Annotated in this window: 48 protein-coding genes (2 of these 48 cut by a window edge); 36 read left to right on the forward strand and 12 right to left on the reverse strand. The window is 48.4% G+C overall.

Translation table 11 applies throughout. The features are described from left to right. Positions 1 to 875 carry the 5' portion of a diacylglycerol kinase family protein gene (locus AC2T0J_RS17605; RefSeq protein WP_489807063.1) on the reverse strand. The gene continues 769 nt to the left of window position 1, outside the view, so only the first 875 of its 1,644 coding nucleotides appear in the window; it begins with the start codon at positions 873 to 875; its stop codon lies off the left edge, out of view. A gap of 126 nt (positions 876 to 1,001) precedes the next feature. On the opposite strand from AC2T0J_RS17605, the gene AC2T0J_RS17610 reads away from it, so the two are divergent. The 7 genes from AC2T0J_RS17610 (at position 1,002) to AC2T0J_RS17640 (ending at position 8,245) form a co-directional block, all read left to right on the forward strand. Continuing rightward, positions 1,002 to 1,547 carry a DUF2878 domain-containing protein gene (locus AC2T0J_RS17610; protein WP_489807064.1) on the forward strand — a complete coding sequence of 182 codons (546 nt, stop codon included), beginning with the start codon at positions 1,002 to 1,004 and terminating at the stop codon, positions 1,545 to 1,547. After that, the gene (locus AC2T0J_RS17615; protein WP_489807065.1) at positions 1,544 to 2,230 is read left to right on the forward strand and encodes an SDR family NAD(P)-dependent oxidoreductase; all 687 of its coding nucleotides are present in this window, start codon (positions 1,544 to 1,546) and stop codon (positions 2,228 to 2,230) included. Before AC2T0J_RS17610 ends, AC2T0J_RS17615 begins: the two co-directional genes overlap by 4 nt. 227 nt (positions 2,231 to 2,457) lie before the next feature. Next, positions 2,458 to 3,006: a hypothetical protein gene (locus AC2T0J_RS17620; RefSeq protein WP_489807066.1), complete on the forward strand. Its 549-nt coding sequence runs from the start codon at positions 2,458 to 2,460 to the stop codon at positions 3,004 to 3,006. A 353-nt stretch (positions 3,007 to 3,359) separates the two neighbouring features. Beyond that, positions 3,360 to 4,856 carry a sodium/proline symporter PutP gene (gene putP / locus AC2T0J_RS17625; RefSeq protein WP_489807067.1) on the forward strand — a complete coding sequence of 499 codons (1,497 nt, stop codon included), beginning with the start codon at positions 3,360 to 3,362 and terminating at the stop codon, positions 4,854 to 4,856. Between the two features lie 13 nt (positions 4,857 to 4,869). Next, the gene (gene proB / locus AC2T0J_RS17630) at positions 4,870 to 5,979 is read left to right on the forward strand and encodes a glutamate 5-kinase (protein ID WP_489807068.1); all 1,110 of its coding nucleotides are present in this window, start codon (positions 4,870 to 4,872) and stop codon (positions 5,977 to 5,979) included. Further along, positions 5,976 to 7,223 carry a glutamate-5-semialdehyde dehydrogenase gene (locus AC2T0J_RS17635; RefSeq protein WP_489807069.1) on the forward strand — a complete coding sequence of 416 codons (1,248 nt, stop codon included), beginning with the start codon at positions 5,976 to 5,978 and terminating at the stop codon, positions 7,221 to 7,223. The genes proB and AC2T0J_RS17635 overlap by 4 nt, the downstream gene beginning before the upstream one ends. Positions 7,224 to 7,327: 104 nt before the next feature. Then, positions 7,328 to 8,245 carry a mechanosensitive ion channel family protein gene (locus AC2T0J_RS17640; protein ID WP_489807070.1) on the forward strand — a complete coding sequence of 306 codons (918 nt, stop codon included), beginning with the start codon at positions 7,328 to 7,330 and terminating at the stop codon, positions 8,243 to 8,245. Between the two features lies 1 nt (position 8,246). Here AC2T0J_RS17640 and AC2T0J_RS17645 read toward each other — a convergent pair whose 3' ends face one another. Further along, positions 8,247 to 8,789, reverse strand: coding sequence for an HNH endonuclease (locus tag AC2T0J_RS17645; RefSeq protein ID WP_489807071.1), 543 nt, complete (start codon positions 8,787 to 8,789; stop codon positions 8,247 to 8,249). A 235-nt stretch (positions 8,790 to 9,024) separates the two neighbouring features. Between AC2T0J_RS17645 and pnp the strand changes: the two genes are divergently transcribed. Both pnp and AC2T0J_RS17655 read left to right on the forward strand, forming a co-directional pair. Beyond that, complete coding sequence (gene pnp, locus AC2T0J_RS17650) at positions 9,025 to 11,139, forward strand: polyribonucleotide nucleotidyltransferase (RefSeq protein WP_489807072.1); 2,115 nt, start codon at positions 9,025 to 9,027, stop codon at positions 11,137 to 11,139. An 81-nt stretch (positions 11,140 to 11,220) separates the two neighbouring features. After that, positions 11,221 to 11,523 (forward strand): DUF1244 domain-containing protein, encoded by a 303-nt coding sequence (locus tag AC2T0J_RS17655; RefSeq protein ID WP_489807073.1) that lies wholly within the window; start codon positions 11,221 to 11,223, stop codon positions 11,521 to 11,523. Here AC2T0J_RS17655 and cdd read toward each other — a convergent pair. After that, positions 11,520 to 11,921, reverse strand: a complete 402-nt coding sequence (gene cdd / locus AC2T0J_RS17660; RefSeq protein ID WP_489807074.1) for a cytidine deaminase — start codon at positions 11,919 to 11,921, stop codon at positions 11,520 to 11,522. The genes AC2T0J_RS17655 and cdd overlap by 4 nt on opposite strands. A gap of 140 nt (positions 11,922 to 12,061) precedes the next feature. Between cdd and nlpI the strand changes: the two genes are divergently transcribed. Next, positions 12,062 to 12,940, forward strand: a complete 879-nt coding sequence (nlpI, locus tag AC2T0J_RS17665; RefSeq protein WP_489807075.1) for a lipoprotein NlpI — start codon at positions 12,062 to 12,064, stop codon at positions 12,938 to 12,940. A 3-nt stretch (positions 12,941 to 12,943) separates the two neighbouring features. Beyond that, the gene (locus tag AC2T0J_RS17670) at positions 12,944 to 14,434 is read left to right on the forward strand and encodes a tetratricopeptide repeat protein (protein WP_489807076.1); all 1,491 of its coding nucleotides are present in this window, start codon (positions 12,944 to 12,946) and stop codon (positions 14,432 to 14,434) included. Here the strand turns inward: AC2T0J_RS17670 and cysZ are convergent. Further along, positions 14,421 to 15,167 carry a sulfate transporter CysZ gene (cysZ, locus tag AC2T0J_RS17675; protein WP_489807077.1) on the reverse strand — a complete coding sequence of 249 codons (747 nt, stop codon included), beginning with the start codon at positions 15,165 to 15,167 and terminating at the stop codon, positions 14,421 to 14,423. The genes AC2T0J_RS17670 and cysZ overlap by 14 nt on opposite strands. Positions 15,168 to 15,434: 267 nt before the next feature. Here cysZ and smc point away from each other — a divergent pair, with 267 nt between their 5' ends. The 4 genes from smc to AC2T0J_RS17695 all read left to right on the forward strand — a co-directional run bounded on the left by smc (position 15,435) and on the right by AC2T0J_RS17695 (position 22,954). Further along, positions 15,435 to 18,902 (forward strand): chromosome segregation protein SMC, encoded by a 3,468-nt coding sequence (smc, locus tag AC2T0J_RS17680; RefSeq protein ID WP_489807078.1) that lies wholly within the window; start codon positions 15,435 to 15,437, stop codon positions 18,900 to 18,902. Positions 18,903 to 18,923: 21 nt separating this feature from the next. Beyond that, the gene (zipA, locus tag AC2T0J_RS17685) at positions 18,924 to 20,132 is read left to right on the forward strand and encodes a cell division protein ZipA (RefSeq protein WP_489807079.1); all 1,209 of its coding nucleotides are present in this window, start codon (positions 18,924 to 18,926) and stop codon (positions 20,130 to 20,132) included. Positions 20,133 to 20,200: 68 nt separating this feature from the next. Next, a complete protein-coding gene (ligA, locus tag AC2T0J_RS17690) occupies positions 20,201 to 22,234 on the forward strand; it encodes an NAD-dependent DNA ligase LigA (protein WP_489807080.1) in 2,034 nt (677 codons plus the stop codon). Between the two features lie 390 nt (positions 22,235 to 22,624). Next, entirely contained in the window at positions 22,625 to 22,954 is a 330-nt protein-coding gene (locus tag AC2T0J_RS17695; protein WP_489807081.1) for a DUF1801 domain-containing protein, read from the forward strand. 433 nt (positions 22,955 to 23,387) lie between these two features. On the opposite strand, the gene AC2T0J_RS17700 is transcribed toward AC2T0J_RS17695, so the two are convergent. The 3 genes from AC2T0J_RS17700 to AC2T0J_RS17710 form a co-directional block, all read right to left on the reverse strand. Continuing rightward, positions 23,388 to 23,564 (reverse strand): hypothetical protein, encoded by a 177-nt coding sequence (locus tag AC2T0J_RS17700; protein ID WP_489807082.1) that lies wholly within the window; start codon positions 23,562 to 23,564, stop codon positions 23,388 to 23,390. 185 nt (positions 23,565 to 23,749) lie between these two features. After that, positions 23,750 to 24,799, reverse strand: coding sequence for a hypothetical protein (locus tag AC2T0J_RS17705; RefSeq protein ID WP_489807083.1), 1,050 nt, complete (start codon positions 24,797 to 24,799; stop codon positions 23,750 to 23,752). A gap of 982 nt (positions 24,800 to 25,781) precedes the next feature. Continuing rightward, entirely contained in the window at positions 25,782 to 26,315 is a 534-nt protein-coding gene (locus AC2T0J_RS17710; protein ID WP_489807084.1) for a DUF2062 domain-containing protein, read from the reverse strand. 47 nt (positions 26,316 to 26,362) lie between these two features. Between AC2T0J_RS17710 and AC2T0J_RS17715 the strand changes: the two genes are divergently transcribed. From AC2T0J_RS17715 to AC2T0J_RS17740, 6 genes are all read left to right on the forward strand, one after another. Further along, positions 26,363 to 28,690, forward strand: coding sequence for a DNA internalization-related competence protein ComEC/Rec2 (locus AC2T0J_RS17715; protein WP_489807085.1), 2,328 nt, complete (start codon positions 26,363 to 26,365; stop codon positions 28,688 to 28,690). A 118-nt stretch (positions 28,691 to 28,808) separates the two neighbouring features. Next, positions 28,809 to 30,551, forward strand: coding sequence for a lipid A export permease/ATP-binding protein MsbA (gene msbA, locus AC2T0J_RS17720; protein ID WP_489807086.1), 1,743 nt, complete (start codon positions 28,809 to 28,811; stop codon positions 30,549 to 30,551). Positions 30,552 to 30,553: 2 nt separating this feature from the next. Beyond that, positions 30,554 to 31,546, forward strand: a complete 993-nt coding sequence (gene lpxK / locus AC2T0J_RS17725) for a tetraacyldisaccharide 4'-kinase (protein WP_489807087.1) — start codon at positions 30,554 to 30,556, stop codon at positions 31,544 to 31,546. 23 nt (positions 31,547 to 31,569) lie between these two features. After that, complete coding sequence (locus AC2T0J_RS17730; RefSeq protein WP_489807088.1) at positions 31,570 to 31,776, forward strand: Trm112 family protein; 207 nt, start codon at positions 31,570 to 31,572, stop codon at positions 31,774 to 31,776. Between the two features lie 8 nt (positions 31,777 to 31,784). Continuing rightward, complete coding sequence (gene kdsB, locus AC2T0J_RS17735) at positions 31,785 to 32,543, forward strand: 3-deoxy-manno-octulosonate cytidylyltransferase (protein WP_489807089.1); 759 nt, start codon at positions 31,785 to 31,787, stop codon at positions 32,541 to 32,543. Positions 32,544 to 32,587: 44 nt separating this feature from the next. Continuing rightward, positions 32,588 to 33,247 (forward strand): SDR family oxidoreductase, encoded by a 660-nt coding sequence (locus AC2T0J_RS17740; RefSeq protein ID WP_489807090.1) that lies wholly within the window; start codon positions 32,588 to 32,590, stop codon positions 33,245 to 33,247. A gap of 18 nt (positions 33,248 to 33,265) precedes the next feature. Here the strand turns inward: AC2T0J_RS17740 and rimO are convergent, their stop codons facing one another. Then, positions 33,266 to 34,708, reverse strand: a complete 1,443-nt coding sequence (gene rimO / locus AC2T0J_RS17745) for a 30S ribosomal protein S12 methylthiotransferase RimO (protein ID WP_489807091.1) — start codon at positions 34,706 to 34,708, stop codon at positions 33,266 to 33,268. Between the two features lie 332 nt (positions 34,709 to 35,040). On the opposite strand from rimO, the gene AC2T0J_RS17750 reads away from it, so the two are divergent. Next, the gene (locus AC2T0J_RS17750; protein ID WP_489807092.1) at positions 35,041 to 35,529 is read left to right on the forward strand and encodes a DUF2919 family protein; all 489 of its coding nucleotides are present in this window, start codon (positions 35,041 to 35,043) and stop codon (positions 35,527 to 35,529) included. Position 35,530: 1 nt separating this feature from the next. On the opposite strand, the gene AC2T0J_RS17755 is transcribed toward AC2T0J_RS17750, so the two are convergent. Then, a complete protein-coding gene (locus AC2T0J_RS17755; RefSeq protein ID WP_489807093.1) occupies positions 35,531 to 35,938 on the reverse strand; it encodes a hypothetical protein in 408 nt (135 codons plus the stop codon). A gap of 62 nt (positions 35,939 to 36,000) precedes the next feature. Then, positions 36,001 to 36,774 carry a tRNA cyclic N6-threonylcarbamoyladenosine(37) synthase TcdA gene (gene tcdA, locus AC2T0J_RS17760; protein WP_489807094.1) on the reverse strand — a complete coding sequence of 258 codons (774 nt, stop codon included), beginning with the start codon at positions 36,772 to 36,774 and terminating at the stop codon, positions 36,001 to 36,003. 78 nt (positions 36,775 to 36,852) lie between these two features. Between tcdA and lhgO the strand changes: the two genes are divergently transcribed. The 5 genes from lhgO (at position 36,853) to AC2T0J_RS17785 (ending at position 43,015) form a co-directional block, all read left to right on the forward strand. Further along, a complete protein-coding gene (gene lhgO / locus AC2T0J_RS17765) occupies positions 36,853 to 38,055 on the forward strand; it encodes an L-2-hydroxyglutarate oxidase (protein ID WP_489807095.1) in 1,203 nt (400 codons plus the stop codon). Between the two features lie 96 nt (positions 38,056 to 38,151). Further along, positions 38,152 to 39,084, forward strand: a complete 933-nt coding sequence (locus AC2T0J_RS17770) for a glutathione S-transferase family protein (protein ID WP_489807096.1) — start codon at positions 38,152 to 38,154, stop codon at positions 39,082 to 39,084. A gap of 7 nt (positions 39,085 to 39,091) precedes the next feature. Continuing rightward, a complete protein-coding gene (locus AC2T0J_RS17775; RefSeq protein WP_489807097.1) occupies positions 39,092 to 39,925 on the forward strand; it encodes a pirin family protein in 834 nt (277 codons plus the stop codon). A gap of 202 nt (positions 39,926 to 40,127) precedes the next feature. After that, positions 40,128 to 41,540 (forward strand): mannose-1-phosphate guanylyltransferase/mannose-6-phosphate isomerase, encoded by a 1,413-nt coding sequence (locus AC2T0J_RS17780; RefSeq protein ID WP_489807098.1) that lies wholly within the window; start codon positions 40,128 to 40,130, stop codon positions 41,538 to 41,540. 17 nt (positions 41,541 to 41,557) lie between these two features. Continuing rightward, a complete protein-coding gene (locus tag AC2T0J_RS17785; protein WP_489807099.1) occupies positions 41,558 to 43,015 on the forward strand; it encodes a phosphohexomutase domain-containing protein in 1,458 nt (485 codons plus the stop codon). An 83-nt stretch (positions 43,016 to 43,098) separates the two neighbouring features. On the opposite strand, the gene AC2T0J_RS17790 is transcribed toward AC2T0J_RS17785, so the two are convergent. Both AC2T0J_RS17790 and gltA read right to left on the reverse strand, forming a co-directional pair. After that, the gene (locus AC2T0J_RS17790) at positions 43,099 to 43,518 is read right to left on the reverse strand and encodes a DUF3429 domain-containing protein (protein ID WP_489807100.1); all 420 of its coding nucleotides are present in this window, start codon (positions 43,516 to 43,518) and stop codon (positions 43,099 to 43,101) included. A gap of 230 nt (positions 43,519 to 43,748) precedes the next feature. Further along, positions 43,749 to 45,026 carry a citrate synthase gene (gene gltA, locus AC2T0J_RS17795; protein WP_489807101.1) on the reverse strand — a complete coding sequence of 426 codons (1,278 nt, stop codon included), beginning with the start codon at positions 45,024 to 45,026 and terminating at the stop codon, positions 43,749 to 43,751. Positions 45,027 to 45,457: 431 nt separating this feature from the next. On the opposite strand from gltA, the gene sdhC reads away from it, so the two are divergent. The 9 genes from sdhC to AC2T0J_RS17840 all read left to right on the forward strand — a co-directional run. Continuing rightward, entirely contained in the window at positions 45,458 to 45,832 is a 375-nt protein-coding gene (gene sdhC, locus AC2T0J_RS17800) for a succinate dehydrogenase, cytochrome b556 subunit (RefSeq protein WP_489807102.1), read from the forward strand. Then, the gene (gene sdhD, locus AC2T0J_RS17805) at positions 45,826 to 46,173 is read left to right on the forward strand and encodes a succinate dehydrogenase, hydrophobic membrane anchor protein (RefSeq protein WP_489807103.1); all 348 of its coding nucleotides are present in this window, start codon (positions 45,826 to 45,828) and stop codon (positions 46,171 to 46,173) included. The genes sdhC and sdhD overlap by 7 nt, the downstream gene beginning before the upstream one ends. 1 nt (position 46,174) lies before the next feature. Next, complete coding sequence (gene sdhA, locus AC2T0J_RS17810) at positions 46,175 to 47,947, forward strand: succinate dehydrogenase flavoprotein subunit (RefSeq protein ID WP_489807104.1); 1,773 nt, start codon at positions 46,175 to 46,177, stop codon at positions 47,945 to 47,947. Positions 47,948 to 47,960: 13 nt separating this feature from the next. Beyond that, on the forward strand, positions 47,961 to 48,671 hold the full coding sequence (locus AC2T0J_RS17815; RefSeq protein ID WP_489807105.1) for a succinate dehydrogenase iron-sulfur subunit: 711 nt from the start codon (positions 47,961 to 47,963) through the stop codon (positions 48,669 to 48,671). A gap of 141 nt (positions 48,672 to 48,812) precedes the next feature. Beyond that, entirely contained in the window at positions 48,813 to 51,638 is a 2,826-nt protein-coding gene (sucA, locus tag AC2T0J_RS17820; RefSeq protein ID WP_489807106.1) for a 2-oxoglutarate dehydrogenase E1 component, read from the forward strand. 9 nt (positions 51,639 to 51,647) lie between these two features. Then, positions 51,648 to 53,162 carry a 2-oxoglutarate dehydrogenase complex dihydrolipoyllysine-residue succinyltransferase gene (gene odhB / locus AC2T0J_RS17825; RefSeq protein ID WP_489807107.1) on the forward strand — a complete coding sequence of 505 codons (1,515 nt, stop codon included), beginning with the start codon at positions 51,648 to 51,650 and terminating at the stop codon, positions 53,160 to 53,162. 139 nt (positions 53,163 to 53,301) lie between these two features. Further along, the gene (gene sucC / locus AC2T0J_RS17830; RefSeq protein WP_489807108.1) at positions 53,302 to 54,468 is read left to right on the forward strand and encodes an ADP-forming succinate--CoA ligase subunit beta; all 1,167 of its coding nucleotides are present in this window, start codon (positions 53,302 to 53,304) and stop codon (positions 54,466 to 54,468) included. Further along, positions 54,468 to 55,340, forward strand: coding sequence for a succinate--CoA ligase subunit alpha (gene sucD, locus AC2T0J_RS17835; RefSeq protein WP_279321181.1), 873 nt, complete (start codon positions 54,468 to 54,470; stop codon positions 55,338 to 55,340). Before sucC ends, sucD begins: the two co-directional genes overlap by 1 nt. Positions 55,341 to 55,623: 283 nt before the next feature. After that, on the forward strand, positions 55,624 to 57,671 hold the 5' portion of the coding sequence (locus tag AC2T0J_RS17840; protein ID WP_489807109.1) for a TonB-dependent receptor. It continues 1,012 nt past the right edge of the window; the window shows 2,048 of its 3,060 coding nt (coding positions 1-2,048); the start codon lies at positions 55,624 to 55,626; its stop codon lies beyond the right edge, outside the window.

The raw sequence follows: 57,671 nt of genomic DNA on the forward strand, positions 1-57,671 counted from the left end.
GCGGTTATTGCCTGGTGTGCCTGCCAGGTGGCATTAAGCTCTGGTGTTGTCTCGAAAATAGTGACCCTGAACTGACTGTTTAAATGGGAAAGAATTTCTTCCTTGTAAGTCGTCCATTTGCCGCCGCCCGCTACCGGATTGGCGATGAGTGCCAATTGGGTATTCAATCTTAAACGGCCGCGTTTTTTAACCGCCGAGAGGCTTTTCAACTGCCGTTTATTGAGTCTCGCCGTGGCCCGCACCGACTGAATTTTATTCATTACATCAACCACTGACAGCGCATCATTACGGGCCAGCAGGTATGCAGCCATTACCAGCACCGAGCGCCCTCGGCCCAAAGCACAGTGAACCAGAATTTTGCGGCCATCGCGGATGTGCTGATCAATCCAGTTAAGTGCCAGATGAAGCTGTTCATTGGTAGGACTGGTGTGGTCAAGTACAGGGATATTCAGATAGTCCACATCGTAGCGATAACTGGTCCAGTCGAGGCTGTCGAATTCTGCGGTGACATCAAGTATACAGTCGATGCCCTGGTTGCTGAGTTTTTCAATGTCGTTGCTAACCAGTCTTGTTCCCAGATATAACTGCTCTTCAATTTTCTGAATATTCGGCACTTTATCCGTTTTTCGCGCATAAAAGTTGTACAAACGCGCACCCAGCAGAAAAGGAATGAACAGCCAACGAACGTAAATTGGGATCCGTCCGTCCGCCCGTTTTCTGAATAATTCAGGGTAATGGGTAAGGTAAGCCACAGACACGGCAAATAGCGATGCCGCGGTCCACAGGATCACTGCATTTATCCACCAGTAGGGCACATAGGCCGCAATGACACAGAGTAAAATGCCAGCCAGCAGATAATACTTAACCATCTTCATTGGTTATTCTCTCCCTCAGTGAACCCACAATCGTAAGCGCCGTATCAATAACAGCATTTTAATTAAAACGTTAGTACCGTAGATACAAGTATTGTGCCGTACGGCTAATTTCAGTGGGGTGAAGGATTGCTTAAGTTTATCAATTTCATCGGTTTTCAGGCCAGTTGGTGGCTGCTTATCCTGTACCAGAATCAATATTGGTGGGTGGTTACAGCATTGTTGATTGCTCACCTTGCAATGGCCAGGGAGTCACTGACCGAATTCGCCGTAGTGCTGGTTACAGCAACTGCAGGCGTAATTACCGACAGCCTGCTGACAATGTTTGGTGTGTACATTTTTACCGGTTCCGGGCAATTCTTACCGATCCCTTACTGGCTGGTTTTGCTCTGGTTCGCCTTTGCCTCTACGCTCAGACACAGTCTGGCCTACCTCAGCGAACACAACTGGTTAGCTGCCTGGCTCGGCGCAGTCGGCGGTACGCTTAGCTATGTGGCCGGTATGAAGTTACAGGCAGTCACCTTTGGCCTGGAGTTTTATCCTACGGTGATTTTACTTGCCTGCATCTGGGCATGTCTTATGCCTATGATCTTTTTACTAAGCCAACGCGTTGAAGCCATAATTCAACGTAATAATGGCAGTGACACATTCCAAACCACAAAGGAGAAGTTATGACACCCTTGTCGATGGTAACGGGAGGTAACCGTGGGATCGGTTTTGCAATAGCTGAGGGCTTGCTTAAGCTGGGTCACAAGGTACTACTGGTAGCTCGGAACGAAGAAGAAGCCGAACAGGCTTGTACAGACCTCAATGGCGATGTTCACCCGATCGTGATGGACATCACGGCACAGGCGGCTATGGAAGACGCCCTAACGCGTGCTGTGGCGGTATTTGGAGATATTGATATCCTGATTAACAACGCCGGGGTTATGCACAGTGATGATCTTGAAGAGCTTACTGCAGAAGACTTACAGTCGGCTTTCGATGTGCATGTTAAAGGTCCTGCCATGCTTACTAAAGCTGTTTTGCCCGCCATGCTGGAGAACAATTTTGGTCGCATCGTTAATGTTTCAAGCGGATACGGCAGTTTTGCCGAGAAACTCGGGGGACCACCAGCTTATGCCGTGACTAAAGCCGCTCTGAATGCGCTGACAGTGAAAACGGCGGCGTCAGTGCCAGCAGGTAAAAACGTCAAAGTAAATGCTATGTGCCCGGGGTGGGTACATACCCGAATGGGCGGCTCCAGTGCGCCGCTAACGGCTGAAGAGGGCGCAGATACCGCTATCTGGCTGGCCAGTCTCGATGAAGACAGCCCGAGTGGGATGTTTTTCCGAAAGCGTAAACCAATCAGCTGGTAGCTTGGCGAACTGCCGGTGTGAATATTTTTCACACCGGCAGGCAGTTCTGGGGGATAACCGGCGGTAAGTTTGCAACGCTTGTTATGGCTGTAAATTTTATCTGATTGAAAGTTAAAGACTAATTATTATTTTTCTGAATTGGCGTTGGGCTTGCAGTTGATATCGCAATGACTTATGCAGAACGACAGGTGATAAATCATCGGCCGGTTTCGGAAGGAGAGTATTTAGTGAGTGAGTCTTTAGCGATGTCTGCGAATGCTGGCAAGCAGGAAAGTAGGGGAGTAACTCAGGATCATTACCTGCCTGCGGTGGTATCTGTCGGAGTGGTATTGTATGAGTGGAATGAGGCGGTTCGTCAGCGTGTTCAGCGCCTCGGCACCCAATTTGGCAACAGCGGCATTAAAATGCAGTTACTCACCCATTCTGATCTTGTCAGGCAGGACGACAAAACCAAACACCTTCAGGGCGTGATATTCCAGCTGCCGGCCAACGGCGATAGTCCGCTGGCAAGACGCTTTGAGTTGATTTTCCGGCAGAGTCAGCCAGCTTTACTCGCCACTTGTGACGTTGTCGCAGCGTTCACCGTTGCGCAGGATGATGATATCTCGAATATTGAACTGGCGATGCAGGTGAGCTTTGCGTCCCACGGCGCAGAGTGCCAGTGGCTGGGGCTTGATTACTCTGCGGCTGAATCCGCGGCATTCCAGCGCTGGTGTGAAGGTATCGTGATGTCGGTACGCCAGTCGGTGAATAAACCAGCGACGCTAGCCGCTTAAATGAAAATGAACTCTAATATTTAGACCCGTAATAAAAATTTCACGAATTGTACAAAGATGGTTATTCAATTCATTTTAGTATGCTTTTAATCTTAAGCACGTATAATTATCGGGAATTAAATAAAAAACTATAATAATCAATGTTAATTAGCTTTGTTTTGGTAAGTTGTTATTGCTTGCATTAATACAGGTGAAAGACGTTTATACGGTTTGTATATCGCTGTTTTAATGGATTTTACGTCTCCCTCTCCCAGTCTTCGCCCTTGTAATAAATGTTCATATGCGTATAATTAGACCACTAATTAATATCGATAATCAGTTAACGACAAAAAATACTAAGGCAATATTTTTCTATGGCGTTTGAAAGTTACATCTCACTAGCGATTTACTTTGCAGTTATGCTGGGCATTGGTTTGTTCGCATACAAGCAATCAACCAGTGACATTTCCGGCTACATTTTGGGAGGCCGTCAGGTTAGCCCTCACGTAACTGCGTTATCTGCTGGTGCATCTGATATGAGCGGATGGATGCTGATGGGATTGCCTGGTGCGATGTTTCTAACCGGTTTTGATGCTATGTACATCGCGATTGGTTTGGTTGCCGGTGCGTTGGCAAATTACTTCCTGGTTGCGCCGAAGTTGCGCGTTTACACCGAAGTGGCTGATGACTCGCTGACCATTCCTGAGTTTTTCGCGAAACGTTTTGGTCAGTCTAATGCCAGTGTGAGAATGGTGTCAGCTGGCATTATTGTAATGTTTTTTACTCTGTATACGTCGGCTGGTTTAGTGGCGGGCGGTAAGCTCTTCGAGAGCGCTTTTGGTATGGGATATCAGACTGGTCTGGTAATAACGCTGGCGGTAGTGGTGTCTTATACTCTGTTGGGCGGTTTCCTGGCAGTTAGCATGACCGACTTCGTGCAGGGCTGCATTATGTTTGTAGCCCTGGTTTTAGTGCCCATTGTGGCCTTTACTGAATTTGACAGCCTGGCGCAAATGAACAGCGCGGCACTGGAATCAGTACCGTCACTGAGTGAATCGTGGCAGCAACTTACGTTACTCGGTCTGGTGTCCAGTCTGGCCTGGGGGTTAGGGTATTTCGGACAGCCGCATATTATTGTGCGCTTTATGGCGATTCGTTCAGTGAAAGCCATTGCAACAGCACGCAATATTGGCATGTCATGGATGTTAGTCACCATTATCGGTGCACTGGGTACAGGCTTTGTTGGTATTGCTTATGCTAATCAATTTGGCTTACAGGTAGCCGATGCAGAGACAATTTTTATTATTTTCTCTGACATCCTGTTTCACCCACTGATCAGCGGATTTTTGATGGCGGCGATTCTGGCGGCAATTATGAGTACCATCTCTTCGCAGCTGTTAGTTTCCGCCAGCTCGCTGACGGAAGACATTTATCGCGTGGTGAGTAAAAAGGAAGCCACGCAAGAACAAACTGTAGCCATAGGCCGTTATGGTGTGGCAGGTGTCGCGCTGGTAGCGCTGTTGCTGGCGTGGGATTCGTCGAACAGCATTTTATCGCTGGTGAGTAATGCCTGGGCCGGTTTCGGTGCAGCGTTTGGTCCATTGGTGCTGTTTTGTTTATACAAGAAAAATTTAACGCATAAAGCCGCGCTGGCAGGCATATTGAGCGGTGCTATTACGGTATTGTTCTGGATCTATGCGCCGGTACTTGAAGGCGGTGCCACACTAAGTAGCGTGGTTTATGAGATTGTCCCTGGTTTTATCATTAGTTCACTGACTATCTGGGGTGTGATTATCTTCAGTGAAGAGCCGCACGAGGACGTGCAGGCGAAATTTACCGAAACAAATAAAGTTTTAGCAGAATTATCTTAAGGTGATAGGAAATATGAATCGTTCAAATTGGAAACGCATTGTCATTAAGGTTGGGAGTGCACTGATTGCACCTAACCGTCAGGGATGTAGTAGTCATTATCTTTTGAGTATTGCGCAATTTGTCGTCCGTTGCCGGATGCAGGGTATCCAGGTTGTGCTGGTTTCCTCAGGCTCGGTGGCTGCAGGAGCGCACTTATTCCCGGAAGAAACTAAAAAGAATATTGCCATTAAAAAAGCCATGGCCGCCGCTGGTCAGACCGAAATGATGGCAACCTGGGATAAACTGTTCGACTTTCCGTCGGCGCAGGTGTTACTGACTCATGCCGACTTACGTGACCGTGAGCGTTATGTAAGTATTCGTGAAACGCTGGACAGTTTGCTTGATCACGGTGTGTTACCTATCGTTAACGAAAACGACACGGTGACCACCGATAAACTTAAAGTGGGTGATAACGATAACCTTTCAGCGATGGTCGCCGCAGCAGCCGATGCTGATGCGCTGATTATCTGTTCTGATGTGGATGGATTGTACGATAAAAACCCGCATAAACACGACGATGCGAAACTGTTATCCTGGGTAGATAAAATTGATGAAAGTATCTATGCCATGGCGGGCGGTGCCGCTGAAGATGGTGTTGGTACCGGTGGCATGCGCACCAAAGTGGAAGCCGCTGAAAAAGCGGTTTCTCATGGTATTGATACCTTTATCATTAACGGCTTTACCGAGTTGTCGTTTAATTTGATGCTCGAAGGGCAAAACCCTGGTACGCACTTCCAGGCGCATGAGAAGCCAATGAAAGAAAACGTGCACTGGATGACCCACACCTCGAATGCGCAGGGTGAGGTCGTGATTAAAGAAGCCTTTAGCGACGATTTAGATGAAGGTGTTGAGTCTCTCACCAGTAGTGAAATTCTTGACGTGAAAGGCGAGTTTTCGGTAGGCGATACCATTTTAGTCCGTCGTGAAGATGGCGTAAAACTGGCCAAGGCTAAATCAAATTATAGTAGCTGTCTGTTAAACTTCATTGCCAATGAAGGTAACCAGAAGTTCGCATCGGAATTCGAAGAAAAAACCGGTCCGATTATCTCAGGACAGCACATTGCAGTATTGGAGAACAAATGAGTTTAATTACACAAATTGCCAACGACACAGCTAACGCTGCAAAGACGTTAGCAATTTTAGATGAAGCAACCAAAAATAAAGTACTCGCTGCTATGGCCGCAGCCATTCGTGACAACCAGGACGAGATTGTTAAGGTCAACACGAAAGAAGTTGCCGAGGGTAAGCAAGCCGGTCTGGATGATGCCATGTTAGACCGCCTGACCCTGACGCCAGCGCGTATCGAAGATATGGCGGCAGGCATCGAAACCATTATTGAACTGGCTGATCCGGTTGGACAGGAGCGTTCGATTATGGAGCGTCCTAACGGTCTGCAAATTAACAAAATGCGTGTGCCGCTCGGCGTGGTTTGTATGATTTACGAAGCTCGTCCGAATGTTACCGCAGATGCCGGTGCATTATGTTTTAAATCAGGTAACGGCGTAATCCTGCGCGGTGGTAAAGAAGCCCTGCAAACCAGTATGGCTATTGCCGGTTTATTGCAGCAGGTACTGCGTGAGCACGATTTACCTGAAGCGTTAATCAGTGTGATCCCGGATCCGGATCGCGCCTTAATGCAGGAACTGATGGAGCAGGTCGATACCATCGACGTGATAATTCCGCGTGGTGGTGAAGGGTTGATCCGCTATGTGACTGACAACAGTAAGGTGCCGGTAATACAGCACTTTAAAGGCGTATGCCACCTGTATGTGGACAAAGAAGCCGATCTGGACATGGCGTTGTCGCTACTTATCAATGGTAAAACCCAGCGTACTGGTGTGTGTAACGCATTGGAAGGTCTGGTAGTGCATCAGGCGATTGCCGGTGATTTTCTGCCACGGGTAAATAAAATGTGTCAGGAGAAAGGGGTTACGGTTCACGCCAACGATGCTGCGGCTAAATATTTCGATAGTGTCGATATAATTGGTGATGATCAGTTTGGCGAAGAGTACCTTGGCCTGGAGATTGCTGTCCGGGTAGTTAAAGACTACGACGAAGCAATGTCGCATATTCACAAATTTGGTAGTCACCATACCGAAGTGATTTGTACTCAGAATATGGATACGGCGAAGCACTTCCAGCGTGCCGTGGATGCCTCAGCGGTAATGATTAATGCGTCGTCACGCTTTAATGATGGCAGCCAGCTTGGCCTTGGCGCAGAGATCGGCATCGCCACCACAAAACTGCATGCCTATGGACCTATGGGGCTGGAGTCGCTGACTACTGAGAAATACGTGGTTACCGGCACCGGACAAATCCGCGAATAATATCGACGGGTAACCGATGGTCGGCGTGGTAAGGTTGAGTTTTTTACTATAACCTGCCACGCTTTGCTACGAATATGTAAAGTCCACCTATAAGGTGGGCTTTTTTGTTGGAGGATATTGAGTTCATGGCGATGCCTGATGTAATCGACCAAGCCTGGCGCGTTTTTCTGGACTATACCCAGTCATATAAATTACTAACCTCACTGTTACTGATAATGGTGTTTCTTGGTTGCAAGCGCATTACCATCCGGCTGCTCAGACGACAAAGTAAAAAGAGCGGCGATGACCGCCGCCATTCCATTAATATCATCGACCAGTTAGGCAACGCTATTCTGCTGGTGTTGCTGTTAATGCTCTGGTCAACAGAAGTCCAGAGTCTGGCCTTGTCCATTGCGGCATTTATGGTGGCTATCGTATTTGCTACCCGCGAGATGATCCAGTGCTTTATGGGCTTTATCTATTACATGACAACGCGTCCGTTCAGGGTTGGCGACTGGGTACAATTAGGCGATAACGTGGGCGAAGTGGTTGAAATGGACTGGGCCAAAACCACGCTGTTGGAAGTGGATTCAGAACACTATGGCTATACGGGTAAACACGTATATGTACCTAATAATCAACTGATGATACAGGTAGTGAAGAACCTTAACTTCCTGCGCCGTTATCGACTGCACGAATTTTCCTTAACCCTGGAGCCGCTGGTTAATCCTTATAAGCTATTGGACGACTTCAGAGCGAAGGCGATTGAACACTGTAGTCATTTTCGGGATGTAGCGGACCGCTATAAAAGCTGGATTGAACGTAACCTGGATGCTGAGTTCATTAGTATTGATCCTGTGATCGACATTGAAACCAATAATTTTGCAAAATTTGTGGTGAAAGTGGGGCTGTTCTGTCCTTCTGACGAGTCGCTATTGCTGGAAGAGAAAATCCGGGCAGACTGGCTGTCTTTGTGGTTTGATACCATTAAAGCAGAACAGAAAAGGGGCGGCCTGCCACCCGTTGGCACAGATCGGGCCTAGCTTACAACCAGGCGCGGCGCTGGCTGAAGTGATGACTCAGAAAGTCCATCTGGTCTGCCAGTATACGCCGGTTCATCAGGTAAAAACGTTCATACAAATTGGGAGCGAAAGGTACTGCCAGTAATGGCATATTGGCCTCTTCCGGTGTTCTGGCCCCTTTTTGATGATTACAGCGAGCACAGGCAGTTGCGACGTTTTGCCAGCTGTTTTTACCGCCTCTTGAGCGCGGGATAATATGGTCACGGGTGAGTTGTCCGGAACGAAACTGATTGCCGCAATATAAACACAGGTAGTTGTCGCGACGGAATAAATAGCGGTTACTCAGGGCAATTTTGCCGTTTTGTACCACTTTACCATCGCAGGCGATAATCGAACTGATGCGCAGCTGACTTTGCTGGCCTTCTCGGTTCCAGCCGCCGAGTAGGGTACGGTGATGATTACCCAGTTCAAACAGTACTTTATTCTGGGCGTAGTAACGAGCAGCCTGATAAATGTCGAGCCAGTCTTGTGGCGCACCTGCTTTATTGAGTCGTAATATTAACATGACCGGCCCTCAATCCTTCAAGGTCTGTCGACCTGGCAAACAGTACTGTTACGGATGAGTATGACAGATTGATGAAAAGACGCCACAGGATGGGCTAAAAATACGTCAATTGCTCGTCAGACTGAATTTTTTGACTTATCAGTGATTAGTTATTGGTAAACGCACCTTGACGCCGCTATACTAACGGCCGCGTTTAATAGCGAAGAATTTTAAAGAAAGATTTAAAGGACAAATAGTGACTCCTATTACAAAAACATTCCAGTATGGACAGCATACTGTAACTTTAGAAACGGGTGTGATTGCCCGTCAGGCAACCGCTGCAGTATTAGCCAGCATGGATGATACGTCTGTACTGGTTACCGTAGTTGGTAAAAAAGAAGCCAAAGCCGATCAGGATTTTTTCCCTCTGACCGTTAACTATCAGGAAAAAACCTATGCTGCGGGTAAAATCCCCGGTGGTTTTTTCAAGCGTGAAGGTCGTCCTTCTGAGAGTGAGACCCTGACTGCACGTCTGATTGACCGTCCAATCCGTCCATTATTCCCTGAAGGCTTCAAAAATGAAGTGCAGGTAGTAGTGACTGTAGTGTCTGCTAATCCTGAAATCCCAACCGACATTGTTTCAATGATCGGTACGTCAGCGGCGCTGGCCATTTCTGGTATCCCATTCAACGGCCCAATCGGTGCGGCGCGTGTGGGTTATACAGATGGCGAATACATTCTGAATACCCGTAGCAGCGAACAGGAAGCCAGCCAGCTGGATTTAGTGGTAGCCGGTACCGAAGGTGCGGTACTGATGGTTGAATCAGAAGCCAGCGTGCTGTCTGAAGAAGTGATGCTTGGTGCGGTAATGTTCGGTCACGAACAATTACAAACTGTCGTTTCTGCGGTCAATGAGTTTGCTGCTGAAGTGAACACGCCGAAATGGGACTGGGTTGCTCCGCAGGAAAACACCAGCCTGAAAGACAAAATTAAAGCCCTTGCCCTTGAAGGTATGACTGCTGCTTATCAGATTTCTGACAAGCTGGAGCGTAAAGACGCCGTGACTGCGGTAAGCGAAAAAGCCGCTGCTGAAATCCTGGCAGCTGATGAAGAGCAGGACGAAAAAGAAGTCTACGATCTGCTTCATGAGCTTGAAAGTGACGTCGTACGTTCACGTATCTTGGCAGGTGAGCCACGTATCGATGGCCGCGATCCAACGATGGTTCGTGCCCTTAACGTGTCTACCGGTGTACTACCGCGTACTCATGGTTCTGCGATATTTACCCGTGGTGAAACGCAGGCACTGGTTGTTGCTACCCTTGGTACTGAGCGTGATGCTCAGATGATCGACGAGTTAGCCGGTAGGCGTGACAGCAAGTTTATGTTGCACTATAACTTTCCTCCGTACTGCGTAGGTGAAACCGGTATGATTGGCTCGCCTAAGCGTCGTGAAATTGGTCACGGTCGTCTGGCCAAGCGTGGTATTCAGGCAGTTATGCCTTCTGATGAAGAATTTCCGTACGTAGTGCGCGTAGTATCAGAAATCACTGAGTCAAACGGTTCATCTTCGATGGCATCTGTATGTGGTACGTCACTGGCGTTAATGGATGCCGGTGTACCAATCAAAGCATCTGTTGCCGGTATTGCCATGGGTCTGGTTAAGAGCGACGATAACTTTGTGGTTCTGTCTGACATCTTAGGTGATGAAGACCATTTAGGTGATATGGACTTTAAAGTAGCCGGTACTACGGAAGGTGTTACGGCGCTGCAGATGGATATCAAGATTGAAGGTATCACTAAAGAAATCATGCAGATTGCGCTTAAACAGGCAAAAGAAGCCCGTTTACATATCCTGAGCGTGATGGACCAGGCACTCGGTGGCCACCGTGAAGAAATGAGCGAATTTGCGCCACGTATCTACACCCTGAAAATCGATCAGGATAAGATCCGTGACGTTATTGGTAAAGGTGGCGCGATGATCCGTGCCATTACTGAAGAGTCTGACACTAACATCGAAATTGAAGATGATGGTACAGTTAAGATCTTTGCTACCGAGCGTGCAAAAGCAGAAATCGCCATTGCTAAAATCGAACAGGTTACCGCTGAAATTGAAGTAGGTAAGACCTACAACGGTAAAGTAACCCGTATCGTTGACTTCGGTGCATTTGTTGAAGTACTGCCAGGTAAAGAAGGTCTGGTACATATTTCTCAAATCGCTCACGAGCGCGTAAACAAGGTTACAGATTATCTGTCTGAAGGTCAGATGGTTGACGTAAAAGTGATGGAAATTGACCGCCAGAACCGTGTGCGTTTAAGCATTAAAGAATTGTTAGAAAAGCCAGCTAAACCTGAGTCTTCTGACGACGCTTAATCGGAAACCGATATTAGTAAGTATAAAGGGGCTGTAGGCCCCTTTTTTAATGCATGAATATTACTACTTAGGAAAAATATCATGGATAAATCCGTACAAACTGAAATCGAAGCGGCCGTGTTTCGCCGCTTAATTACCCACCTGGATGAACATAAAGATGTTCAGAATATCGAACTGATGATTCTGGCTGACTTTTGCCGTAACTGTCTGGCTAAATGGTACAGCAAGGCCGCGGAAGAACGTGGCGAAGAAATCGACTATGACGAAGCCAGACGAGTGGTTTATAAAATGCCCTACAGCGAGTGGAAGGAAAAGTACCAACTGCCCGCCACCGACGAGCAACTGGCGGCATTTAATGCAAAACAAGAAGCTAAAAAAGCTTAACCCCGGTTTTGCTCCTCCGGCAAACTATAGGTATGGGGGAGCAGTTCACTCACCGTGGTTTCAATGCATTTGCCGTTGGCGGTAAGCATAAACACCGGCGTATCTGCATTGGCAAACTCAGCGATTTTCTGGCGGCAGCCACCGCAGGGATAGCAGTAATCATCATTGGGGCTGGCTACCAAAATTTGCTTTATCTGCTTGGCGCCAGCGGTGATCATGGTACCGATAGCCGACGCTTCGGCGCACTGTCCCTGTGGAAAGGCGGCGTTTTCAACGTTGCAGCCGTAATACACATTACCGTCTTCGGCAACGATTGCCGCGCCAACTCTGAACTTAGAGTAGGGGGCATAGGCGTTTTTCTGGGCCTTTAGTGCGGCATCTTTTAACTGTTGTAACAATTTACTGCTTCCTTAACTGTCGTTATTTTTGTCTACTATCCGGTGAGAACTGATATAGTCTCACTCATCAATACATGTTAGCGTCTGACTTCTGTTATAGTTGTATCAAACGCGGCGAATAGGAAAGAATTATATTTACCATGCTTAGTCGATTGAGTCTTATCTTTTTTGTTTTAGTACTTACCGGTTGCGCACAAACTGCACCAAAACAACAGCAAACTACAATGGGGAACTTGCTAGTACCGGAACCTGCTCCCCTGAGTATTCGTTCGCAGGTGGCTATCGCTCGATTCGGGCAAATCCTCTCCAATGCCGAATTAACCGACGAAGACAAGGCTCAGTTGCACTTTCAACGTGGAATGTTATACGACAGTGTGGGCCTGGGTGGACTGGCGCAGTTTGATTATAACCGGGCGATTAACTTTAAACCGGATATGGCCGAAGCTTATAATTCCCTCGGTGTGCATATGGTGCAGCAGGAAGAGTTTAGTCGCGCTTATGAAGCGTTTGATTCAACCCTGGATATTGACCCGGGCTATGATTTCGCCTTTTTAAACCGCGGTATTGCGTTATATTACGGCGGTCGCGCCGACTTAGCGGTGTCAGACCTGGCGACATTTGCCAACAAGGCGCCTGATGATCCATTCCGAGTGTTATGGGCGTATTTCGCAGAGCTAGAGCTCGCCCCGCAAACAGCTCAACAGCAGTTGAGTCAGCGCCGGGACAACCTGCCTGACAGTCATTGGGCCACGGGCTTGGTAGACTTGTTTTTGGGTCAGCAGACCGAGAAGCAACTGCTCGACTCGCTGCTAAACGGCATTTCGAGCGAGAAAGAACTGACCGACAGGTTGTGTGAAGCATACTTTTATCTGGGTAAGTATCACGAGGAAAACAATCAGCCTGGCGTGGCCTCCAATTACTTTAAGTTTGCCCTCAGTACCAACGTGTATGAATACGTTGAGCACCGTTATGCACGCTTGGAGCTGCAACGCCTGAGGCAAAACACGGTTACTGACTAAGTCATGATGTTCTTCAGAGCTACCTGTCTGGCGGTGTTTACCTCACTGACCATCGCCGCAGACAGTGGCCATTTGCCTTCACAATTGCTCACTAACGCCGAGCAGGCCGACAAGCCCGCGCCGCTGTTATGGGTTGCTGTACAGCAAAATAGTCTGACTGCCAAGCAGCGCCTGCTGGAATTTGCTGAGGCGAAGCGCAATCAGTACTGGCTGGAAATGCTTATCAAATCCGGCTATTCACCGGCCGCACTGACACTATCCAGATTGGAAGATAACCCAAGAATTACCCAGCGACTGGTGCGTCTGGCGGCGCGTGGCGGGGTGGCTGAAGCTCAGTATGAATATGCACTAACCCGGGATGATTTTGCTCATCGCGAAACCTGGTTAAAAGCCGCGGCTGAACAGGATTACTTTGTCGCTCAAACAGCCCTTGCTGACTGGTATTTGCTCCACGAACAACAAAATGAAGCTGAGCCCTGGTTGCAAAAAACCGCCAGCCGAGACAGTCAGAGCGCATTCCAGTTGGCCTATATTCGCTGGCAGCAGGGCCGGGAAGAAGAAGGTTACAAACTGTTTAAACAGGCAGCTGATCAGCAACACGAGCAGGCAGAAAGTGTGTTAGCCGTGTTGCAGCAATATCAGCCAGAGTCAATCGCTACGTTGTCGGCTGCACCGGGTAGCGGTAATTCACCGCAATGCAGGCAGCTGATCCAGCCTTTCGCTACCGGCCTGGCTGAGATGGTGCAGGCGAATCGAATTTACCAGCAATTTTTAGCAGATAAACGGCTTAAGTCTTTACCCTTGTGCGTTAATAAGCCAATCTGGCTGGCCCGCGAGTCACTGAATTGTGATGCTAACTGGCAGGGCCAGGGGCGCCTGGGCTGTAACATTGAAGCGCTGGAGCCGGTGGTCAGACAGCGAGGCTTTACCCACGCAGTAGTGCTGGCCAAATCAGGCAAGGCGAACGTTAATAATGGCGTCATGTATCTCGATGTAGGTGATACCTACAGTGTATTTGTCCATGAACTGGCTCATTTCGTAGGGTTTGTCGATGAGTATCCGTTAACCCAAAGCTTTGCTAAAGAGTATTGTGCTCGCCAATCGGCCCCTAATCTGGTGTTTTTGGGCGCACTGACTTATGCACCACTGAGTAATATTGAATACTGGCAATCTATCGAATTCCCAATCACCCTTTACCCGTCGCGTACCTGCAATAACATTGGCGTTGCGAGCTTTAAACCCAGCGATCGGATCACCTTTATGGAAAATCACGACATTAAATATATTCCGCCAATCTACCTGTCGATTTGGAGTTCGTTACTGAACAATCCCAGGGCACAACGTCCTATCGCCATGAATCTGTTTCAGCATTTTGAACAATCAGGCAATACCCACAAAGCCTCATATTGGCTGGATGTTTTCCGCCAGCAGCGAGCCGGGTTGGCAGCCGACCCGGCGGCAGAAGCTCTGGCAGAGAATATCAGCGCTGACTGAGTACAGCTGATCGGTATTCGTTTACCCACATGGCGGTGGCACCACAAATGGCAACCGGCATCACCAGAAAATTGACAATCGGGATCATCGCCATCACATTGACGGCAATGCCAAACGAGTAGCTTAGCCCTTTACGGTCACCCAGCCGGTGGCGCATTTCGCCAAATGGCACTTTGTGGTTATCAAAAGGGTAATCACAATACTGGATGGCCATCATCCAGGCGCCAAATAAAAACCACAGTATCTGGCCGATCACCGGTAAAAAGAAAAATAGCAGTAAAAAGCCGATAGCGCGGGGCAGATAATAAACCAGCTTGGTGATTTCCCGGCCCAGCGTACGGGGAATATCTTTGATGATGGCCATTATGCCGTCATCGCCGAGTGATTGACCGGTAAGATGGCGTTCAACTTTTTCAGCCAGTAATCCGTTAAATGGCGCCGCTATCCAGTTGGCCAGTGTACCGAACATCAGTGCAAAGCTGAGTAAAATACTGATCACCGCCAGCGGCCAGAGTAAAAAGGTGATAGACGTCTTCAGCCAACCCAGCCAGTCTGGAATAAATCCAATGAGATAATCCACGCCAGACTGAATTTCACCCAGCAGAAAATAAAAGGCCACTGAAAATAACACCAAGTTGATCATCAAAGGAATAAAAACAAAGCGCTTTAAGCCTTTTGTGGTAATTAAATCAAATCCTTGCCCGAAATAACCTATACCGCTACGTTGTGCCATTAAAACTCCTGCTGACGGGTGAAAAGAACATGTCATTATCTGAGAAGGGGGTGATAAAAAATGACATACTTTCAAACACCCACAGTATAAAACCCTGGGATCGCGCTGTGAATTCATAATTGTTACAGTTCATGAACTTTGTTACATTCAACTTATAATAACAACCACAACATCGTGTGCGCATATTGAGAATTCCCGGTTCAACGCTATCGACAGGATCAGCGGGTATCGCTATCAATAACGCTCTTCTAACCGAGTGGTGCTGCAGTGCGTCTTAAGAAAATCCGCCTGGCCGGTTTTAAATCCTTCGTTGATCCCACAACGATCCCATTTCCCGGCGATATGACAGCTATTGTCGGCCCGAATGGTTGTGGTAAATCCAACGTGATTGATGCGGTGCGCTGGGTGCTCGGGGAAAGTTCTGCGAAAAATCTCCGTGGCGATGCCATGACCGACGTGATATTTAATGGGTCGTCGGCCCGAAAGCCCGTAGGGCAGTGCAGTGTTGAACTGGTATTTGATAACGCCAGTGGCCGGATCGCCGGTGAGTATGCCAAATACAATGAATTGTCGATTAAACGCGTTGTTACCCGGGATGCAGTATCCACCTACTTTTTGAATGGCAGTAAATGCCGTCGCCGGGATGTCACGGATTTGTTTTTGGGGACGGGCTTAGGGCCGCGCAGCTACGCTATCATTGAGCAGGGCATGATTTCCCGGCTCATTGAGTCCAAACCCCAGGAGTTGCGGGTATTCATCGAAGAAGCCGCCGGTATCTCCAAATACAAGGAACGTCGGCGAGAAACGGAAAACCGTATCCGTCATACCCAGGACAACCTCGAACGCCTCGAAGATGTGCGTGGAGAGCTCGCCAGACAGCTCGAAAAGTTGCAGCGTCAGGCGGCAGCTGCCAAACGATACACCACGCTTAAAGCACAGGAGCGTTCTTTGAAAAGTGAGCTGGCAGCCATTCGCTGGCTGAAGCACGATGACCATCTGCAAAAACTTCAACAAACGCAGCAGCAACTGGATACTGATATTGAAGCGCTCAGAGCGCGTCAGCGAGGCGATGAGGCCGGTATCGAAAAATACCGGGATACGCAGCAAAACTGTAAGCAAAAGCTCGATCACCTACAGCAAAATTTATTCACGGTGAGTGCCACGATTTCCCGACTGGAACAGTCTGCCCTGCATAACCAGCAACGCCTGAAGCAAATTGATAGCGAGCTGAGCGATATCCAGACCCAACAAGCCGCCCTGAGTGAAGAGGAAAAATTGCTGACTGTTCAGGCAGAAGAACAGGCGGCGCTGATTGTAGAATTAGAGCCTGCCTATGAGATTCAGCAGGCTGCCTGTGAGCAATTGGAGGTTACGCGTGACCAGGTGGAGGCCACTCTTCATCAGCATCAGCGGGATTTTCAGCATACCGACCAACAGTATCATCAGCTAAAGCAGCAAGTGCACTCTCATCACAGTAAAGTACAATCGTTATTGCAAATGCAGATGCGCACCCAACAACGAATTGGCGAGCTGGAGCGCGAGATACAGGAATTTTCCCAGGCCGATCATCAGCAGGCCATCGACGATTTGCAACTTGAGCTGGAAATACTGGCAGAGCAGATTATTGAACAGCAGGATAAGGTGCAAAACGCCAGACAGACGTTGGAACAATCACAGCGCCACTATGAGCAGGCGCGGCAACAAACCCAGTCAATGCGCGCTGAGTTACAGCAAAATCAATCCCGTCGCGTGGCGCTGGAAACGCTGCAACAAGCCGCCGGCCCAACCGGGCCTCAGCCTGAGGGCGTGGTACCGCTGTGGCAGCAGTTAACCCCAAAAGCCGGCGCCGCGGTGATTGTGGAGCATGTACTTAGCGAGCTTGGTGATGCGCAACTGGCGACCCGCGACAGCCTCACGACACTGACTGAAAATCAGCGCAATTTAAGTGCAGGCCTGAAGTATTTTAGCCTGGCAGCTTTAACGTGTGATAAGCAGCCGGGTAGCGTAGCCGACTTACTGGAAGATGAATGGGTACCCCATCAGTTTAATCAGATACTGGTGGCTGAAGATACCGAGCGAGCGCTGGTAATGCGCCAACAGGCGGGTGAAAGTGAGCTAATCGTCACACATGATGGCCAGTGGTTCGGCCCCGACTGGATTCGCTATGGTGAGCAGGATACCGAGCAGGGCGTATTACAGCGTGCCGAACAAATCGAGGAACTCAACGATACTATCGCCGCTCAGGAAGCTCAACTTGCCACGCTAGAGGAGCAGGAAAGCGAAGCGCAAAACTCTATAGAGCAGGCTCGTGAGCAGGTGAGTGCCGATGAGGGCGGCTTGAATGAGCGCAATAGTCAGCGCCAGCAACTGACTCAGCGCTTGAGTTGGTTAAGCGATCAACAACGCCAGGAGGCGCAGAAGCGTCAGCGTCTGGATGATGAACTGGGCCGTCAGCAGGAGCAGCTCGAAGAAGAAGCCACGGAACTGGCGATGCTGAATGAAGGGCTGGAAACCTATGAGATGGAGCTGGCAGAACAGGCTGAGCACCAGGCACGACTGCAGGATAAGCAACAAACGTTACAGCAACAGCTTAGTAGCCAGCGTAGCCAGTACGAGCAGAATACCCGTGAATTGCACCAGACGGCCCTCAAACTGCAGGAGAGCCGGAATCAGCAGCAATCGTTGAATGCTCAACAGCAGCGTATAAGTCAGCAACTTACCAGTCTCGGGCAGCGCGCCGGCCAGCTAGAGAAAGAGCAACAGTCGCTTAATCAGCCACAAACCGAACAAGCCGCGCAACTGCAGGATTTGCTGGCCGAAAAAGCGGCGCTTGAAGAGCAGCGGTATACCCTGCAACAGGAGCTGGAGCATGCTGAAGAGCTGCTTAATCAGGCGATGCAGGGGCAGCAGGCCATCGTTGGCGATATTGCCAAACGTCAGGAACAGCTCGATAGCCTGAAAATCGAAGCCGAAGGCTATCGGGTTCGGGGCACGGCGATTCTGGAACAACTCAATGAAATTGGTGTCACACTAAAGTCGGTATTGGAAACCCTGCCGGCAGAAACCAGTGAAACTAACTGGCAGCGGGATTTAGAGCAAACCTCAGCTGCCATTGCGCGGCTCGGTGCCGTTAATCTGGCAGCAGTGGAAGAATATGATGTTCAGGCAGAACGTAAAGCTCATTTGGACACACAGTTTGATGACCTTAACGAAGCTCTTGAAACGCTGCAAAACGCTATACGCAAGATTGATCGGGAAACCCGTTCCCGCTTCAGTCAGACGTTTGAACAGGTGAATGAAGATCTCAAAATGCTATTCCCCAAGGTTTTTGGTGGCGGTTCAGCCTATCTGGCCTTAACCGATGATGATTTACTGGAAACCGGCGTTACCATAATGGCCCGTCCGCCTGGCAAGAAAAATAGCACTATTCATCTGCTTAGCGGTGGAGAAAAAGCATTAACCGCATTATCATTGGTGTTTGCAATTTTCAGGCTTAATCCGGCACCATTTTGTCTGTTGGATGAAGTGGATGCGCCACTGGATGATGCTAACGTCGGGCGCTTCTGTAACCTGGTTTCTGAGATGTCGAAATCGGTACAGTTTATTTATATATCACATAATAAAATAGCGATGGAGATGGCGAGTCACCTGACGGGTGTTACCATGGCAGAACCAGGTGTTTCGCGCATGGTTGCTGTGGATGTTGATGAAGCGGTCTCCATGGTAGACGCATAAATTAAAAGGCGATAGAAGTCGATGGAAGAAGAATTACGTTTGTCATTGTTGCTACTGGGTGGATTCTTTATCCTTGGTGTGCTGGCACATGGCATATGGAATATCCGCAAAAACAGCCAGGCCAAAAAGCCACAACGTCGTATTGAGCCTGAAAGCTGGCAGAATGACGACATGGACGACGAACAAACAGACCCGAAATCTGCCGACGATTTTGATGAGTACGGCATTGGCGAGGTACGGGTAGTTCGCCATTCGGCGACCGGTGTCGAAGAACCAGAGCACGCTTTCGCCGCCCGGCAGGATGAAGCTTCAACAGAAACCGTTGACGATGATGTCGCTGAGCATCCTGTCTCAGGTGATGAGACAACTGGAACTAATGAAAACGAAAGTGAGCCTGCCGAGGCGCCGAAACAACAACTCTATGCATCGGTAGTCACCAATCCTAAACCTCAGTTTCAGCAAGACAATGTGGTCGAGCTGCCTGACTCAGTACCTGCGCCACCTTCATTTTTGCTGAAAGAAGAAGACACTGCTCAGCCTGAGCCAGCACCTCGCGACGAGCAGGACGACTTTGCTCTTGATACTCCGCCCGCACCACCAGAACCTAACGCCTCAGCTGCCGACGAAAAGACGGATAAGACGCCAGAAGCGGTTCCGCTAACACAGAAAAAGCGCAGTCGCCCGGCCAGCCGACGACGCCAGGAACCGCGTTTTGGTGACGAAGACCAAATGCAAATTGATTTTGACGATTCGGTTAAGGCAAGCCAGGCAGAAACGCCACAACCTGCCGCTCAGGTAGAGCCTGAAGTGCTGATCCTCAATGTGCGGGCCCCGGAAGATGCACCGATCAGTGGCGCTGCATTATTACCTATGCTGTTAACCCTGGGCTTTAAGTTTGGCGATCAGGATATTTTCCACCGGCATGTTAATTCCAATGGGAAAGGCCCGGTGCTGTTTAGTTTAGCTAACATGTTCAAACCGGGTAACTTTGACATTGATAACCTTGAAACCTTCACAACCCGCGGCGTTTCGCTGTTTATGTTATTACCAATAGAAGGTGATCCGCATCAGGTGTTTAATATGATGCATAATGCTGCCCGTAAGATTGCCGATGAGTTTAACGCTCAGGTACTCGACGGCCGCCGTAGTGTGTTATCCAAGCAGGGCTTACAGCAATATGTTGAAAAGATCCGCGACTTTGAACGCAAGCGCATGATAGCCCGTCACTAAGTTAACTATTCTGAATTCGTTGTACTACTGTTAGCAGGCGGTAGTACAACATCAAATGAGCAATTCCCATGAGTGATCAAACCGTCATCGCGCAACTCAAAGCATTGCGCGAGAAAATCAATGACTATAACTATCAGTACTATGTGCTGGATGATCCCAGTGTCCCCGACAGTGAATACGATCGTCAGATGCAGGCGCTACAGGCGCTGGAAGCTGAGCATCCTCAGTTTATTACGCCCGATTCTCCCTCTCAGAAGGTAGGCGGCGAGCCCCTAGGGGCTTTTGAGCAGGTCACCCACGAAGTACCTATGTTGTCGCTGGACAACGGCTTTGAAGAAGCCGATCTGAAAGCCTTTGAAAAACGTTTGCTCGATCGTCTGAAAGCAGATAACACCCTTGCCTACAGTTGTGAGCCAAAACTCGACGGACTGGCTGTTTCGATTTTATATGAGAATGGCATTCTGGTTCGTGCCGCCACCCGGGGCGATGGTCAGGTAGGTGAAAATATCACCGCCAATGTCAGAACCATTGCCAATGTGCCACTGAAATTACGTGGTGCAGACTTACCCGAACGAATTGAAGTGCGTGGTGAAGTCTTTATGCCTCGAGATGGGTTTGAAAAGCTCAATGAAAATCAGCGCAACGCCGGACTTAAGGTGTTTGCTAACCCGCGTAACGCCGCAGCCGGCAGCTTACGTCAACTGGACTCCCGTATTACGGCTAAACGCCCGCTGATGTTTTATGCTTACTCGCTGGGGATTGTTAGTCCAGACACGTTTACCTTACCCGCCAGTCACCATGAACGACTGAAGCAACTGGCTGAGTGGGGGATCCCATTGTGTCCGGATATTGGCCTTACTACAGGAGCCAGTGGTTGTGTAGAGTATTATGAGCAAATCCTGTCGCGCCGTGATGGTCTCGCTTACGACATTGATGGCGTAGTGTTTAAGGTGGATGATATCGCCCTGCAACAACAACTGGGGTTTGTTGCCCGTGCGCCGCGCTGGGCTATTGCGCAAAAGTTTCCGGCTCAGGAAGAGATGACCCGTTTGCTCGACGTCGAATTTCAGGTAGGACGTACTGGTGCGATTACGCCGGTTGCCCGCCTGGAACCAGTATTTGTTGGTGGCGTCACGGTTTCTAACGCTACCTTACATAATCAGGATGAAGTTGAACGGCTTGGCGTGTGTATTGGCGATACAGTGATTATCCGCCGGGCGGGTGATGTTATTCCGCAGGTAGTTTCAGTGGTGGCAGACAAGCGACCAGAAGACGCCCGGGAGATTCAGTTTCCTGCCCAGTGCCCGGTATGTAATTCCCAGGTGGAGAAGCTGGCCGATGAGGCCGTGGCTCGTTGCACCGGTGGGTTAATCTGCCCTGCCCAACGTAAACAGGCGTTGAAGCATTTTGCATCACGCAAAGCGCTGGATATAGATGGACTGGGAGACAAGCTGATAGAGCAACTGGTGGATGCCGGCCTGTTAAAGACGCCGGTGGATATTTTTAGCCTGACGTTCCCGGCGTTGATTCAGTTGGAGCGGATGGGCGATAAATCGGCGGCAAATTTATTGCAGGCAATTCATAATGCTAAGCAAACCACACTGCCAAAATTTCTGTACGCATTGGGGATCCGTGAAGTGGGCGAAACCACTGCCGCTAATCTGGCCTTGCACTTTCAAACCTTAGAAGCGATCCAAAGCGCGAGCCTGGATGATTTGCAGGCAGTGCAGGACGTGGGTGTTGTGGTCGCTGAACATGTGTTTAATTTCTTTAATGAATCGCACAATACTGAGGTGCTCGAAGGGTTGCTGAATGCTGGATTAAACTGGCCTGAGATTGAAGCACCGGACGAAGCGGACCTGGTGCTCGATGGCAAAACCTGTGTTGTCACCGGCACGCTGAGTCAAATGTCGCGTAATGATGTTAAGGCATTACTGCAGCAGGTGGGTGCGAAGGTAGCGGGCAGCGTATCCGCAAAAACCGACTTTTTGGTGGCTGGGGAAAAAGCCGGATCCAAGCTTGCCAAAGCCCAGGAACTGGATGTGGAAGTGTGGGATGAAACGCGTTTAATGGCATTCCTGACGGATAACGGATTATTATAATTAAGTAGCCGGACGTTGTCCGGCTGTGTTTACTAATAGTATCTGTAACAGCAATAAGCTACACACTGTGTGTTATAGCGTCGTAATGAACAGGCAAGTTCCCGCCTGTTGCGCGGGCGTTGCACCAATTGTGTTTGACAAGCGATAAAGCGATCAAAATGGTTCCAGGAGTAATGCTGGTATTTTTAGCCATTTGTTTTCTCCAGGTGCCGATATCCCCCTGGTTATGATATTTGCACTGTAAGTCATTAACGTATAACACAACAACAGTTGGTGCTCTCTGCGGTCGCTGGCACGCATACACGCAGGGTGGTTTGTCATTATGCCCCGCGTGCCTGCGCCCGTTATTGAAATGCCAGGCGCTACACATTCTGAGAATAGGAAGTTTTAATGGAAGAAAATAAAACAATGGATTTGCTCTCTATTGCAAATGAGCTGGAAGCGTTCATCCAGTCTTGTGTACCTCAAAGCTCAAGAGTCAGCAAATACGGCGGAGCACTATTCACATTAAAACCAGAGGAAAAGGAAGGCCACTTTTGCGGTGTTTTCGTGTATTCGGCGCATGTTCAATTGTCATTTAGCAATGGTCTGAAGCTCATAGACGAACGCAAAATTCTCAAAGGTTCTGGTCAATATAGAAGGCATGTTAATTTCAAGAACGCTGATGAAATAGACTATGCTTATCTTAAAGAGCTATTATGCCAGGCAGCGAAGTTGTAAAAATGTAGCGCCTGCCAAGGCGCTGAACTAACTGGCTCACTTCGCTCGTTGAGACGCAAACACATGGCCGCATCAGCGACGGCCAGACACAGTATCTAAAATGTAAAAGCGCTATACGTACGTGTTAACATAATCAGCAGTCAGGTTTGCTCATTTCTGACAGTTTTCCAGAGCACTTAACCCGTTAACGCCCCAGTAGGGCTGAACATTGCCAATAGTATGTCCGGGCAGTCATAACGCTTAGTCTTTGGATTACCGCTATACGGGCTTACCCTGAGGATTATAACTCTGCCAATATTGAGCTTCGGCCGTGGCCGACACGGGATTCCTTGTTGGACGTGAATTTTCCGCAGGATATTCACCGCTTAAGCTTGAACTAAATAGGCTCGCCAATTGGTGATTGAGTGTTCACTGGTTGACCAATGGTATTGGGCTAAAGCGTCAGGGTTTCTTCGCGGTTAACACCTACGTTATCCATCATTGTTAGAAAATTATTGGTATGCAGATTAACCGTATCGCCTGCAGAGCTGGCGATAATGGTGTCATTGACCTTGAAGATGGCATTTACCGGGGTGTTGTCCCAGGCAAGCTGTCGTTGTTGATGCACCATCCGTTGTTGCAGCAGAGCCGCCCGGGCAGATTATAAACGGTATCTGCATGGTTGAGTCCTGTAGGCCTGTACAGGTTAAGCATCTCAATTCCTTTTGGTGCTAGGGACTGTTGAGCGGCTACTAAAGTCCACAGCAAAGGTTAACAGGTCCGGATCACAGGCGGTTATTGATGTGTTTAATTCAGCTATGTGATCTTTAAACGTTCTTTCTGTATAGCCGTTGTCGCGTCCAGCGTTGCTTTGCGTTTTTCTTCTTCCACTGCGCGTTGGCTAGCCTTTTCAATCAACTGTTCAATTTCTTGTTGCAACGCCTGTAATTTTTTGGCCTTTTGCTCAGCGCTAAGCGTCGTATCGTTGCGAACGGCCTCCATTTCTTTTTCGAGTTCTTTTATTTTTTCGCGATCAATACCGAGTCTGGCGGCTAAAATTAACTGGTTTACTTCATGCAGCAGTGAAGTTGGTTGGTGTGCCTCTGGTTCTGTTTTATTTAATGCAGTTTCGCCTTCGGAGTTCGCGGTGTCAGAAGGTAGCACTGCAGGTGCATTAGTTACCGCCGGTTGCTTTGTGGTAAAACTGGGTTGTGACGTATTATTGCCACCGGCATCAAGGGTGGTAAAAAAGCTGTCGTAAACCATTTTTAATTGCTGGTTGTATGGGGTCCAGCCGTCAATATTGACTCTGAACTCGAGATTGGAACGTGCATAGTTTTCCAGCAACTGGATATTTGTGCTGTTCCATTGTTGTTCAGGCGGAAGCACCGGGTTTTTCTCAGCGCCGGGTATATCAAGATTTACCCCATAAACCATATGATGCATAGTCAGTTCAAGCGTGGCTTTTTCGAAGGGCGCTAAATTTTTGGTAGCTTCTTCCCAGGCCGTTTTTACCGATGCTGGCGCATTAACCGGTGGGAAATGGAACGTTCTGGCCGGGCCTACTTCAACTATGCCGTCGTTATTCAAGTCAACGAGATCAGAGCCATCAGGTTGACTAAGCAGATTCTGTGCACCCTCACTACTCAACGCGTTTATGTGAATAGGATTGGCTAAACTATTGGCTTTTTGTACGAGTTTAAGTGCTTCGGGTGACAACGATTGGAGGAAATCTTTCGCTGAACCTTTGTGCTGCTCAGCGTCGGCTAAAATATCGGCGAATCCTGAAATGTCCTGTTCATTAAGTTGACGTCTCTGTAAAAGGGCAACTGAAGCGTCGCTAAATTCGTTTATGGTATTGATCATTTCTAATCCTTCAGCCATGTCTATTTCAAATGATTTTTATCCCACAATCACATCAGCGATTTCTATGCCAGATTCCCGACGAGGAATCTGCTTCATACTTTTGGGTAAAACCAAATTACTCAGTAGCAGTCTGTTAAGTCCGGTATTGACTGCGCAAATAAAAGACATTGCCGCTTTGCAGGCTGCTGCTCCCTGTTAGGGAACAGCATGGTAAATGCAGGACGGATGGTGTCACTTACGCCTGGCCAACCAAGGATGTCATTGGTGCCGGGGGACTGATACAGGCGGGTAAGGCAAAAAATTGCCGTAAAAGCGGAAAAAACTGGGCGGTATCCAGGATGGTGCTTGGTATGGGCTGAGCCAGTCACTACTGGCTCAGCGTAAGATGTATGAGTGTGAGCGTTTAGTAGGTTGTTTTTAGTCCCGTTTTTTGTGCCCGGCGTTCGGTTGCCACTTCAGAAGTACAGAGATGGCCTTGTGTAGAGGACAAATTAAAGCTATCTACTGCCCTTGGTATCAGGTGATTATTGGTTTGGCTTAGGCGCTGTTTGTTCTCTTCTGATAAAGCTCAACTGACCAATCCTGGATTTGAAGGGGTATTCACACGTCAGAAAGAGGCCTGTTATGCAGTTAATACACCTTCATCTTTGCTATTCTATTTTAGTACTTTATTTCTTATAGGAATTAAGGCTCGATGAATAAGCAAATTGAGGTAAGTGAGGTATTTTCTATATCTAAACTCGGCAGATACGTTACGGAAAGTCTTGTCTGCTGCTTTTTGCGGCCAAAAATTAACTTTGTTGATGTGCACTTATGACCACGAGCAGGCGATACCTGTGTGATCTACACTGGTCGTATTAAGCAATGTTTATCTAGGTCGCAGGGCTGCAACTTGGCTGTCAAATTTAAGTTGGGTCCCGCTTTCAATATTACCGATCTTTTATGGGATAAACTGGAATGAAACCTAATCACACTTCATTTGTTACTGGTTCTGCTGTGCCTGCCGGCGTTTTTCTTTTCTCAATTGCCAGGCTTTGCGAACCGAGAATCGCCAGAGCCAGTTCAGCGTATAGTATCCGGTTAAACTAAATACCACCGAACAGATCCCGCAGCCCAGTAAAAAAGAGGGGCCGATAGTCGATAGTGAGCTCACGACCCATTCCCAGGTGGGTTCAAAGTGAAAAGCCTCAGACTTGGTCCCAAGGACAGTAGAGCCGACCAGGTAGGCACCGTAGAATATGGGCGGCATGGTAAAGGGATTTGTTATCCAGACTGTCGCCACAGACAGTGGCAGGTTCACCCGGCAGGGGATTGCGGTGGCTGCCGATAACCACATTTGAAAAGGTACCGGCCAGAACGCAAAGAACAATCCAATACCAAAAGCGCCGGATGCGGATTTGCGGTTAAGATGCCATAAATTGGGCTCATGAAGAATGCTGCCAAAGATTTTTAAGGCCCGATTTTGCTTTATCGAATGGGGATCAGGCAAATAGCGTTTTATAAACTTCTTCGGCATATCTCTAACAATCTTTTCTCAAAACAGAGTCACTGGTGAATACAAGCATGCTAACAACTGCGGCGACAGCATTTAGCGGCGCAGTGATTTCAGGTCGCTGGTGGTCAGAACTGCCCCACAGCGGGTTGCCGTTGGCGCTGGCATTTATAATACTTTCAGCCATGGCATTACTCACAGCTGGATATTATAACGCAAAACGATGGCAAAAACCGTTACGCTTTGTTTGGGTGGCAGTGAGTGCAGCAACTGCCGGTCTTTTTATGGCATCGAGTTTAGGGCAATCATACCTCAAGTGGCAACAGCTTGATGGTGAAATTCAACAAGATGTCATAATTGAGGGACGAATTGTTGGTTATCAGCGCTTTGCCGACTACGACAGGTTAATCCTGACCAGTAATATCGTGGATCAGCATGCCTGGAATGAGCAGTGGGCAATACAGTTACACTATTACCGGCCGCAGGCTGCTTTTACCACTGGCCAGCGTATCCGCATTGCTGCCAGAATCAAACCGGCCCGGGCCATAGCGAATCCGGCTGGCTTTGATATGCAGCGCTGGTATGTCAGTCAACGGATAGTCAAAACTGGCTACGTGCGGGGTCAACGCATTACGTTGATAGCGCCGGATACGTCTATCCGCAATCGGTTAAAGTCCAGGCTAACCTCATTAAAACTGCAGGGCGAAAAGTGGCTGCTGGCCTTGTTGTTCGGCGAGCGTCAGGGGTTTTCCAAGTTGGACTGGCAAATGTTACAGCAAACTGGCACTGCCCATCTGTTTGCGATCTCCGGTTTACATCTGATGATAGTGGCAGGCGCAATACTTATTGTGTTTAAAGGCTGTATCGCGGCTTCTGCCTGGTTAACCTTTGCCTTACCCAAAAGCCTGTATTTAACCGCTGTTATTCTCGTACTTGCTATGTGTGGATTTTATGCCTATCTGGCCAACTGGCAAACAGCCGTTTTACGAGCTTATAGTGCGCTGCTGATAATTGCTGTGTTGCATTTGCTTAACTTACGGTTGTCGCGACTAACACTGGTGTTACTGACGCTTACTGTCAGTATTTTGCTAGACCCCATGGCCGTTTACGGTGCGGCGTTGTATCTTAGTGTTGGTGCGGTGGCCATTATTATCTGGTTTCACTGGTGGTGGAGTAAGTCATCCGGTGGCGGCAATTGGATCAGGGGAGTAGTGCTGTTCCAGGTAACGCTGAGTTTCCTTATGGCACCTTTGGTGGGTGCGCTAATGGGGCAGGTGAGTCTGATTTCACCACTGATGAATTTACTGATCGTTCCGGTAATGTCGTTGTTGGTGATCCCTTTGTGTCTGGTGGGATTGCTATTGCTCATCATTCTGCCGGTTAATCATCCCATCACTGCCGGCGTGTTGCATGGTTGCTCCGTGGTGCTCGAATGGCTGATGCAGCGACTTCAGCAACTGGCCAGCTTTATGGGTGACTATGCAGCATTCCCGGTATTTTCTTCTACTTTATTATTGGCCAGTGTGATAGGGCTATTGCTTGTTTTAGCTCCGTCTTTTAAAGGGCGTTTATTGCTGCTTATTGTTACGCTTCTGGCTTGTTCTGGCGGTTTCCTGCCAGCCGTTAGTCGAACGAATGACTGGCAGCTACATGTCTTTGATGTGGGGCAGGGCAATGCCACACTTCTCAGCCGCAACAGCAAGGCTATTTTGATTGATACCGGTGCGGCCTTTGCCTCAGGGTTTAACTTCGTTGATGCGGTTATCCGTCCCTTCCTGCAAACCCGGGGATTGCAACTTGAACGGGTATTTATCAGTCATTTTGATAATGACCATGCCGGTGGAATTGATTTTATTCGCGAAGAGTATCCTGAGATCTCGATAGTCACTCCTAAGGATGATTGCCACTGGGGAGCCAACTGGCAGTGGCAGGGCCTGCAGGTGCGGGCGTTATGGCCCTTACCGGAGGCTAAAGAAGGCTGGTCTGATAACGATGGGTCCTGCGTGATTAAAATTTCGGATAGCCGCTATAGCGTGCTACTGCCCGGCGATATCGAGCAAAGGGCGGAGCAGGCTATGTTAGTCCTGCCTGATGTGAGTTTGGAACTGACTGCAAACATTTTACTGGCGCCGCATCACGGTAGTAAAACTTCATCTTCACCAGCCTTTATCGCACAGGTAAAGCCGCAATTTGTGGTATTTTCTCAGGGCTGGCTGAATCGCTGGGGCTTTCCTCATGGGCACGTTGTAGAGCGCTACCGGAATGCCGGCAGCCAGATTTCACTTGTCAGTCAGAGCGGTTATTTACGGTTTGATATCAGTCGTGACGGAATTAGTCATTATGCTTATCGGAATAGTCAGCACAGCCGCTGGTATCATAAATCGTTTGTAAACGAGTAATCTGCCCATACATAAAGACATTCCGCTCAGACGGTTTTGATAACGTAAATCGATAATTTTGGTGTGTCATGGGTATAGCAGGTACAATGGCGCCGATTTTTATAGTAAACAGTGAACTATGCAACAGAATGACGCTCAAGCATTACCAGTAAAACGGTTTTTTAGCTATCTGAAAGCCTACAAACTCGCCTTTATCCTGGCATTTTTAGGCATGGTGGGTTACTCGGCACTCGATACTTTTGTGATTTCTCAGGTTCAGCCTGTTATCGACCGGTCACTGAACAATCAGGACTACGGTTATTTACGCATGGCTGCATACCTGGTCGTGCCGGTTTTTGTTCTGCGTGGCATCTTTAATTTTATGGGCAGTTACGCACTAAGCTGGATTGGGGCTCAGGTGGTTATGACCATGCGTCAGCAACTGTTTAGTAAATATATCCACTTGCCGGTGAGTTTTCACGACCAGCATGCCAAAGGCAATCTGATTTCCAAAGTTATTTACGATACCGACCAGGTAGCTCGCGCAGCGGGTAAATCTTTGGCGATACTGGTCCGTGAAGGTGCCTTGGTGATAGGGATCCTGGCCTGGATGTTTTACCTGTCCTGGCAATTATCCCTGGTGTTTTTGTTCGTAGGGCCCGTGGTGGCTGTGATAGTCACTTTTGTGACTAAACGGTTTCGCATAGTCAGCCGCAATATTCAGAAATCCATGGGTAACCTTACCAGTGCGGTTGAGCAGGTGGTAAAAGGCCATAAAGTGGTTTTAATGTTTGGGGGACAGCAAAAAGAGCAGGAGCGTTTTGCTAAAAAGAATAACAACAATCGCCAGCAAACCATGAAGCTGGCCGTCACTCAAACCCTTAGTGTGTCGAGTATTCAGGTGATCGCTTCTGTTGCCCTTGCCGTGGTACTTTATATTGCCAGTACGCCGGGTATGCTGGCTGAACTCACAGCGGGTACTTTTGTTACCATCGTATTTTATATGGTGATGCTGCTTAAGCCCTTAAAACAGCTGACTACCGTGAACAGTGAGTTTCAAAAAGGCATGGCCGCCTGCCAGAGTATCTTCGCGGTGTTAGATGAAGAAATTGAAAAAGACACTGGTACCCTCGATGCTAATGAAATAAAGGGGCATATTCGTTTTAATCAAGTGACGTTCACCTATCCGGGTAAGCATACTCCCGCCATTGATATGATGAATTTGGACGCCCCTGTAGGTACCAGTATTGCGCTGGTAGGGCGTTCTGGCAGCGGTAAGTCGACAATGTCTAACCTACTGACCCGTTTTTACTTGCCAGAACAAGGGCAGATTACCCTCGACAACACGAATATAAACGAGTTTAAACTTACAGAGCTGCGTAAGAACATAGCTCTGGTATCACAACAGGTGACATTGTTTAACGACACTATTGCCAATAACATTGCCTATGGCGTGGCTGACAGTGTTTCCAGAGAGGCCATCGAAAAGGCGGCCAAACTGGCACACGTTATGGAATTTGCTGATTTGCTAGACGATGGTCTGGATACCATGATTGGCGAGGATGGCTCAGCCTTGTCCGGCGGACAGCGTCAGCGCGTGGCCATCGCCAGAGCACTGCTGCTGGATGCGCCGGTGTTAATCCTGGATGAAGCAACCTCAGCGCTGGATACTGAATCGGAGCGAATGATCCAGGATGCCCTGGTGACGCTACAGCAGGATCGTACCAGTATTATTATTGCCCATCGCTTATCCACTATCGAAAATGCCGATCAGATCCTGGTGATTGACCAGGGTAAGATTATCGAACAGGGCAAGCATCAGGAACTACTCAATAAGGGTGGCGCTTATGCGCAGTTACACGCCCTGCAATTTGGAGAGTAGTGATGTCAGCGCTTAACCGTATGTGGTATGAAGGGCGCTGGTATCAGTGGCTGCTATTGCCTTTTTCTCTGCTGTTTTTTTTGTTGTCAGCCTTACGAAGACTGCTGTTCAGGCTGGGTGTCAAAAAGACCGTAGCGCTACCAGTGCCGGTTATAGTGGTGGGCAATCTATCCGTAGGCGGTAATGGCAAAACCCCGCTGGTGGTAGCGCTTTGCGAGAGACTTCAACAGGCCGGCTATAAAGTCGGTGTGGTAAGCCGCGGTTATGGGGCCCAAACCAGCGAGTTTCCATACCAGGTAAGCGTAAATGATACAGCCCCCCTGGTTGGTGACGAACCTTTATTAATTGCCCGGCGCACCGGTGTGCCGGTGGTTATCGACCCCAACCGACCCCGGGCAGCACAGCAACTGGTAAAGCGAGGCTGTACAGTGATCGTCAGTGACGACGGCTTGCAGCATTACGCGCTTGGCCGGGATGTAGAGTGCGTGGTGGCTGACAGACGTTTATTTGGTAATCAGCAGCTATTGCCTATGGGACCGTTGCGCGAAGGCCTGTGGCGACTCAAAACCATTGATTTTTTAGTTTTAAATCAGTCGGACGAGGCGATAGCGTTGCCGGAAATCAGCAATATGCCGCCACCAGTTAAGATGTCGTTACAGCCAGGCAAACTGATTAATGTACTGCAACCTCAGTTACAGCGGGAGCTTAAAGAACTGTCACAGGAAACGCCTATCACCGCCATGGCTGGTATTGGCGATCCCAGTCGTTTCTTCAACCAGTTAAAAGAGATGGGCGTCAGGCTTGATCATTGCCTTGCGCTGGCCGATCATCATGCTATCGGTAAACAGGATATTCCGTCTGGCTGTGTAATTATGACCGAAAAAGATGCAGTAAAGGCGGTTGCGTATGCCCATGATAACTGCTGGTATCAGCCGGTGGATGCGATGCTACCCGAAGACTTTTATACTCAGCTCATTCAGCGTATCGCACGCTGAACAAAAATAACAAAGGAAACACCATGGCATTTGATAAAAAGCTGTTGGAAATAATAGCCTGCCCAGTGTGCAAGGGAAAATTGATGTACACAGACTACAATAATGTGCCCGGCCTGGTCTGCCGCTATGACCGACTGGTTTATCCGATTAATGATGGCATTCCGGTATTGTTGGAAGAGAAGGCCACGGCTATTTCGCTGGAAGCCCTCGAAGTACTGAAAAAAGGATAATCTTGGCCATGGATTTTACGGTTGTCATTCCCGCCCGCTATCAGTCCAGTCGCTTCCCTGGTAAACCGCTGGCAAATATTCAAGGCAAGCCCATGGTGCAACATGTGGTTGACCGGGCCAATGAGGCAGGCGCAGGTAAGGTCATAGTAGCCACCGACGATGAACGCATTGCCAGTGTTGCTGCGCAGTTTGCCTCTGTGGTGATGACTGCAACCACCCATACTTCAGGTACCGAGCGTATTGCCGAAGTCATCCAGACTGAGCAGATTGCCGATGACACTATTATTGTGAATGTACAGGGCGATGAGCCATTTGTACCGGCGGATAATATCCGTCAGGTGGCGGCTAACCTGGCGGCGAACCCTGCTATGCAAATGGCAACGCTGTGCACTCCCATTGCTCACGAAGACGATGTATTTAATCCTAATATTGTTAAAGTGGTCTTTTCTGCAACGGGTAAGGCGCTGTATTTTTCCCGCTCAGTGTTACCCTTTGCTCGCGATACCATGATGCAGCCGCCGGTGAGCGCGGATCCCGACTTGTATTATCGTCATATTGGTTTGTATGCTTATAGCGCAAGTTACGTTAATCAGTACGTGAGTTATGAGCCGTCTGCATTAGAACAAATTGAGTCGCTCGAACAGTTAAGAGCTTTATGGTATGACGATGCTATTCATATTGAAGTCGCATTGTCGGAGCCGCCGGTAGGTATAGATACACCAGATGATCTGACTAATCTGCTGGCCAGCCTGGCAGCAGATAACTAGGCAGGAAGAGTTTACAGTGAGCAAAAAGCGCATAAGGAGTATTTATGAATGTTGTTATTACCGGAGCCAATCGCGGCATTGGCCTTGCGTTGGTGAAACAGTATCTGGCAGGCGGCCATTCGGTTTATGCCCTGTGTCGCAACAGCTCTGATGCGTTGAATGCTACCGGCGCTGAGGTCATGAGTGGCGTGGATGTCAGCGTGCCGGATAGTTTACCGCAAGCACTGGCGCCCTTAGGCGATGTTGATATTGATATTCTTATTAATAATGCCGGGGTGCTGGCCAATGAGGCAATCAGTGACTGGCAGCCCAATACCATCGATTATCAATTCAGGGTGAATGCCATGGGCCCGCTACTGGTTACCCAATGTTTGCTAAAACAACTTTCAACGGGTAGTAAGGTGGCACTCATTACCAGCCGCATGGGGTCAATGGCGGACAATGGGTCCGGTGGTTATTACGGCTACCGCATGAGCAAGGCGGCGCTGAATGCCGCCGGCGTTTCCCTGGCCAATGACCTGAAAGCCGATGGTATTGCAGTAGGCCTGTTTCATCCCGGATTTGTTCAAACAGAAATGGTTGGCGGCAATGGTGATGTTGACGCTGATACCGCCGCGGCCAGTCTGGTTGCCCGGATTAGTGAACTGACCATGGCGAATGCCGGGCAATTTATTCACGCTAAAGGTGATGTGCTGCCTTGGTAAGAGATTTATTGAGACGGATTATTCCGTCTCACCTTCGCTTTCATCCTGTTCTTCAGACATCACAGCCCACATGTCATGCTCATCAGTATGAATGACTTCGGCCCAGACATGCTGGCCGGGGGTGACATCATAAACCCCGTTTAAGTGCACCACGCCGTCCACTTCCGGTGCATCGGCATAGCAACGACCAACCGCGCCCTCTGCATCCACTGAGTCGATGACTATCTGATATTCCTGACCAATACGCTGTTTCAGGCGCTCGGCACTTATTTCACCCTGGACAGCCATAAAGCGCGCCAAACGCGCCTGTTTAACTTCTTCGTCCACCGGATCAGGCAGATCGTTAGCTACGGCCCCTTCAACTGGCGAGTAGGCAAAACAACCAACCCGATCCAGCTGTGCTTCGCGCATAAACTCGAGTAATTCCTCAAACTCTTCTTCCGTTTCGCCCGGAAAGCCTACGATAAATGTAGAGCGAATTATCAGTTGCGGACAGGCCTCACGCCATTGCTTAATACGTTCGAGAGTTCGCTCTGAACTGCCGGGACGCTTCATTAATTTCAGGATGCGCTTGTTGGCATGTTGGAAGGGGATATCCAGGTAGGGCAGGATCCTGCCTTCGTTCATCAGCGGGATGAGGTTGTCTACATGGGGGTAGGGGTATACGTAATGAAGCCTTACCCACATTCCCATTTCGCCAAGCTTTTCACATAATTGCTGCAGGTGAGTTTTCACCGGCATACCGTTCCAAAAACCGGTACGATGTTTCATATCCACGCCATATGCACTGGTATCCTGCGAGATCACCAGTAGCTCGTTAACGCCGGCATTTTTTAAGCGTTGGGCTTCGTCGAGAATTTCACCAATAGGCCGGCTCACCAGATCGCCGCGCATGGATGGAATAATGCAGAACGTGCAGCGATGGTTACAGCCCTCGGAGATTTTCAGGTAGGCAAAATGGCGAGGCGTCAGTTTAATACCGTGATCCGGAATAAGGTGCTCAAACGGATTATGCTGTGGTTTGGGCAGGTGGTCATGGACCTGATTGACCACCTCCTCATAGGCATGAGGGCCGGTTATCGCCAGGACATTGGGGTGTACTTCACGGATTTCATCTTCTTTGATACCCAGACACCCGGTAACAATCACTTTGCCGTTTTCAGCCAGGGCTTCGCCGATAGTATCCAGTGACTCCTGAACGGCAGCGTCAATAAAGCCACAGGTATTCACTATCACCAGCGCGGCATCATTGTAGGTGGGCACAACTTCGTACCCTTCAGTGCGCAACTGAGTAAGAATGCGTTCAGAATCCACCAGGTTTTTTGGGCAGCCGAGGCTCACAAAACCAATTTTGGCTTTCGCAGCGTCAGCGTTTGTCGTCATTTCTGATTGCTGCTTTAACACCGCTTTAGGTCCTTCCAGTGTGGTGGTTTGTTTGGGGTCAAATTTCTCAACGGTCATAGTGAACTCTGATGGTGTGCGACGGCAGTTTCAAAAGGGCGCAGATTATACCCAAAAAGATTGTTGAATTCATCCAACGAGTAATATCTTTCTAAGTCCGCCATCTGGACGAAAAACAAAAAACGCGGGTGGTTGGGATAAGTATTCAGTTTTTTCATCAGATACAGTAAAGCCAACCTGGTATGTTGGCATTCTGGCCAGAGCGAATGATGTGATAGACTGACGCGATTGCCTGGTAGTGGTATGTTGCCTGGTAAATAGTTGATCTCTGACTTTACCCGAGAGCGTCCCGGCATGGCTGATGATATTTTTTCTGTTTTTGTATGTAGTTTATGATCCCTTTACCACTCAAACATTACGACGACGCTGGTACGGTACTGCCGCCTGGATGGTTTTATTGGATGTTGGCGATAGCCTGTCGCGATTTGTTGCTGGTGTCGGCGTTTACCGCTATTCCGGCTGAGTCTGACAGACTTTATCGCATTTTCTTTCCGCACAGTGACGTGTTGTGGCTGCAAATTGTGGTGACATTACCGTTTCTGCTGGTGATTGTGCTAATGAGCTTCAGGGAACATTTGTGGAAGCGAGGGTACACAGGCTGGCCTTTACTGATAAAGCCGCTTTGCAGTCTGGGAAGTTTAGGCCAGTTGGTGTTGATTGGCGCTTTTCTGGAGCGCGCCGGTTGGCAGTTTAACGGTTACCTTGGGGCAGTGGCATTGCTGATGATTGCGTTAATGTATATGGTCAACCGCAGCCATCATCTGGCCATTATGTTACATGACTGGCGTCAGCCGCCAGTCAGGGATCGAGCAAAAGAATAAATTATTGAGTGTTATTAGTCAGCGCCTGATCGAAATATGCTTTAACACTCACCTGGCTGTCGTTAACCAGTCGTTCATAACAGATTCCGGCAAAGGCGTAAGAATATTCACCAACGTCCAGCACCACAAAAGGCGCTGTTTTATCGGACTCGTCATACCGCCAGGTACCGCCGATCAGACCGCGCATTACTTCACCAATGTAAGCACCATAAATATTGCAAAGCGTAAATACGGCGTTATCTTCCAGGGCCTGATCCTTGAAGCGGTCGATAAAAGCCAGTAGCAGGTTGTCAATTAGCTCAATGCTCTCAGCGCTATAGTCTAACTCAATGTTAAACATATCCCTACTGGTACCGACAGCGTCTTTTGCGCTGTCTGCCATCAGTTGTTCTAGTTCGTGTTGTTGCATAATGGCTCTCCTTTTATGGCTATTGTGCGGTAGCCTGCGTTAAATGTCGAGCGGCGCTGTCCCTAAATACCGGTGAGCTTATTGATAAGCCTGGCGGCGGCAAACATGCCAAACGATGCAGTCACCATAACCGATGCACCAAAACCGGAAGCGCAATCGAGACGCGTGCTGCCATCGGTGAGGGATTTGTTATGACAGACTGAACCATCGGGCTGGGGGTAGCGAAGTTGTTCGGTAGAATAGATACACTCAATACCGAAGCGTCGTTTAGGGTTTTTAGAAAATCCGTAATTACGACGTAATTCGTTACGTAGTTTTGCTGCCAGCGGATCCTGAATCGTTTTAGCCAGGTCGGCGCAGGTTATCTGTGTAGGGTCAACCTGACCACCAGCGCCGCCGACGGTAACAACCGGTAATTTATTGCGTTTGCAGTAATATAAAATACTGGCTTTGGCTTTGATGGAATCAGTGGCCTCGATGATACCATGGTAATCGCCGGCCAGATGCTCCATAACCGTATCGGGCGTGACAAAGTCCTCGATAATATTCACTTTGCAAGCCGGATTGATTTGACTGATACGCTCTGCCATCACCCTAACCTTGGCCTGGCCAACGGTATCATTGAGGGCATGGATCTGGCGATTGGTATTGGTGACACAGATATCATCCAGATCAATCAGGGTAATCTGACCTACGCCCGTTCTGGCCAGCGCCTCAGCACTCCACGAGCCAACACCGCCAATGCCAATAACGGCAATATGCAGCCCGGCAATGTGCCTGGTTTGTTGCTCGCCATATAACCGGGCAACACCGCCAAAGCGCTGTGAATCAAACATTTCAGACCCTTTTTGGTTGATGTTAATGATGGGACGGGTACTATCGGGGTGAGTTTAGCATTTTTCAATAGAATACCCATGTCTGAATGTGATTTTGCCATCGTTGGTACTGGTATCATTGGGGCTGCAGTGGCTTATAAGCTGAGTCAGCGCCAGCCTGGTGCTCGTATAATGCTGTTTGATAAGGAAAGTGACTGCGCAGCCCATCAAACCGGGCGTAACTCCGGGGTCATTCATGCCGGGGTTTATTATGCACCGGGCAGCTATAAAGCCCGTTTTTGTCGGGCCGGACTGGAACACACCTTTGAATTGTGCAGAAAGTTTGGCTTGCCCCATGAGCAATGCGGCAAGCTTATCGTGGCAACGAGTGAAGTTGAACTGACCGCTCTTGAAGACTTGTATCATCGTTGTGTGCAGAATGAACTGCGACCGCAGAGGCTTACTGGGACTGAAATTCAACGCCGCGAACCGGCCATCAATGCTGTGGGGGGCTTTTTCGTAGAGCAAACCGGTATTACTGACTATAAAGCTATTACTGCTTGCCTGTTACAACAGGCAAGCGCCCATGGCCGTTGCCAGATCCATTATCAACATAAGCTTGAGAGTATAGAGGATAGTAGTAACGGAGTGCTGTTACGGTTGTCTCATCCACAGGGCAAAACCGCAGTGAAAACGGCTAAATTAATCAATTGCGCCGGCATATACAGCGACGAACTGATCCGAATGCAGGGGCTCGAGTGTGACTTTAGGATGTTACCCTTTAAAGGGGAGTATTACCGTTTAAAGCGCAAATACGATGACATCACCCGCCATTTAATTTATCCGGTGCCGGATCCGGCGATGCCATTTTTAGGGGTTCACTTAACCCGAATGGTGGGTGGATACACCACTGTCGGGCCAAACGCCGTACTGACCACCGGGCGGGAAGCCTATAGCAGTTTATTCAGTACTGATGCTGAATGGCTACATCTTTTTGCCCACGGTGATGTGTGGAAGCTACTCTGGCGGTATAAGCTAGCTGCTGTCAAAGAGTTATATTCATCCTTGTCTAAAACACACTATGCAAAGCTGGTGAGTCGTTATTGCCCCGGCATTACCGCGGCGGACTTTTTACCTTATCGCGCAGGGATCCGTGCTCAGGCTGTCGATCGTAATGGCGCACTCGTGCACGACTTTAAGTTTGTTGAATCTTCCCACGCATTACACGTTGGCAATGCACCATCGCCAGCGGCCACCAGTGCCTTGCCCATTGCTGATGAGATAATTAACAGACTGTTCTAAAACATAGAACAATCAATCCAAATGTTCCGTTAAACCGTTTAGACAGATGTGTGTTCCACTTAGCACGCAAACATTTATCTTACACGGGAGAGCATCATGGGCTTGTTAGTTGATGGCAAATGGCACGACAAATGGTATGACACCGACAAAAACGGCGGTCGATTCGAGCGTCAGGATTCGTTGTTCAGAAACACCATCAGTGAGGAAAGCGAGTTTCAGGCCGAAAGCGGTCGCTATCATTTGTATGTCTCTCTGGCCTGCCCGTGGGCACACCGCACCCTGATAATGCGAGAGCTTAAATCCCTCAATGCCCATATCGGTGTTTCGGTCGTTAATCCGGAAATGCTGGATAAAGGCTGGAGCTTTCTGCCTCACAAGGGCAGCACCGGGGATACGTTGTACGGCCACCAGTTTATGTATGAAATTTATTTGCGCCAGCAGGCAGACATAAGCACTCGTGTTACGGTGCCGGTACTGTGGGATAAAAAGACTGAAAAAATCGTGAATAACGAATCGGCTGAAATCATCAGGGTTCTGAATACCAGCTTTAATGATATCACCGGCAACCACACTGATTATTACCCCGAGGCTTTACAAGCTGACATAGATGAAGTCAATCAATGGGTGTATAACGACATCAATAACGGCGTATACAAAGCCGGGTTTGCCACTGAGCAGCAGGTTTATGAAGAGGCTGTTAATGCGTTATTCGACGCTCTGGACAAAGTAGAAGCTCGCCTTGAAAAACAACCTTTTCTGGTGGGCGGTATACTGACCGAAGCAGACATTCGTTTATTTACCACGTTAGTGCGATTTGATGCCGTGTATCATGGACATTTTAAATGTAACCGTAAGCAAATTCGTGACTATCCAGCCATGTTTAATTATATGAAGCGCATTTACCGCATGCCGGGCGTCGCTGATACCACTAACATGGAACATATAAAGCGCCATTACTACTACAGTCACACAATGATTAACCCCACACAGGTGGTTCCCGCAGGGCCCGATCTGTCTTTATGGAAGTAAGCAAATAATGACAAACCGAACCATTAAACAACTCGTCAGTGGAATGCCGACCCAGGACGGGGCTGGCGTGAGCTTAACCCGGATTATCGGCCAGCGTTTATTACCGAATCTCGACCCGTTTCTGATGCTCGACTTTTTCGGCTCGGATAAACCCGATGAATATATTGCCGGCTTCCCGCCGCATCCGCACCGGGGCTTTCAGACGGTGACTTACATGCTGAAAGGTAAAATGCGCCATCGGGATTCAGTGGGCAATGAGGGAATTATTGAAGACGGCGGTATCCAGTGGATGAATGCCGGTAAGGGCATTATTCATGAAGAGATGCCGCAGCAGACAGACGGTGTGCTTAAGGGGTTTCAGCTTTGGGTAAATTTACCGGCACAAGATAAGATGTCTGCACCCGGCTATCAGGATATTCAACCTGATGAGGTAAAAACCGTTGCCGTGGGGCAGGGAATGCAGGCGAAAGTGCTGGCAGGATCACTTAATGGTGTAAGCGGACCGGTGAATACGGCCAGAGTAAAGCCATTATTTACCGATCTGCACTGGCAGGCAGATGCATTGGCGACTATTCCGGTAGCGACAGGTCATAGTGCATTTATCTATTGTTATGAAGGCAGCCTGGAGGTTAGCGGTGAAATCATCGGCAGCGGCAAACTGGCAGTACTGAATGACGGCGAAACAGTAGAACTTAGCAGTGTCGAGGCCGGTAAAGCAATCTTGGTTGCTGCGGCACCGATTGGTGAACCGGTGGTACAATACGGTCCTTTTGTGATGAATACCCAGGCAGAAATTCATCAGGCCATTTCCGATTACCAACAAGGTAAATTAACCGCTTAAATAATGACAATACAGTTAACGAATTGACGGGAAAATAACCATTTTCCCGTCGACTAGTCGGTCCTGCCAATTTATTTCGATAAATTGCGCTGTGAATGTTGATTGCCCTGCAGTCCTTGATTAACATGGATTAAGGAATAAATAAGGGAATAAGCAGACAACCACTGCTTGTAGTTCGCTCCCGCAATCAACAGGAACCAACATGAAACCAGTCGTATTAGCCGGTGGCTCTGGCAGTCGTTTATGGCCTAAATCCAGAGCAGCCTTGCCTAAGCAGTTTCTCGCTTTAACTTCAGAACAAACCATGTTGCAGGAAACACTACAGCGCCTTGATGGTAGCAGTGCTGCTAACCCCATTGTGATTTGTAATGATGCGCACCGCTTTTTAGTGGCTGAGCAATTACGTCAAATGGGCGGCGATCATGGTGGCATTATCCTGGAGCCTGTTGGACGTAATACAGCCCCGGCGATAGCGCTGGCAGCTTTGCATGCCATGCAAACTGATGATGATCCGGTATTACTTGTACTGGCTGCCGATCATCTGATTAAAGACTCTGCCGGTTTCCAGGCCGCCGTTAGTAAAGCTAACGAGCTGGCGATGGATGGTAACCTGGTGACTTTTGGTATTGTGCCCGATCAGGCTCACACCGGTTATGGTTACATTAAAGGCGGTGAGGCGATTGGTGTTGGCATGAAGGTGGATGAATTTGTCGAGAAGCCAGACCTTGCCACTGCGCAACAGTATGTTGATTCCGGAAACTACTTCTGGAATAGCGGCATGTTTATGTTTAAAGCCAGCGTATACTTGGCTGAACTGAAAAAGCATGCGCCAGAAATGTATGCTATCTGTGAGCAGGCAATTGCTTCAGAGAGTAAAGATTTAGACTTCATCCGCATCGACCCGGAGATCTTTGCTACCTGTCCTGACGATTCTATCGATTATGCCGTGATGGAAAAAACGGCATTGGCTGCCATGGTGCCGCTGGATGCTGGCTGGTCTGATGTAGGCAGTTGGTCATCACTGTGGGAAACCGCAGATAATAAAGACGAAAGCGGTAACGTGATTGTCGGCGATGCCATTTTAGAAGGTGTTAACAACAGCTATATCAATGCTGAGGAGCGTTTGATAGCCGTAGTTGGCCTTGATGATGTGGTGGTGGTCGAAACTAAAGACGCCGTTATGGTGGCCAATAAAAACAAAGTGCAGGACATTAAAAATGTCGTGAACAAGTTAAAAGCTGAAAAGCGCCCTGAGTTCCAGTTCCATCGTGAAGTGTTCCGCCCATGGGGCAGCTATGATTCAATCGATAACGGTAAGCGTTTCCAGGTTAAGCGCATTACCGTTAAGCCGGGCGAAAAACTGTCGGTCCAGATGCATCACCACAGAGCTGAGCATTGGATTGTGGTATCGGGTACTGCCAATGTCACTATCGGTGAGAAAACCCAGCTGGTGACCGAGAACGAGTCGGTATATATTCCGATTGGTGATGTACATGCGCTGGAAAATCCGGGCAAAATTCCGCTCGAACTCATTGAAGTGCAGTCGGGTGCTTATCTGGGCGAAGACGACATTGTCCGCTTCTCAGATCGCTATGGTAGAACCGAGTCAAAATAAGCTGAGTAAAAACAACTATGACAACATCGATTACCTGTTTCAAAGCCTATGATATCCGTGGTGAGTTAAACACTCAGCTTAATGAAGAGGTCGCTTACCGGATTGGTTTTGCTTTTGCAGAAGAATTATCGGCTAAATCTGTAGTGGTGGGCGGTGATGTTCGTCTCACTTCCACACCGCTGAAACTGGCACTGAGTGCCGGCTTGATTGATGGTGGTGCAGATGTCACCGACATTGGTATGGCTGGTACCGAAGAAATCTACTTCGCCACTAAACACCTCGGCGTCGATGGCGGAATCGAAGTAACCGCCAGCCACAACCCGATTAATTACAATGGGATGAAGCTGGTTAAGGCCGGATCTGTGCCCATAAGTGGTGACACCGGTCTGAATGCTATAAAAGACCGCGCCGAAGCGCTGGACAGTGACTACGTGGCTGAGCGTATAGATTTTTATGCTAAAGGTGCCAAAATCGACGCGGATGCGTTCTTCAACGGTAAAGCACACATTGCTACGGACATTCTGACAGAAAGCGGTAAATACCATCGCCATTTAAATATGGATGCTTACGTTTCACACATTTTATCTTACGTTGATATCAATAACTTTACCCCGCTTAAGATTGTAACCAACGCAGGTAACGGTGCTGCAGGTCTGGCGCTGGATGCCATCGAGAAAAAACTGCATGAGAAAGACGTACCGATTGAGTTTGTGAAAGTGCATCACAATGCAGACGGCACTTTCCCTAATGGTATTCCTAATCCTTTATTGCCGGAAAATCGCGCTGATACCGCTAATGCGGTAATCAAAAGCGGGGCAGACTTTGGTATTGCCTGGGATGGTGACTTCGATCGTTGTTTCTTGTTTGACGCTGACGGTAATTTTATTGAAGGCTATTACATTGTGGGTTTGCTCGCCCAGGCGTTTCTTAATAAAGGTCCAGGCAAAATCATTTATGATCCACGTGTTTACTGGAACAGTGAAGACATTATTAAGTCATCTGGTGGTACGCCGATTAAATGTAAAACGGGTCATGCCTTCATTAAAGAACGGATGCGTCAGGAAGATGCCGTGTATGGCGGCGAAATGAGTGCTCACCATTATTTCCGCGACTTTGCCTATTGTGACTCAGGCATGATCCCCTGGTTGCTGGTAGCTGAGCTTATCTGTACCCGTCAGCAATCATTGGCATCCATGGTGAAAGAACGGATTGAAGCGTTCCCATCATCTGGTGAAATTAACAGTAAGTTAAAAGACGCTGATGCGGCGCTGGCCCGTGTTCTTGAAAAATACCAGCCATTGGCCGAAGTAATTGATGAAACCGACGGTATTGGCCTGGAATTTGGTAACTGGCGGTTTAATTTACGTAAATCCAATACTGAACCAGTGATTCGTCTGAATGTTGAATCAAAAGGTGACATTGCTTTAGTTGAAGAAAAAACCAAAGAACTACTGGATTTAATCAGAGCCGAATAATCCATCCAGAGTGAATAAAGCATGCAATTAAAAACACCAGCTTCGGCTGGTGTTTTTATTTCAAAGGATTAATTTGTTGCGACTTAGCGGCTGAAAATCATCAACGCGTGGGATAACACAACCACCGTGGTTAACTGCATACGCAGTTTCGTGTAGGCAACAACCATTTCTTTTGGCAGGGTCAGTACCTGTTTGTCGTAAAACATCATAAACAGGTAACTTATGCTTAATACGCCTAACACCCAAGGCGCGCCGGTTTGGGTTAAACACAGCCAGCCTACAATGGTCGGCAACATAGCGACATACATTTGATGGGCTGGTTTATTGCTGCTAATGGCATCGTACCAGTGCACGCCACCAAAAAACGACAACAGGACGGCCGAATACTGAGTAAAGTAAAGATAGACCAGGGATTGCGGCAGGATATCAGTGAGTGTTAAAGCATTTAAACCAATAAAAGGCAGCAAACCGGCGTAACCTAATTGTTTTATGAGGGGTTGCATTGTTATGGAAACACCTTACTTATAATAAATGATTAAAATTTATTACGAAAATTTCTAATCTGTGGATTATTAAATCTGTCACAGATTTCCATATACCTAATAAGTTAAAATTGCGCACACAATGGCTGTAAATATAAAGTAAATTCATAAGTTAAATTTACGTTAAGTATCTATTCAGTAATAAAAAAGGCTCGCATCGCGAGCCTTTTTTTGCAAACAATAAATTAACTTTATTTGATTGGCGTATATTTACGCTGAGTGTGACCCGTATATAACTGGCGCGGACGACCGATCTTCTGTGCAGGATCAGACATCATTTCGTGCCAGTGTGAAATCCAGCCAACCGTACGAGACAGGGCAAAGATACAGGTAAACATGTTAGTTGGAATACCGATTGCTTTCAGTACGATACCAGAGTAGAAATCGACGTTCGGGAACAGTTTCTTCTCTGCAAAGTACGGATCTTCAAGCGCAATGCGTTCCAACTCCATCGCTACGTCAAGCAACGGATCCTGAACGTTCAGCTCTTTGAGTACTTCGTGACAGCTTTCTCGCATTACAGTAGCGCGAGGATCGTGGTTTTTGTAAACCCGGTGACCAAAGCCCATTAAACGGAACGGGTCGTTTTTGTCTTTCGCGCGCGCGATAAACTCAGGGATCCGGTCTACTGAGCCGATTTCTTCCAGCATGTTCAGACAAGCTTCGTTAGCACCACCGTGCGCAGGGCCCCATAGAGATGCGACACCGGCGGCAATACAGGCATAAGGATTGGCACCTGAAGAACCTGCTAAACGAACGGTAGAGGTTGAAGCGTTTTGTTCATGGTCAGCATGCAGTGTGAAAATACGATCCATAGCACGTTCAACCGCGGGGCTGATTTTATAATCTTCAGCCGGGACGGAGAACATCATATTCAGGAAGTTAGCCGCGTAGCTCAGGTCGTTACGAGGATAAACAAATGGCTGACCGATGTTGTACTTGTAACACATCGCTACCAGGGTAGGCATTTTAGCGATCAGGCGATGAGCGCAACGTACACGCATATCGAAATTATGCACGTCTAAATCACTGTGATAAAACGAAGACATCGCGCCTACCGTACCGTTAAGCATCGCCATTGGGTGGGCATCGTTACGGAAGCCATGGAAAAACATGTGGATTTGCTCATGAACCATGGTGTGGCGTTTAATAGTGTTTTTGAATTCTTCGTATTCTTCTTTGTTTGGTGCATCACCGTGCAGAAGCATGTGACAAACTTCAAGGTAGTTTGCATCGCGTGCCAGCTCATCAATTGGGAAGCCACGGTGTAACAGAACACCTTTTGCGCCATCAATGAATGTAATGGAAGACTCGCAAGATCCAGTCGCCAGGAAACCAGGGTCATAAGTAAAATAGCCGTGTTGACCAAGGGCACGAATATCAATGACATCTTGTCCTGCTGTACCAGACAAGATAGGAAGCTCTATTTCCTTGTCGCCCGCTTTCAGAATGGCTTTTTGATCTGCCATAAGTTGCTCTCCTCAGAATTTTCTTTATCGGGATGTTACTCAATTTTGAGCAATCCGGTGGGAAAAGTGGCGTATTTGTACTTTATTATGCAGTAACAAGTCAATTTTATTACTTATATTACACATAAATATTCTAGATTGCCTGAGATTATACTGGTTATGTAGTACCCAGGATCAAGCCTTTTTATCCTTTCTACGACCTAAGACTAATGTCCTAATACCACACAAAAAATTGTAATTATAATAGGTCGTGGATATACTCTGGCCTACTTAAATTAACTGAATATTTATTCTGTTAATTAAGTAATAAAATATTCACAAAATGTTAACACCTCATTGGATGAGAAAATTAACTTAGTAACAATCAGAATCACTCTGTCAGGACTCAACACGAGAGTGATTTGTCCCTACGGATAAAACAGGCAAAAATTGTGAAAAAGCAAAGACCAGTAAATTTAGACCTTAACACCATTAAATTTCCTCCCTCTGCTATTTCGTCAATTCTCCACCGCGCTACCGGCGTCGCAATGTTTTTTGCGCTGCTGTTTGTGATCTGGGCATGGGCCGTTTCGGTATCATCTCCAGAAGGCTTCGCCAACGTGCAGGCTTTAATGGACGGATTGATTGGAAAGATCATTGCAATCGGCACAGCTTCTGCGCTGACCTATCACATCCTTGGCGGTATCCGTCACGGCATAATGGATATGGGTCACTGGGAAGAGCTTGAGTCTGGTAACTTAAGCGCGCAAGTTGTTATGGGTTTGTGGGTGGTACTGACAGTAGTTATAGGGGTTGCGTTATGGTAACTAATCAGGCAAGCATCAAGCGTAATGGTGTACAGGATTACGTTTCTTTACGCACAACGGCGGTAATTATCGCAGTCTACACATTCTTCATGGCCGGATTCTTTATCACTACTGAAGAAATCACGTTCGACGTATGGCAGGGCTTATTCTCTGGTATGGCGATGAAAGTATTCACCCTCGCTGCATTGGTTTCCATCATGATCCATGTTCGCATTGGTCTGTGGCAGGTGTTAACCGATTATGTTAAGCCAACCGGTTTGCGCGCTACCATTCAGTACGTACTGAATATTATCGCGTTCGTATACGTGGCCGTTGGTTTGTTTGTTTTGTGGGGAGTGTAAAATGAGTTTACCCGTTCATGAGTTCGACGCTGTCGTAATCGGCGCCGGCGGCGCAGGTATGCGCGCAGCACTGCAAATCTCGCAGTCTGGCAAATCCTGTGCATTATTATCAAAAGTGTTTCCAACCCGTTCGCATACTGTATCTGCCCAGGGAGGGATTACGGTAGCGCTGGGTAATTCCCATGAAGATAACTGGGAATGGCACATGTACGATACGGTGAAAGGTTCTGATTACATTGGTGACCAGGACGCCATCGAATATATGTGTAAAACCGGACCTGAAGCCATCATTGAGATGGAAAATATGGGTCTGCCTTTCTCGCGTTTCGAGAACGGTAAAATTTACCAGCGCCCATTTGGCGGCCAGTCGAAAAACTTCGGTGGTGAGCAGGGCGCAAGAACAGCCGCCGCGGCTGACCGCACCGGTCACGCGTTACTGCATTTGCTGTATCAACAAAACGTCAAAAACAAAACTAAAGTATTCAGCGAATGGTATGCACTGGACCTGGTGAAAAACCAGGATGGTGACGTGGTAGGTTGTACTGCTATCGACATTGAAACCGGTGAAGTAGTTTATTTCAAATCTAAAGCCGTTGTTCTGGCGACTGGTGGTGCAGGTCGTATTTATGCATCTACCACTAACGCACACATTAACACCGGTGACGGTGTGGGCATGGCACTGCGTGCCGGTGTTTGTGTTCAGGACATGGAAATGTGGCAGTTCCACCCAACCGGTATTGCCGGTGCCGGTACCCTGGTAACTGAAGGGTGTCGTGGTGAAGGTGGTTACCTGCTTAACAAAGATGGCGAGCGCTTTATGGAGCGTTATGCACCAAATGCCAAAGATCTGGCTGGTCGTGACGTCGTTGCCCGTTCGATGATGACTGAGATTCGTGAAGGTCGTGGTTGCGATGGTCCGTGGGGCACGCACATCAAACTTAAGCTGGACCACCTGGGTAAAGACGTACTTGAATCACGTCTGCCTGGTATCCTTGAGCTTTCTCGTACTTTTGCTCACGTTGATCCGGTTAAAGAGCCGATTCCGGTTATTCCAACCTGTCACTACATGATGGGCGGTATTCCGACTAACGTTGACGGTCAGTGCTTAACGCTCGACGAAAATGGTAATGATAAAGTCGTTAATGGCCTGTTTGCCTGTGGTGAGATTGCCTGCGTATCAGTACATGGTGCTAACCGCTTAGGTGGTAACTCGTTACTTGACCTGGTGGTATTTGGTCGCGCAACTGGTCTGCACTTAGGTCACAAACTGGACGAAATGACGCCAAGTCGCGAAGCTTCTGAATCTGATCTGGAAACTGCCATGGCGCGTTTCAATCGTTGGGAAGGTTCAGAGAAGGGCAAGGGCGAAGATCCGGTTCAAATCAAGAAAGATTTACAGGAATGTATGCAGCTAAACTTCTCGGTATTCCGTGAAGGCGATGCCATGGCCGAAGGGCTTAACCAGCTTAAAGAAATCCGTGAGCGCCTGAAAGTGGCTCGTCTGGATGACAAGAGCGCCGACTTTAACACCCAGCGTATTGAGTGTTTAGAGTTAGACAACCTGATGGAAACCGCCTATAGCACCGCTGTTGCTGCGAACTTCCGTACCGAGAGTCGTGGTGCACACAGCCGCTTTGACTATCCGGATCGTGATGATCAAAATTGGTTATGTCACAGTGTTTACAACCCGGCAACTGAAGCCATGGTTAAACGTGATGTCAATATGGCGCCTAAGCTTCGCGAAGCCTTCCCGCCAAAAGTACGTTCATACTAAGAGGGGTTAGATCATGCAATTAACTTTTTCGGTATACCGTTATAATCCTGAGGTGGATAATGCACCTCGCATGCAGGATTACACCCTGGACGTTGAAGAAGGCCAGGATATGATGGTGCTGGATGCCCTGATTCTTTTAAAAGAACAGGATCCAACCTTATCGTTCCGCCGTTCTTGTCGTGAAGGCGTTTGTGGCTCTGACGGCATGAACATGAATGGTAAAAACGGACTGGCCTGTATCACACCGTTATCGGCACTGGGTTCTGGTAAAGTGGTTATTCGTCCACTGCCAGGCTTACCGGTTGTACGTGACCTGGTGGTTGATATGACCCAGTTCTATACTCAGTACGAGAAAATCAAGCCGTTCCTGATTAACGACAGCAAACAGCCGCCGGCAAGAGAGCATCTGCAGTCTCCTGAAGAGCGTGCTAAACTGGATGGACTCTATGAGTGTATACTTTGTGCATGCTGTTCAACATCTTGCCCATCTTTCTGGTGGAACCCGGATAAGTTCATCGGACCAGCTGGCTTGTTGCACGCTTATCGATTTTTAATCGATAGCCGCGATACCGCAACAGACGAGCGATTGAACGATCTGGATGATGCATTCAGCGTGTTCAGATGTCACGGCATCATGAACTGTGTAAGTGTATGTCCTAAAGGACTCAACCCTACAAAAGCGATTGGACATATTAAGTCCATGCTTTTACAACGGGCTGTTTAGCAATTAACTTGATTACTGTTTTGAGTAACAAGTGAGAAATGCATAAATGGCCATCCTTACGGGGTGGCTATTTTTTTGTAAATGTGGTCGGGTAAGACGTCCGACCTGATAGTTTTATTGACAACCTAGCAAGGCACAATAATGCAAGAAAGCGTGATGAAAGCGTGGTGGGACTCATCGCACATGGCTGGAGCCAATGCTGCCTATGTGGAAGCATTGTACGAAGCCTACCTTGACGACCCGCAGAGTGTCTCTGATTCCTGGCGTGATACCTTTGACGCTTTACCCAAAGTGGATGGTGTGGAATTAGAAAGTAACCATAGCCTTATCAAAGACCAGTTCCGTAAACTGGCGTCTCTGGGACCACTGGCCCGTTGTAGCAGTGGGTCTGCTACCACAACGAGCAGCAATCAGTCGGATCAGAAACAGGTTAAGGTGTTACAGTTAATCAATGCCTACCGATTCCGTGGGCACCAGCATGCCAACCTCGATCCGCTGGGATTGTGGAAACAGGAACGGGTCAGAGACCTGGAGTTGTCGCATCACAATCTATCCGAGACGGATTTTGACACGGTTTTCAACGTTGGCTCATACGCCATCGGCAAGGAAACCATGCCATTAGGCGAGCTGTTTAAATCACTGAACAGAACCTATTGCAGCTCTATCGGTGCAGAATACATGCACATTACCGATACGGAGCAAAAACGCTGGTTACAACAACGTATCGAGTCGGTTGAAGCACGTCCTCAAATGGAGCGTGATACCAAGGTCAGTATCCTTAAGGGCCTGGTTGCCGCTGACGGTATGGAAAAATACCTGGGCTCAAAATTCCCGGGTGCCAAACGCTTCTCACTGGAAGGTGGCGATGCGCTGATACCAATGCTGAAAGGGCTGATTACAGAAGCCGGCACACAAGGCACTAAAGAAGTTGTCGTGGGTATGGCTCACCGTGGTCGTCTTAACGTGCTGGTTAATGTGCTGGGTAAGAACCCGTCGGTACTGTTCGATGAGTTTGCCGGTAAGCACGACCAAACTCTGGGTGCCGGAGACGTAAAGTATCACGCAGGTTATTCGTCTGACTTTGCCACCCCTGGCGGTAACGTTCACCTGGCACTGGCATTTAACCCATCGCATCTGGAAATCGTTAATCCGGTAGTCATGGGCTCGGTTCGCGCCCGTCTTGACCGTCGTGAAAATAGCGCACTGAAAGTATTACCTGTAACTATTCACGGTGACTCGGCCATCGCCGGTCAGGGTGTAGTGCAGGAAACGTTTAATATGTCACAAACCCGCGGGTTTGCAGTAGGTGGTACGGTTCGTATTGTTATCAACAATCAGGTCGGTTTCACCACCTCGAAGATTGAAGATACCCGTTCTACGCAATACTGTACGGATATCGCCAAGATGGTTCAGGCACCTATCTTCCACGTCAACTCAGACGATCCGGAAGCGGTGTTATTTGTAACGAAACTGGCGCTGGACTTCCGTAATAAGTTTAAACGTGACGTGGTTATCGATTTAGTTTGTTACCGCCGTCATGGTCATAACGAATCTGATGAGCCGAATGCCACGCAGCCGGTTATGTATCAGAAAATCAAGAAGCATCCGGTACCTCGTGAACTGTATGCCGAGCAGCTAATCGCTGAAGGTGTGACGTCCAGGCAGGATGTGGACAAAATGGTTGAAGACTACCGAGCCGCTCTGGATCACGGTGCCTGCGTAGTTGAAGAATGGCGCCCAATGACCGAGCATTCGGTTGACTGGCGCCCTTATCTGGGCCACGACTGGGATACGCCCTATGACGGTAGTTTGAGCCTTGAAGAACTGAAATCACTGGGTGAGCGTCTGGTGACGTACCCTGATGATGTTAAGTTACAGTCTCGGGTAAATAAGGTTTACACCGATCGTAAAGCCATGGTTGCCGGCGAGCGTAGTCTCGACTGGGGGATGGCTGAGTTGCTGGCATATGCTTCGATTGTGAAAGGTGGTACCAGCATTCGTCTGACCGGTCAGGACTCCGGGCGTGGTACTTTCTTCCATCGTCACGCGGTGTTACATAACCAGGTCGACGCATCAACCTACATGCCGCTACAGCACATCAGTGACGATCAGGAAGCCATAGAGATCTACGACTCGGTGCTGTCTGAAGAAGCGGTAATGGCTTTTGAATATGGTTATGCCACAGCAGAACCTACTTGTCTGACAATCTGGGAAGCCCAGTTTGGTGACTTCGCCAATGGTGCTCAGGTGGTATTTGACCAGTTCTTAAGTTCTGGTGAAGCCAAGTGGGGCCGTCTGTGTGGTTTAACCGTTTTACTGCCGCATGGTTATGAAGGCCAGGGGCCGGAGCACAGTTCTGCCCGACTTGAACGCTTCTTACAATTATGTGCTGATCACAACTGGCAGGTCTGTGTACCGTCAACGCCGGCCCAGGTCTATAACATGATCCGCCGTCAGGTGGTTCGCCCAATGCGTAAGCCATTGATTGTTATGTCACCTAAGTCATTACTCCGTCATCCGATGGCCGTCTCTTCGTTGGAAGAGTTAGCCGAAGGTGTTTTCCAAAACGTAATTGGCGAAGTGGATGAGCTGCCAGCAAAGGACGTTAAACGCGTGGTAATGTGTTCTGGTAAGGTTTATTACGACCTGCTGGATCAACGCCGTAAAAACGAACAAACCGATGTTGCCATTATTCGTCTGGAACAGCTGTATCCGTTCCCGCAGGAAGAATGTGCAAAGATTGTGGCCGAGTACAGCCACGTAAAAGACTGGGTTTGGTGTCAGGAAGAGCCACAAAACCAGGGTGCCTGGTATTGTAGCCAACATCACTTCTGGCAGGTGATCCCAGATGGTGCCAAATTAACATATGCGGGACGTGCGGCTTCAGCGTCGCCTGCCGTAGGTTATTTATCCGTTCACAACCAGCAACAAAAAGCCCTGGTTGAAGACGCTCTCACGATAAAATAAGGAACAGAGATGACAATTGAGATAAAAGTTCCGGTTCTACCCGAGTCAGTTGCCGACGCCACGATTGCAACCTGGCACGTAAAAGCCGGGGACAGTGTAAAACGCGACCAGAACCTGGTAGACATTGAGACAGACAAGGTGGTACTGGAAGTTGTTGCCCCTGCAGATGGTGTTATCGGTGAGATTATCGATGAAGAAGGTGCCACCGTATTGGGTGAACAAGTGATTGCTAAACTGGAAGAGGGCGGTGCTGCACCGGCCAAATCTGAAAGCAAGTCAGAAAGCAAAGCTGATGCTGCGCCAACCAAGGCTGAAGCACCAACTGCTGATGAAGCCAGCGGTGAAACCGTAGATATCAAAGTACCGGTTCTGCCCGAGTCAGTTGCCGATGCAACGATTGCCACCTGGCATGTAGGCGCTGGTGAAAAAGTCAGCCGTGACCAAAATCTGGTAGATATCGAAACCGATAAAGTCGTTCTGGAAGTCGTTGCGCCGGCAGATGGCTCGATTGCTGAAATTCTGGCTGAAGAAGGTACGACGGTTACAGCCGAAGAAGTGATTGCGAAATTCACTGAAGGTGCTGGTGCATCTGCTCCGGCAACTTCAGCCAGTGAAGAAAGCAGTGACGACGGTGACAGCGATGCATTAAGCCCGTCTGTACGCCGCTTGTTAGCAGAAAAAGGCGTCGATCCGGCTAAAGTAAAAGGTTCAGGTAAAAACGGTCGCATCACTAAAGAAGATGTTGAGCAGTACCTGAAGTCTGACAGCAAGCCGGCACCAGCCAGCAAGGCTTCAGAAGAAGCGCCTGCAGTACCTGCCGGTGAGCGTAGTGAAAAACGTGTACCGATGACGCGTTTACGTAAAACCATTGCTAGCCGTCTGCTGGAAGCGAAAAACTCTACCGCAATGTTAACCACGTTTAACGAAGTTAACATGAAACCTATCATGGACCTGCGTAAGCAGTATCAGGAAGGTTTCGAGAAGCGTCACGGCATTCGTTTAGGTTTCATGTCTTTCTATGTGAAAGCGGTAACTGAAGCGCTGAAACGTTTCCCTGAGGTGAATGCATCATTGGACGGTGATGACATTGTTTACCACAACTACTTCGATATCTCCATCGCGGTTTCCACTCCACGCGGACTGGTTACGCCGGTACTGAAAGACTCAGATACCCTGGGTATGGCCGGTATCGAGAAAGGTATCAAGGAATTGGCACTTAAAGGCCGTGATGGCAAGTTGTCGATGGCTGAACTGCAAGGTGGTAACTTCACTATTACCAATGGTGGTGTGTTTGGTTCACTGATGTCTACGCCTATCATTAACCCGCCACAAAGTGCCATCCTGGGTATGCACAAGATTCAGGATCGTCCAATGGCCGTTAATGGCAAAGTTGAAATTTTACCAATGATGTATCTTGCGTTGTCTTACGACCACCGGATCATCGATGGCAAAGAATCGGTCGGCTTCCTGGTCACCGTGAAAGAAATGCTGGAAGATCCAACACGTCTACTTCTTGATGTGTAAGACTTTTGTAGCATAACTATGTGTGAAGATGATACTCATGTATCATCTTCACATACTGGTATTTGGGGACGGATACCAGTTGGGAATTAGTCGAGCCAGTAAATGGCTTTCGTTTAAATAAAAATCGGAAAGAAACACCATGAATTTGCATGAATACCAAGGTAAGCAGCTATTCAAAGAATACGGCTTGCCTGTTTCTGAAGGATACGCATCAGATACCCCACAAGGTGCAGTAGAAGCTGCTGACCGTATTGGTGGTAACGAATGGGTTGTTAAGTGTCAGGTCCACGCTGGTGGCCGTGGTAAAGCTGGCGGTGTTAAGCTGGTAAAAACCAAAGACGAAATTCGCGCTTTTGCTGAAAAGTGGTTAGGCAAAAACCTGGTGACATTTCAGACTGACGAGAACGGTCAGCCTGTAAGCAAGATCTTAGTAGAATCTTGCACTGATATCGCAAACGAATTGTACTTAGGTGCTGTGGTTGACCGTGGCACACGCCGCGTTGTTTTCATGGCGTCTACTGAAGGCGGTGTTGAAATTGAAACCGTTGCAGAAGAAACCCCGGAAAAAATCCTCAAAGCTGAAATTGACCCGATCGTTGGTCCTCAGCCTTATCAAGCGCGTGAAATGGCGTTCAAACTGGGTCTGCAAGGCGTACAGGTTAAGCAATTTGTTCAGATTTTCTTAGGCCTGGCAAAAATGTTTGAAGACCTGGACCTGGCGTTAATCGAAATTAACCCGCTGGTTATCAAAGCAGACGGTAATCTGCACTGTCTGGATGCCAAACTGGGCGTAGATAGCAACGCAATGTACCGTCAGCCTAAGTTGAAGGACATGAAAGATCCTTCTCAGGAAGATGCCCGTGAAGCGCATGCTGCTCAGTACGAACTGAACTATGTCGCTCTGGACGGTAACGTTGGCTGTATGGTTAACGGTGCGGGTCTGGCCATGGGTACCATGGATATCGTAAACCTGCACGGCGGCAGTCCGGCTAACTTCTTGGATGTTGGTGGCGGCGCGACCAAAGAGCGTGTTGCGGAAGCATTTAAAATTATTCTGTCCGACGACAACGTGAAAGCTGTACTGGTTAACATCTTCGGCGGTATCGTACGTTGTGACATGATCGCAGAAGGTATCATTGGCGCGGTTAAAGAAGTGGGCGTTGAAGTGCCGGTTGTTGTACGTCTTGAAGGTACCAATGCAGAGCTTGGCCGTGAAGTGCTGGGTAACTCTGGTTTGGATATCATCGCTGCAGAATCATTAACTGATGCAGCAGAGAAAGTTGTTGCAGCTGCGGAGGGCAAATAATGTCAGTTTTGATCGGTAAAGATACTAAAGTTATCTGTCAGGGTTTCACTGGCGGTCAGGGGACTTTTCACTCTGAGCAAGCGCTTGCCTACGGTACGCAAATGGTTGGCGGTGTAACGCCAGGTAAAGGCGGCACTGAGCACCTCGGTTTGCCTGTATTCAACACCGTTCGTGAAGCGGTGGAAGCAACTGGCGCCACAGCCTCTGTTATCTACGTACCAGCACCTTTCTGTAAAGACTCAATCGTTGAAGCGGTTGATGCCGGTATCGAATTAGTGGTTTGTATCACTGAAGGTATTCCTACGCTGGACATGCTTTACGTTAAAGAATACGTAAACGCCAAAGGCGCGCGCATGATTGGTCCAAACTGTCCGGGTGTGATTACACCGGGAGAGTGTAAGATTGGTATCATGCCTGGTCATATCCACAAGCCAGGTAAAGTGGGCATTGTGTCACGTTCAGGTACGCTTACTTACGAAGCGGTCAAGCAAACTACTGACGAAGGTTTCGGCCAGTCTACTTGCGTAGGTATTGGTGGTGATCCGATCCCAGGCTCAAACTTCATCGATATCCTGAAATTGTTCCAGGACGATCCACAAACTGAAGCCATTGTAATGATCGGTGAAATTGGTGGTACAGCTGAAGAAGAGGCGGCTGCGTTTATTAAAGAAAACGTCACCAAGCCGGTTGTGTCTTACATTGCCGGTGTTACTGCACCTCCAGGCAAACGTATGGGTCACGCTGGTGCGATTATCGCTGGCGGTAAAGGTACTGCAGATGAAAAATTTGCAGCCCTTGAAGCAGCAGGTGTAAAAACTGTTCGCTCTCTGGCCGATATCGGTAAAGCACTGCGCGAGCAAACTGGCTGGTAATCAGCGCTGGTTTAACACCGTTGTGTTAACAAATGATGATTGAAAAAAGCCCGCGATATGCGGGCTTTTTTATTATTTATCAAAAAGATACTTAAATTATTGGCTCATAATGGATCTTCTCGTATATAACTATAATTCAGTTGTGAAATAAATGTAAAAAAGTTAACTGAATACGTATGCATGACATTTTCAGTTTTTCACTCAGCAATTAGTATGAAGTTCGGTAATCAAACCGGCGAAATGTTGCACAACATTTCTCAACATAACTAATAATGGGGAAAACATGAAAACGTTCAAACCCAGTGCTATCGCTCTGGCACTATTAACCAGTGGGTTGGTTTTCGCTAGTTATCCGCTTTTGGCGCAAGACAGTGGTCAGGGAAAGCAGGACGAAGCTATAGAGCGCATTGAGGTGCGCGGTTTTAGCAGTAGTCTTATTCAGTCACTCAATCAAAAGCGTTTTGGTGATACCGTTTCAGAACAACTCTCAGCCGACGACCTGGGCGGCTTGCCCGACGTGAGTATGGCTGATGCCCTGACCCGCTTACCGGGGATATCCGCGGTACGAACCGGTGGCCAGGCAGCGGAAATCAATATTCGGGGGTTATCCGGGGATTTTGTCTTCTCGACACTGAACGGTCGGGAACAGGTATCTACCAGTGGCAGTCGGTCTATCGAATTTGATCAGTACCCGTCGGAATTAATCAATTCAGCGGCAGTGTATAAATCACCCAAAGCATCGTTGATTGAGGGCGGGGTGGCCGGTACGGTTGAGTTACAAACCGCCAGCGCGTTAGCCAAGAATGACAAACATACCTTTAATGCCAACGTGCGCGGTATGTTTAACGATCGTGCTAATGAAGTGGCTGATGCAGAGGAGTTCGGGCACCGACTGAGCTTTTCCTATCAGGGTAAGTTCTTAGATGACACCCTGGGAGTTTCCCTCGGCTACGCCAGATTGTATCAACCCAGTGTTTCTACTCAGTTTATCGGCTTTGCCTATAACGCCGAAGTTGATGTTGATGGCCTGGCCGGTGATGAAGAGAATTATAACCCCAATTCTGATGTCCCCCGGGAAGATCAGTGCCTGGAGTGTGAACGTATTTCCGAAGGCTTTGAAATGCAACACAAGGGGGGAGAGGAAACCCGAAACGGTTATGTCGCAGCCATTGAATGGGCACCACTGAATAACTTCACTTTAAAAGCTGATGCCTTTATATCCAAATTTGATTCAGAAGCCTTCGCCCGGGGTTTTCGGGTAAAACTCGGTGGCGTTAATACTGAAATCTACAATCCTGTGGTCGTCAATAACAGTGTCATAGGCGGCACATTCGTGCGTTCCGATAGCAGCGAAACCCGTATCGAACTGGTCAATGATGATAATCAGGATTTCGATAAAGTGGAAAGTTACGGTATCAATGCCGACTGGCAAATCTCTGATAATTTTTCTGCACAGTTTGATATAGCTTTATCAAAAGCCAACAGCAACTTCCGCAATGGTCTGTTGTGGTCCCTAGTTGGTGATGACGCCACCGCGGCCAGTCCGCGATTTGATGAAGACATTCAGATTTCCTATCTGCTTAATGGTCAGGACTTACCGGATTTACAGTTTAATCAGGCCGATGCCTTTACCGATCCGGACCGGGTCATGGTCAGTAAGTATGGTATTTATCCTTATGTTAACAGTGATGAACTGGATGCCTACCGGGCTGACTTCCAGTATTTTATTGATACGGACTTCATCTCATCCATCGAGTTTGGAGCCCGCTACTCAGACCGTACCTACAGTAACGATCGCTCAGTGTTTGAATACGGTAACGACCAGGCATTTTCCTCGAGCCAGCCGCCGCTGCGTCTGACGGATGATTTGGCCGAGGTGGTGAGCTGGCAGGGCGACTTTGCTTACTTTCCCAATTACCTTTCCATTAATTTGGATAAAGCACTGGAAGCCTGGTTTCCCTCCGGGATCCCGCAACCCGCGCAAACCTGGGGCGCAGGGGATCCAGGTGTGATTAACGGTCCCGATGATGCCACTGTGTCCACTGCATGGTCGGTACTGGAAAGTGGTGACGTGTTTGAAACGGTTTCCGCAGCGTATCTGATGGCCAATATTGATACCGAAATCGGCGGGTTACCGATTACCGGGAATATCGGCGTTCGCTATGTAAAATCCAAACAAAGCTCAACCACGCTGCAGCGGGCAACCATGTTTGTGGAAGATCCCGAGACCGGGCAGGATGTTGAGGTCAGTGACCCCACTGCAGGGGCACAAAATATTGTCGATGAGCTTGGCTACATCAATAATTTCTATCGGCCGGCCATACTCACTTA

This window comes from Alteromonas sp. ISO5, from assembly GCF_058105165.1.

Excerpts from the sequence above, each read along its gene's own strand:
- AC2T0J_RS17755 (WP_489807093.1), bottom strand. The coding sequence starts at position 35,938 with ATGCAACAACACGAACTAGAACAACTGATGGCAGACAGCGCAAAAGAC.
- cysZ (WP_489807077.1), bottom strand. The coding sequence starts at position 15,167 with ATGGCACAACGTAGCGGTATAGGTTATTTCGGGCAAGGATTTGATTTA.
- sucC (WP_489807108.1), top strand. The coding sequence starts at position 53,302 with ATGAATTTGCATGAATACCAAGGTAAGCAGCTATTCAAAGAATACGGC.
- odhB (WP_489807107.1), top strand. The coding sequence starts at position 51,648 with ATGACAATTGAGATAAAAGTTCCGGTTCTACCCGAGTCAGTTGCCGAC.
- sucD (WP_279321181.1), top strand. The coding sequence starts at position 54,468 with ATGTCAGTTTTGATCGGTAAAGATACTAAAGTTATCTGTCAGGGTTTC.
- kdsB (WP_489807089.1), top strand. The coding sequence starts at position 31,785 with ATGGATTTTACGGTTGTCATTCCCGCCCGCTATCAGTCCAGTCGCTTC.
- AC2T0J_RS17815 (WP_489807105.1), top strand. The coding sequence starts at position 47,961 with ATGCAATTAACTTTTTCGGTATACCGTTATAATCCTGAGGTGGATAAT.
- AC2T0J_RS17750 (WP_489807092.1), top strand. The coding sequence starts at position 35,041 with ATGATCCCTTTACCACTCAAACATTACGACGACGCTGGTACGGTACTG.
- AC2T0J_RS17715 (WP_489807085.1), top strand. The coding sequence starts at position 26,363 with ATGCTAACAACTGCGGCGACAGCATTTAGCGGCGCAGTGATTTCAGGT.
- tcdA (WP_489807094.1), bottom strand. The coding sequence starts at position 36,774 with ATGTTTGATTCACAGCGCTTTGGCGGTGTTGCCCGGTTATATGGCGAG.
- AC2T0J_RS17655 (WP_489807073.1), top strand. The coding sequence starts at position 11,221 with ATGGATAAATCCGTACAAACTGAAATCGAAGCGGCCGTGTTTCGCCGC.
- lhgO (WP_489807095.1), top strand. The coding sequence starts at position 36,853 with ATGTCTGAATGTGATTTTGCCATCGTTGGTACTGGTATCATTGGGGCT.
- AC2T0J_RS17730 (WP_489807088.1), top strand. The coding sequence starts at position 31,570 with ATGGCATTTGATAAAAAGCTGTTGGAAATAATAGCCTGCCCAGTGTGC.
- AC2T0J_RS17635 (WP_489807069.1), top strand. The coding sequence starts at position 5,976 with ATGAGTTTAATTACACAAATTGCCAACGACACAGCTAACGCTGCAAAG.
- nlpI (WP_489807075.1), top strand. The coding sequence starts at position 12,062 with ATGCTTAGTCGATTGAGTCTTATCTTTTTTGTTTTAGTACTTACCGGT.
- sucA (WP_489807106.1), top strand. The coding sequence starts at position 48,813 with ATGCAAGAAAGCGTGATGAAAGCGTGGTGGGACTCATCGCACATGGCT.
- AC2T0J_RS17785 (WP_489807099.1), top strand. The coding sequence starts at position 41,558 with ATGACAACATCGATTACCTGTTTCAAAGCCTATGATATCCGTGGTGAG.
- sdhD (WP_489807103.1), top strand. The coding sequence starts at position 45,826 with ATGGTAACTAATCAGGCAAGCATCAAGCGTAATGGTGTACAGGATTAC.
- AC2T0J_RS17790 (WP_489807100.1), bottom strand. The coding sequence starts at position 43,518 with ATGCAACCCCTCATAAAACAATTAGGTTACGCCGGTTTGCTGCCTTTT.
- AC2T0J_RS17645 (WP_489807071.1), bottom strand. The coding sequence starts at position 8,789 with ATGTTAATATTACGACTCAATAAAGCAGGTGCGCCACAAGACTGGCTC.
- sdhA (WP_489807104.1), top strand. The coding sequence starts at position 46,175 with ATGAGTTTACCCGTTCATGAGTTCGACGCTGTCGTAATCGGCGCCGGC.
- AC2T0J_RS17700 (WP_489807082.1), bottom strand. The coding sequence starts at position 23,564 with ATGGTGCATCAACAACGACAGCTTGCCTGGGACAACACCCCGGTAAAT.
- msbA (WP_489807086.1), top strand. The coding sequence starts at position 28,809 with ATGCAACAGAATGACGCTCAAGCATTACCAGTAAAACGGTTTTTTAGC.
- gltA (WP_489807101.1), bottom strand. The coding sequence starts at position 45,026 with ATGGCAGATCAAAAAGCCATTCTGAAAGCGGGCGACAAGGAAATAGAG.
- rimO (WP_489807091.1), bottom strand. The coding sequence starts at position 34,708 with ATGACCGTTGAGAAATTTGACCCCAAACAAACCACCACACTGGAAGGA.
- zipA (WP_489807079.1), top strand. The coding sequence starts at position 18,924 with ATGGAAGAAGAATTACGTTTGTCATTGTTGCTACTGGGTGGATTCTTT.
- AC2T0J_RS17710 (WP_489807084.1), bottom strand. The coding sequence starts at position 26,315 with ATGCCGAAGAAGTTTATAAAACGCTATTTGCCTGATCCCCATTCGATA.
- AC2T0J_RS17780 (WP_489807098.1), top strand. The coding sequence starts at position 40,128 with ATGAAACCAGTCGTATTAGCCGGTGGCTCTGGCAGTCGTTTATGGCCT.
- AC2T0J_RS17775 (WP_489807097.1), top strand. The coding sequence starts at position 39,092 with ATGACAAACCGAACCATTAAACAACTCGTCAGTGGAATGCCGACCCAG.
- AC2T0J_RS17770 (WP_489807096.1), top strand. The coding sequence starts at position 38,152 with ATGGGCTTGTTAGTTGATGGCAAATGGCACGACAAATGGTATGACACC.
- AC2T0J_RS17695 (WP_489807081.1), top strand. The coding sequence starts at position 22,625 with ATGGAAGAAAATAAAACAATGGATTTGCTCTCTATTGCAAATGAGCTG.
- proB (WP_489807068.1), top strand. The coding sequence starts at position 4,870 with ATGAATCGTTCAAATTGGAAACGCATTGTCATTAAGGTTGGGAGTGCA.
- AC2T0J_RS17615 (WP_489807065.1), top strand. The coding sequence starts at position 1,544 with ATGACACCCTTGTCGATGGTAACGGGAGGTAACCGTGGGATCGGTTTT.
- AC2T0J_RS17670 (WP_489807076.1), top strand. The coding sequence starts at position 12,944 with ATGATGTTCTTCAGAGCTACCTGTCTGGCGGTGTTTACCTCACTGACC.
- ligA (WP_489807080.1), top strand. The coding sequence starts at position 20,201 with ATGAGTGATCAAACCGTCATCGCGCAACTCAAAGCATTGCGCGAGAAA.
- AC2T0J_RS17740 (WP_489807090.1), top strand. The coding sequence starts at position 32,588 with ATGAATGTTGTTATTACCGGAGCCAATCGCGGCATTGGCCTTGCGTTG.
- putP (WP_489807067.1), top strand. The coding sequence starts at position 3,360 with ATGGCGTTTGAAAGTTACATCTCACTAGCGATTTACTTTGCAGTTATG.
- AC2T0J_RS17705 (WP_489807083.1), bottom strand. The coding sequence starts at position 24,799 with ATGATCAATACCATAAACGAATTTAGCGACGCTTCAGTTGCCCTTTTA.
- lpxK (WP_489807087.1), top strand. The coding sequence starts at position 30,554 with ATGTCAGCGCTTAACCGTATGTGGTATGAAGGGCGCTGGTATCAGTGG.